58 protein-coding genes (1 of these 58 only partly in view) are annotated in these 55,683 nt (G+C 68.0%); 35 read left to right on the forward strand and 23 right to left on the reverse strand.

All coding sequences use genetic code 11. The features are described from left to right. The first annotated feature begins 217 nt into the window (after positions 1-217). Genes NE2_RS18300 through NE2_RS37160 form a run of 3 tightly spaced genes read left to right on the forward strand, consistent with a single transcriptional unit; the run spans position 218 to position 2,007 of the window. Positions 218-961, forward strand: coding sequence for a rhomboid-like protein (locus NE2_RS18300; protein ID WP_063027795.1), 744 nt, complete (start codon positions 218-220; stop codon positions 959-961). A 45-nt stretch (positions 962-1,006) separates the two neighbouring features. After that, positions 1,007-1,696 (forward strand): endonuclease NucS, encoded by a 690-nt coding sequence (nucS, locus tag NE2_RS18305; protein WP_063012275.1) that lies wholly within the window; start codon positions 1,007-1,009, stop codon positions 1,694-1,696. A gap of 8 nt (positions 1,697-1,704) precedes the next feature. Further along, positions 1,705-2,007: an Rv1322 family protein gene (locus tag NE2_RS37160; protein WP_063027797.1), complete on the forward strand. Its 303-nt coding sequence runs from the start codon at positions 1,705-1,707 to the stop codon at positions 2,005-2,007. 102 nt (positions 2,008-2,109) lie between these two features. Here the strand turns inward: NE2_RS37160 and NE2_RS18315 are convergent, their stop codons facing one another. Both NE2_RS18315 and mce read right to left on the reverse strand, forming a co-directional pair. Beyond that, on the reverse strand, positions 2,110-3,102 hold the full coding sequence (locus tag NE2_RS18315) for a coiled-coil domain-containing protein (protein WP_030516130.1): 993 nt from the start codon (positions 3,100-3,102) through the stop codon (positions 2,110-2,112). Between the two features lie 86 nt (positions 3,103-3,188). Then, the gene (mce, locus tag NE2_RS18320) at positions 3,189-3,659 is read right to left on the reverse strand and encodes a methylmalonyl-CoA epimerase (RefSeq protein WP_030516129.1); all 471 of its coding nucleotides are present in this window, start codon (positions 3,657-3,659) and stop codon (positions 3,189-3,191) included. 133 nt (positions 3,660-3,792) lie between these two features. On the opposite strand from mce, the gene NE2_RS18325 reads away from it, so the two are divergent. From NE2_RS18325 to NE2_RS18340, 4 genes are all read left to right on the forward strand, one after another. Beyond that, positions 3,793-4,974, forward strand: a complete 1,182-nt coding sequence (locus NE2_RS18325) for an acetyl-CoA C-acetyltransferase (protein ID WP_063027799.1) — start codon at positions 3,793-3,795, stop codon at positions 4,972-4,974. 70 nt (positions 4,975-5,044) lie between these two features. Next, positions 5,045-5,398 carry a DUF3817 domain-containing protein gene (locus tag NE2_RS18330; RefSeq protein WP_051756420.1) on the forward strand — a complete coding sequence of 118 codons (354 nt, stop codon included), beginning with the start codon at positions 5,045-5,047 and terminating at the stop codon, positions 5,396-5,398. A gap of 61 nt (positions 5,399-5,459) precedes the next feature. Continuing rightward, complete coding sequence (locus tag NE2_RS18335) at positions 5,460-6,308, forward strand: tetratricopeptide repeat protein (RefSeq protein ID WP_063027801.1); 849 nt, start codon at positions 5,460-5,462, stop codon at positions 6,306-6,308. Between the two features lie 102 nt (positions 6,309-6,410). After that, entirely contained in the window at positions 6,411-6,767 is a 357-nt protein-coding gene (locus NE2_RS18340) for an SSI family serine proteinase inhibitor (RefSeq protein WP_063027803.1), read from the forward strand. 34 nt (positions 6,768-6,801) lie between these two features. Here NE2_RS18340 and glgB read toward each other — a convergent pair whose 3' ends face one another. After that, on the reverse strand, positions 6,802-9,021 hold the full coding sequence (gene glgB / locus NE2_RS18345; RefSeq protein ID WP_084494137.1) for a 1,4-alpha-glucan branching protein GlgB: 2,220 nt from the start codon (positions 9,019-9,021) through the stop codon (positions 6,802-6,804). A 34-nt stretch (positions 9,022-9,055) separates the two neighbouring features. Beyond that, positions 9,056-11,059: an alpha-1,4-glucan--maltose-1-phosphate maltosyltransferase gene (locus NE2_RS18350; protein ID WP_063027805.1), complete on the reverse strand. Its 2,004-nt coding sequence runs from the start codon at positions 11,057-11,059 to the stop codon at positions 9,056-9,058. 183 nt (positions 11,060-11,242) lie between these two features. Between NE2_RS18350 and NE2_RS18355 the strand changes: the two genes are divergently transcribed. The 4 genes from NE2_RS18355 to NE2_RS18370 all read left to right on the forward strand — a co-directional run bounded on the left by NE2_RS18355 (position 11,243) and on the right by NE2_RS18370 (position 16,878). Next, complete coding sequence (locus tag NE2_RS18355) at positions 11,243-12,004, forward strand: dienelactone hydrolase family protein (protein WP_063027807.1); 762 nt, start codon at positions 11,243-11,245, stop codon at positions 12,002-12,004. Between the two features lie 81 nt (positions 12,005-12,085). Next, positions 12,086-14,671, forward strand: a complete 2,586-nt coding sequence (glgP, locus tag NE2_RS18360; RefSeq protein WP_063027809.1) for an alpha-glucan family phosphorylase — start codon at positions 12,086-12,088, stop codon at positions 14,669-14,671. Between the two features lie 137 nt (positions 14,672-14,808). Beyond that, positions 14,809-16,173, forward strand: coding sequence for an NCS2 family permease (locus tag NE2_RS18365; protein WP_063027811.1), 1,365 nt, complete (start codon positions 14,809-14,811; stop codon positions 16,171-16,173). 174 nt (positions 16,174-16,347) lie between these two features. Then, positions 16,348-16,878 (forward strand): DoxX family protein, encoded by a 531-nt coding sequence (locus NE2_RS18370; RefSeq protein WP_030516119.1) that lies wholly within the window; start codon positions 16,348-16,350, stop codon positions 16,876-16,878. A gap of 175 nt (positions 16,879-17,053) precedes the next feature. On the opposite strand, the gene NE2_RS18375 is transcribed toward NE2_RS18370, so the two are convergent. Next, positions 17,054-19,174: an ATP-dependent DNA helicase gene (locus tag NE2_RS18375; protein WP_063027813.1), complete on the reverse strand. Its 2,121-nt coding sequence runs from the start codon at positions 19,172-19,174 to the stop codon at positions 17,054-17,056. Between the two features lie 212 nt (positions 19,175-19,386). Between NE2_RS18375 and NE2_RS18380 the strand changes: the two genes are divergently transcribed. Next, positions 19,387-20,247: an alpha/beta fold hydrolase gene (locus NE2_RS18380; RefSeq protein ID WP_063027815.1), complete on the forward strand. Its 861-nt coding sequence runs from the start codon at positions 19,387-19,389 to the stop codon at positions 20,245-20,247. Positions 20,248-20,299: 52 nt separating this feature from the next. Here the strand turns inward: NE2_RS18380 and NE2_RS18385 are convergent, their stop codons facing one another. After that, a complete protein-coding gene (locus NE2_RS18385; RefSeq protein WP_063027945.1) occupies positions 20,300-20,878 on the reverse strand; it encodes an isochorismatase family protein in 579 nt (192 codons plus the stop codon). 35 nt (positions 20,879-20,913) lie between these two features. Further along, complete coding sequence (locus NE2_RS18390; protein WP_063027817.1) at positions 20,914-22,227, reverse strand: nicotinate phosphoribosyltransferase; 1,314 nt, start codon at positions 22,225-22,227, stop codon at positions 20,914-20,916. Positions 22,228-22,341: 114 nt separating this feature from the next. Between NE2_RS18390 and clpS the strand changes: the two genes are divergently transcribed. From clpS to NE2_RS18440, 10 genes are all read left to right on the forward strand, one after another. Next, positions 22,342-22,776 carry an ATP-dependent Clp protease adapter ClpS gene (gene clpS, locus NE2_RS18395; protein WP_373862258.1) on the forward strand — a complete coding sequence of 145 codons (435 nt, stop codon included), beginning with the start codon at positions 22,342-22,344 and terminating at the stop codon, positions 22,774-22,776. A gap of 22 nt (positions 22,777-22,798) precedes the next feature. Continuing rightward, a complete protein-coding gene (gene aosR / locus NE2_RS18400) occupies positions 22,799-23,368 on the forward strand; it encodes an oxidative stress transcriptional regulator AosR (RefSeq protein ID WP_063027947.1) in 570 nt (189 codons plus the stop codon). 19 nt (positions 23,369-23,387) lie between these two features. Beyond that, complete coding sequence (locus tag NE2_RS18405) at positions 23,388-24,470, forward strand: P1 family peptidase (RefSeq protein WP_063027819.1); 1,083 nt, start codon at positions 23,388-23,390, stop codon at positions 24,468-24,470. A 163-nt stretch (positions 24,471-24,633) separates the two neighbouring features. Beyond that, positions 24,634-25,056: a M67 family metallopeptidase gene (locus tag NE2_RS18410; protein WP_030516111.1), complete on the forward strand. Its 423-nt coding sequence runs from the start codon at positions 24,634-24,636 to the stop codon at positions 25,054-25,056. Positions 25,057-25,103: 47 nt separating this feature from the next. After that, a complete protein-coding gene (locus NE2_RS18415; protein ID WP_063027821.1) occupies positions 25,104-25,415 on the forward strand; it encodes a MoaD/ThiS family protein in 312 nt (103 codons plus the stop codon). Between the two features lie 5 nt (positions 25,416-25,420). After that, positions 25,421-26,383, forward strand: coding sequence for a PLP-dependent cysteine synthase family protein (locus tag NE2_RS18420; protein ID WP_063012217.1), 963 nt, complete (start codon positions 25,421-25,423; stop codon positions 26,381-26,383). A gap of 105 nt (positions 26,384-26,488) precedes the next feature. Further along, positions 26,489-27,259, forward strand: coding sequence for a rhomboid family intramembrane serine protease (locus NE2_RS18425; protein WP_425438064.1), 771 nt, complete (start codon positions 26,489-26,491; stop codon positions 27,257-27,259). 69 nt (positions 27,260-27,328) lie between these two features. After that, on the forward strand, positions 27,329-28,093 hold the full coding sequence (locus NE2_RS18430) for a cyclic nucleotide-degrading phosphodiesterase (protein ID WP_063027823.1): 765 nt from the start codon (positions 27,329-27,331) through the stop codon (positions 28,091-28,093). 76 nt (positions 28,094-28,169) lie between these two features. Next, positions 28,170-28,937, forward strand: coding sequence for a ribonuclease PH (rph, locus tag NE2_RS18435; protein WP_030516106.1), 768 nt, complete (start codon positions 28,170-28,172; stop codon positions 28,935-28,937). After that, a complete protein-coding gene (locus NE2_RS18440) occupies positions 28,937-29,545 on the forward strand; it encodes a non-canonical purine NTP pyrophosphatase (RefSeq protein WP_063027825.1) in 609 nt (202 codons plus the stop codon). The genes rph and NE2_RS18440 overlap by 1 nt, the downstream gene beginning before the upstream one ends. Positions 29,546-29,560: 15 nt before the next feature. On the opposite strand, the gene NE2_RS18445 is transcribed toward NE2_RS18440, so the two are convergent. From NE2_RS18445 to NE2_RS18455, 3 genes are all read right to left on the reverse strand, one after another. Beyond that, entirely contained in the window at positions 29,561-29,968 is a 408-nt protein-coding gene (locus tag NE2_RS18445) for a DUF3817 domain-containing protein (protein WP_063027827.1), read from the reverse strand. After that, positions 29,965-30,438 (reverse strand): hypothetical protein, encoded by a 474-nt coding sequence (locus tag NE2_RS18450; RefSeq protein ID WP_063027829.1) that lies wholly within the window; start codon positions 30,436-30,438, stop codon positions 29,965-29,967. The genes NE2_RS18445 and NE2_RS18450 overlap by 4 nt, the downstream gene beginning before the upstream one ends. Positions 30,439-30,502: 64 nt before the next feature. Then, entirely contained in the window at positions 30,503-31,378 is an 876-nt protein-coding gene (locus NE2_RS18455; RefSeq protein WP_063027831.1) for an oxidoreductase, read from the reverse strand. 231 nt (positions 31,379-31,609) lie between these two features. Between NE2_RS18455 and NE2_RS18460 the strand changes: the two genes are divergently transcribed. After that, positions 31,610-33,643, forward strand: coding sequence for an MDR family MFS transporter (locus NE2_RS18460; RefSeq protein ID WP_063027832.1), 2,034 nt, complete (start codon positions 31,610-31,612; stop codon positions 33,641-33,643). A gap of 55 nt (positions 33,644-33,698) precedes the next feature. Here NE2_RS18460 and NE2_RS18465 read toward each other — a convergent pair whose 3' ends face one another. Together NE2_RS18465 and NE2_RS18470 are read right to left on the reverse strand one after the other, a co-directional pair. Further along, on the reverse strand, positions 33,699-34,907 hold the full coding sequence (locus NE2_RS18465; protein ID WP_063027833.1) for an FAD-dependent monooxygenase: 1,209 nt from the start codon (positions 34,905-34,907) through the stop codon (positions 33,699-33,701). A gap of 189 nt (positions 34,908-35,096) precedes the next feature. Continuing rightward, the gene (locus NE2_RS18470; RefSeq protein ID WP_063027834.1) at positions 35,097-35,756 is read right to left on the reverse strand and encodes a PadR family transcriptional regulator; all 660 of its coding nucleotides are present in this window, start codon (positions 35,754-35,756) and stop codon (positions 35,097-35,099) included. Between the two features lie 142 nt (positions 35,757-35,898). Here NE2_RS18470 and NE2_RS18475 point away from each other — a divergent pair, with 142 nt between their 5' ends. Next, positions 35,899-36,513 carry an NAD-dependent epimerase/dehydratase family protein gene (locus NE2_RS18475; RefSeq protein WP_063027836.1) on the forward strand — a complete coding sequence of 205 codons (615 nt, stop codon included), beginning with the start codon at positions 35,899-35,901 and terminating at the stop codon, positions 36,511-36,513. Between the two features lie 31 nt (positions 36,514-36,544). On the opposite strand, the gene NE2_RS18480 is transcribed toward NE2_RS18475, so the two are convergent. Next, the gene (locus NE2_RS18480) at positions 36,545-37,330 is read right to left on the reverse strand and encodes a helix-turn-helix domain-containing protein (protein ID WP_063027951.1); all 786 of its coding nucleotides are present in this window, start codon (positions 37,328-37,330) and stop codon (positions 36,545-36,547) included. 85 nt (positions 37,331-37,415) lie between these two features. Here NE2_RS18480 and NE2_RS18485 point away from each other — a divergent pair, with 85 nt between their 5' ends. Beyond that, on the forward strand, positions 37,416-37,853 hold the full coding sequence (locus tag NE2_RS18485) for a hypothetical protein (protein WP_063027838.1): 438 nt from the start codon (positions 37,416-37,418) through the stop codon (positions 37,851-37,853). Positions 37,854-37,894: 41 nt separating this feature from the next. Further along, complete coding sequence (locus NE2_RS18490; protein ID WP_063027840.1) at positions 37,895-38,554, forward strand: pentapeptide repeat-containing protein; 660 nt, start codon at positions 37,895-37,897, stop codon at positions 38,552-38,554. On the opposite strand, the gene NE2_RS18495 is transcribed toward NE2_RS18490, so the two are convergent. Next, on the reverse strand, positions 38,551-39,291 hold the full coding sequence (locus tag NE2_RS18495) for a VIT1/CCC1 transporter family protein (RefSeq protein WP_063027841.1): 741 nt from the start codon (positions 39,289-39,291) through the stop codon (positions 38,551-38,553). The genes NE2_RS18490 and NE2_RS18495 overlap by 4 nt on opposite strands. A 100-nt stretch (positions 39,292-39,391) precedes the next feature. On the opposite strand from NE2_RS18495, the gene NE2_RS18500 reads away from it, so the two are divergent. Then, complete coding sequence (locus tag NE2_RS18500) at positions 39,392-40,039, forward strand: class I SAM-dependent methyltransferase (protein WP_063027843.1); 648 nt, start codon at positions 39,392-39,394, stop codon at positions 40,037-40,039. Here NE2_RS18500 and NE2_RS18505 read toward each other — a convergent pair. Together NE2_RS18505 and NE2_RS18510 are read right to left on the reverse strand one after the other, a co-directional pair. Beyond that, on the reverse strand, positions 40,011-40,973 hold the full coding sequence (locus NE2_RS18505; protein WP_084494154.1) for an MBL fold metallo-hydrolase: 963 nt from the start codon (positions 40,971-40,973) through the stop codon (positions 40,011-40,013). The two genes, NE2_RS18500 and NE2_RS18505, sit on opposite strands and share 29 nt — an antisense overlap. A 23-nt stretch (positions 40,974-40,996) precedes the next feature. Further along, on the reverse strand, positions 40,997-41,443 hold the full coding sequence (locus tag NE2_RS18510; RefSeq protein WP_063909422.1) for a MarR family winged helix-turn-helix transcriptional regulator: 447 nt from the start codon (positions 41,441-41,443) through the stop codon (positions 40,997-40,999). Positions 41,444-41,537: 94 nt separating this feature from the next. On the opposite strand from NE2_RS18510, the gene NE2_RS18515 reads away from it, so the two are divergent. Beyond that, entirely contained in the window at positions 41,538-42,482 is a 945-nt protein-coding gene (locus NE2_RS18515; RefSeq protein ID WP_063027847.1) for a phosphotransferase, read from the forward strand. Between the two features lie 3 nt (positions 42,483-42,485). Here NE2_RS18515 and NE2_RS18520 read toward each other — a convergent pair whose 3' ends face one another. From NE2_RS18520 to NE2_RS18535, 4 genes are all read right to left on the reverse strand, one after another. After that, complete coding sequence (locus NE2_RS18520; protein ID WP_063027849.1) at positions 42,486-43,052, reverse strand: YbhB/YbcL family Raf kinase inhibitor-like protein; 567 nt, start codon at positions 43,050-43,052, stop codon at positions 42,486-42,488. Continuing rightward, entirely contained in the window at positions 43,049-43,837 is a 789-nt protein-coding gene (locus NE2_RS18525) for a CE1 family esterase (RefSeq protein ID WP_063027851.1), read from the reverse strand. The genes NE2_RS18520 and NE2_RS18525 overlap by 4 nt, the downstream gene beginning before the upstream one ends. A 284-nt stretch (positions 43,838-44,121) precedes the next feature. Beyond that, a complete protein-coding gene (locus NE2_RS18530) occupies positions 44,122-44,601 on the reverse strand; it encodes a carboxymuconolactone decarboxylase family protein (RefSeq protein WP_030516078.1) in 480 nt (159 codons plus the stop codon). Beyond that, positions 44,598-45,692, reverse strand: coding sequence for an NAD(P)H-dependent amine dehydrogenase family protein (locus NE2_RS18535; RefSeq protein ID WP_063027853.1), 1,095 nt, complete (start codon positions 45,690-45,692; stop codon positions 44,598-44,600). Before NE2_RS18535 ends, NE2_RS18530 begins: the two co-directional genes overlap by 4 nt. Positions 45,693-45,819: 127 nt before the next feature. On the opposite strand from NE2_RS18535, the gene NE2_RS18540 reads away from it, so the two are divergent. Next, entirely contained in the window at positions 45,820-46,116 is a 297-nt protein-coding gene (locus NE2_RS18540; RefSeq protein ID WP_030516076.1) for a DUF6412 domain-containing protein, read from the forward strand. Positions 46,117-46,231: 115 nt separating this feature from the next. After that, positions 46,232-47,068, forward strand: coding sequence for a membrane protein insertase YidC (yidC, locus tag NE2_RS18545; RefSeq protein WP_063027855.1), 837 nt, complete (start codon positions 46,232-46,234; stop codon positions 47,066-47,068). Here yidC and ctaD read toward each other — a convergent pair. Continuing rightward, positions 47,065-48,810, reverse strand: a complete 1,746-nt coding sequence (gene ctaD / locus NE2_RS18550) for an aa3-type cytochrome oxidase subunit I (RefSeq protein ID WP_084494138.1) — start codon at positions 48,808-48,810, stop codon at positions 47,065-47,067. The two genes, yidC and ctaD, sit on opposite strands and share 4 nt — an antisense overlap. 338 nt (positions 48,811-49,148) lie before the next feature. Here ctaD and NE2_RS18555 point away from each other — a divergent pair, with 338 nt between their 5' ends. Both NE2_RS18555 and NE2_RS18560 read left to right on the forward strand, forming a co-directional pair. Beyond that, positions 49,149-51,698 carry an ATP-dependent Clp protease ATP-binding subunit gene (locus NE2_RS18555; protein WP_063027857.1) on the forward strand — a complete coding sequence of 850 codons (2,550 nt, stop codon included), beginning with the start codon at positions 49,149-49,151 and terminating at the stop codon, positions 51,696-51,698. 19 nt (positions 51,699-51,717) lie between these two features. Next, complete coding sequence (locus tag NE2_RS18560) at positions 51,718-52,128, forward strand: DUF1801 domain-containing protein (protein WP_063027859.1); 411 nt, start codon at positions 51,718-51,720, stop codon at positions 52,126-52,128. Between the two features lie 99 nt (positions 52,129-52,227). Here NE2_RS18560 and NE2_RS18565 read toward each other — a convergent pair whose 3' ends face one another. Beyond that, a complete protein-coding gene (locus tag NE2_RS18565; RefSeq protein ID WP_084494139.1) occupies positions 52,228-52,947 on the reverse strand; it encodes a TetR/AcrR family transcriptional regulator in 720 nt (239 codons plus the stop codon). A 115-nt stretch (positions 52,948-53,062) separates the two neighbouring features. Between NE2_RS18565 and NE2_RS18570 the strand changes: the two genes are divergently transcribed. Together NE2_RS18570 and NE2_RS18575 are read left to right on the forward strand one after the other, a co-directional pair. Next, the gene (locus NE2_RS18570) at positions 53,063-53,833 is read left to right on the forward strand and encodes an SDR family NAD(P)-dependent oxidoreductase (RefSeq protein ID WP_063027861.1); all 771 of its coding nucleotides are present in this window, start codon (positions 53,063-53,065) and stop codon (positions 53,831-53,833) included. Positions 53,834-53,936: 103 nt separating this feature from the next. After that, a complete protein-coding gene (locus NE2_RS18575; protein ID WP_063027957.1) occupies positions 53,937-54,419 on the forward strand; it encodes a nuclear transport factor 2 family protein in 483 nt (160 codons plus the stop codon). A gap of 13 nt (positions 54,420-54,432) precedes the next feature. Here the strand turns inward: NE2_RS18575 and NE2_RS18580 are convergent, their stop codons facing one another. Then, entirely contained in the window at positions 54,433-55,440 is a 1,008-nt protein-coding gene (locus NE2_RS18580) for an AraC family transcriptional regulator (RefSeq protein WP_062968414.1), read from the reverse strand. Positions 55,441-55,509: 69 nt separating this feature from the next. On the opposite strand from NE2_RS18580, the gene NE2_RS18585 reads away from it, so the two are divergent. After that, on the forward strand, positions 55,510-55,683 hold the 5' end (the start) of the coding sequence (locus NE2_RS18585; RefSeq protein WP_063027863.1) for a flavin-containing monooxygenase. 1,299 nt of this gene lie beyond the right edge of the window; the window shows 174 of its 1,473 coding nt (coding positions 1-174); it begins with the start codon at positions 55,510-55,512; its stop codon lies beyond the right edge, outside the window.

A 55,683-nucleotide genomic window follows, 5' to 3' on the forward strand; every position in this document is an offset into this window, starting at 1 on the left:
ATCCGGACCCGGTCGGGTCGATGCGTGCGTCGCCGGCCGAGTCGCCTTGCGACTCGCCCGGCGGATTTTCGGGCGAATGGGATCGGTTCGGGTGGGTATCCCCGGGTTCACAGGACTTTCCTAAGTAAGCCTGACACCATTCGGGGGATCGATCGGGATCATGGATGGTGTCGACCCGGTGCAATCGGTACCGGTCTGGTAGCGGAAGGTGATCCGAATGGTTCTACTCCAGGAGCCGGCCACACAGTCAGCACTGGAGTCCGGCCCCGCGCAGGCCGGCCGTTCCCTCACGCTGCGGGATCGATTCAAGCTGCCGATGACCTACAGCTACGGCGCCCTGCTCATCGCGGTGACCGTGCTGGTGTCGGTACTCAGCGATACGCAGCAGACGCGCGTCATCCAGCATGCGAGTACCAATCTGCACAATCTGCTGGCCGGACGGTTCGGCACCCTGTTCTCCAGTGCGTTCGTCATCGGTGACGGCACCGCGGGCGCGGTGCTCATCCCGCTGCTGGTCTGTCTGCTCATTCTGGCGGAATGGCGATTCGGCGCCCTATCGCTGCTGCGCATCTTCATCGCCGGCCATATCGGCGCCACACTCCTCGTCGCCGGCGGCCTGTGGGTGGCGGTGAGCGTGAAATGGCTGCCGACGAGTATTTCTCTCGCCGAGGACGTCGGGGTCAGTTACGGCGCGCTGGCGGTCATCGGTTCGCTGATGGTGGTTCTGCCCGCCAAGTGGCGACCGACATGGGCCATCTCGCTGGGTGCCGTCGCCGTCGCGGGCGTCGTCATGGGCCATACCTTCACCAATGTCGGGCATCTGATCGCCCTGACGATCGGGCTGCTCACCGGGTGGCTGCTGTTGCGCAGCGGTCATGCCCGCGCACACCGGCTCAACCGGTTCGAGACGGGTCTGCTCGTCATCGCGGCCGTACTCGGATACATCTTGCTCGTCGGGTGATCGCCCCGCGCGCAAGCGGTCTCGGCGAGGGCCTAAACTCGACCGGTGCGCCTTGTGATTGCTCGTTGCCAGGTCGATTACGTGGGTCGGCTCACCGCACATCTCCCGATGGCCCGTCGGCTGCTGATGATGAAAGCGGACGGCTCGGTGCTGGTGCATTCCGACGGCGGTTCCTACAAGCCGCTGAACTGGATGAGCCCGCCCTGCTGGATGGAAGAGCGCGAGACCGATGTCGAGACGATGCCCGACGGCTCCCAGCTCTGGGTGGTGACCAATAAAGCCGGTGAGGAGCTCCGGATCACCGTCGAGGACATCGAACACGACTCCGCGCACGAACTCGGCGTGGATCCCGGGCTCGTGAAGGATGGCGTCGAGGCCCATCTCCAGGAGCTGCTCGCCGAACACATCGGCACGCTGGGTGACGGTTATACGCTGATCCGCCGCGAGTACATGACCGCCATCGGCCCCGTGGACATCCTGTGCCGCGACGCCGCCGGCGCCACGGTGGCGGTGGAGATCAAACGCCGGGGCGAGATCGACGGGGTGGAGCAGCTCACCCGGTATCTGGAATTGCTGAACCGGGATCCGTTGCTGGCGCCGGTCACCGGTGTCTTCGCGGCACAGCAGATCAAACCGCAGGCGCGGACCCTGGCGACCGATCGCGGGATCCGCTGCGTCACACTCGATTACGACGCCCTGCGCGGCACCGACAGCACCGAATTCCGGTTGTTCTGAGGGCGCTCGTGCCACGCCGGAAACCCCGTCCGACATCGTCGCGGCTCCCTCGGGAACCGCGGCCCATCGGTGACGTCTTCGGGCGCACCGAGGACGGGCCCGATGGCGCGGAAACCTTCGTGGTGCGCACGATCCCGGGCTCCCGTGCGGTGAAGACCTACCGGTGCCCGGGCTGTGATCACGAGATCCCTCCCGGCACAGCGCATATCGTGGCGTGGCCGGCCGACGGCGGTGAAAACGACCGTCGCCATTGGCATTCCGGCTGCTGGCGCGGGCGCCATACCCGCACGATCACGCGGCGCTGGTCGTAACCCGGCCCCGGGTGCGGGCATAGGGAAGGCCGCCCCCGCGGTGCGGGAGCGGCCTCGAAACGGGTGGTGAATGTTGTCGCCCTGAGGGGGTGGCGCGTGTTGTCAGCTCGAGACTTCGGCGCTTTCGCGCTCTTCGTCGACGGACTCTTCGTCTTCCGCCTTGACCTCGGGGATGGCCTTCTGCCGGCCGGAACCGGACTGCTTACCGGACAGCGATCGCTGCTCCGGTGCACCGTCGAGCAGCTCGCTCTCGCGGTTGACCGCGGCCAACATGGCCGGGACCGAATCGAGCTGGCCGCGGATACCCAGCAGCTGGGCCAGAACTCGGCCGCGCAGGACGCGCATCTCCTCGGCCAGTTCCTTGGCGTGCGCGATCTTGCGATCGGCGGACTGGGTGGCGGAGGTGACCAGGCGGTTGGCCTCGTCGGTGGCCTCTTTGATGCGCTGGGCGGCGTCGGAGCGGCTGGATGCCTCCAGCTCCTCCATGGCCTTGGTGAGCTTGGTCCGCTTCTCGGCCATCGTGGCCTCGAAGTCCTGCTGGGCGGCCTTGCGCTTGGCCTCGGCCTCCTTGGTGATGCGGGTGGCATCGGCCTGGGCGGCCTCGACGATCTTGGCCGACTCGGCGCGCGCGTTCGACAGCGTCTGCTCGAATTCGACCTCGAGCGCCTCGCGCTTCTCCTTGGTCTCGGCCAGCAGGGATTCGTACTTGCCACGCATCTCGGTGGCCTGCTGCTCCGCGATGGAGATCATCTCGGCAGCCTCGGCCTGCGCCTGCGCGCGGACCTCGGACGCCTCGTCGGATGCCAATCGCAGCATCCGGGAGATTCGGTCGCTCATGCCTTCCGCGGTGGTGGGCGGAACCGACAGGCGATCTACTTCCTTGCGAAGCTCATCGATCTCGTCGCGGGCGTCCTCCAGCTGGGCGGCCAGGTTACGGGCCTGAGCGGCGGCGGCATCGCGATCTGTTGCGGTGACCCTCAGCTCGGCATCGAAACGGTCGAAGTAATTGCGTACTTCGTCACGGTCGTAGCCTTTACGTACTACCGTGAAAGGCAACGCGACGAAGCGATTGCGATCGGGCTCAGTGGACGACATGCCCCACAAACTACAGCCTGTCGACCCACCATGGTGAGTCGACTGCGAATGTCGTTATGAACTGTTTCCGTGGCCGGATTGCGGTACTAGTGAGTAGGATTCGCGGCCGGTTCGACCAGTTCGACGAGCACACCGCCAGCATCCTTGGGGTGGATGAAATTGATCCGCGAGTTCGCGGTTCCGGCGCGAGGAGCGTCGTACAGCAAACGGACGCCGCGGCCTCGCAGGAAAGTAGCTACCGCATCGATATCGGTCACGCGGTAGGCCAGTTGCTGCAATCCGGGACCGTTGCGGTCGATGAACTTGGCGATCGTGGACTCCTCGTTCAGCGGCGCCAGCAACTGCAGAGCAGTGGCGTCGTCGCCGGAACCGGGCAGCGACAGCATCGCCTCGTGCACGCCCTGGGCCTCGTTGACCTCACGGTGGGTTTCGACCATGCCGAGATTGTCCGAGTACCACGCCACGGCGGTATCGAGATCGGGCACGGCGACGCCGACGTGATCGACGGCGATGACGTAATCGGCGGGAATGAAAGCGGACGTATCGGTAGTGCTCACTCTACGAAGGTAGCGCGCACCTACCTGGAGCTGCCGGGACGGGAAGGGTTACCGTTGAGTACGAGAGCGGCCCGTCGCCGAGTACGAGGGCGGCACGCCGCTGCGTCCCCGAATGTGAGAAGCGAGGTTCATCGTGGCCACCACCTCTGTCATCGTCTCCGGCGCCCGTACTCCGGTCGGTCGGCTGCTCGGTGGGTTGTCCGGGTTCTCCGGTTCGGATCTGGGTGGTTTCGCCATCAAGGCGGCGCTGGAGCGTGGCGGGGTCGCGCCCGAGCAGGTCGACTACGTGATCATGGGTCAGGTGCTGACCGCGGGTGCGGGCCAGATTCCGGCGCGTCAGGCCGCGGTGGCCGGTGGTATTCCGATGGATGTTCCGGCATTGACGCTGAACAAGGTGTGTTTGTCGGGTATCAACGCGATCGCGTTGGCGGATCAGCTGATTCGCGCCGGTGAGTACGAGATCGTGGTGGCCGGTGGTCAGGAGTCGATGAGCCGGGCCCCGCACATGCTGGAGAAGTCGCGTGAGGGCTTCAAATACGGCGATGTGACCCTGCGTGACCACATGGCCTACGACGGGCTGCACGACATCTTCACCGACCAGGCGATGGGCGCGCTGACCGAGTCTCGCAACGCCGGTGACGGGATCGGCCGTGCCGAGCAGGACGCGTTCGCCGCCGCCTCGCATCAGAAGGCCGCCGCGGCGTGGAAGAACGGTGTGTTCACCGACGAGGTGGTGCCGGTGTCGGTGCCGCAGCGCAAGGGCGATCCGATCGTGGTGAGCGAGGACGAGGGCGTGCGCGCGGATACGACGGTGGAGTCGCTGGGCAAGCTGCGCCCGGCCTTCGCCAAGGACGGCACCATCACCGCGGGCTCGGCCTCGCAGATTTCCGATGGTGCGGCCGCGGTGGTCGTGATGAGCAAGGCCAAGGCCCAGGAGTTGGGGTTGAGCTGGATCGCCGAGATCGGGGCCGCGGGTGTGGTGGCCGGTCCGGATTCCACGCTGCAGGACCAGCCCGCCAACGCCATCGCGAAGGCGTGCGCGAAGGAAGGTATCTCGCCGGCGGATCTGGATCTGGTGGAGATCAACGAGGCCTTCGCGGCGGTCGGGATCGCCTCGACCCGCAAGCTCGGGATCGATCCGGAGAAGGTCAACGTCAACGGTGGTGCGATCGCGATCGGTCACCCGCTGGGCATGTCGGGCGCGCGGATCGTGCTGCACCTGGCGCTGGAGTTGAAGCGCCGCGGCGGCGGTGTGGGTGCGGCGGCGCTGTGTGGCGGCGGCGGCCAGGGCGACGCGCTCATCGTCCGCGTCTGACCTCGATTCGCGCTGTGGCATCACCCACACCTACTACGACGCTGCGTAGTCGTTGGGCACAATGGTGGCCATGGGCGAATTCTTCGACGTGAGCACCGTGGCCAAGCGGGTGCGTCTGTTCGGACTCCTGGAAGCGCCGTCGTGGGCGTTGTTGCTGCTCGGTTCCGTGCTCAAGCGGCTGCCCGAACCCATCACCTGGCCGGTGATGGTGTTCGGCATGCTGCACGGGCTCATCTTCGTGTTGTACGCGGTGAGCCTGCTGCTGGCGTGGCGCGAATACGAATGGCCGGGTAAGACGATCCTGCTGGGCCTCGTCTCGTCGGTGGTGCCGTTCTCCTCGGTGTGGTTCGAGCGCTGGGCGATTCGGACCGGACAATTGGGAGAGCTGAGCCCGGCCGCGGCCCCGGCGCCCGCCGCGTCGTGACAAACTGGATGTCGTGACTCGACCTGCTGCACGTCGTCCCTCGCCCGCCGTTGCCGCTGCCATGTCCGGCGCGGTGGATCTGTCCGCTCTGAAACAGCCGGCCGCCACGGACGTCCCGGGCGATCACGCCGTCACCGAGGCCGATTTCGAGACCAAGGTGCTGCGGCGATCGCTCGAGGTGCCGGTTGTCGTCGTCCTGTATTCGCAGCGCAGCCCAGGAAGTGTCGAACTGGTCAAGCTCTTCGAGCGGCTGGTCGGCAGCGCCGGGGGCAGCTGGGAGCTGGCCACCATCGAGGCCGAGCCGAATATGCGGATCGCGCAGGCCTTCGGGGTACAGGGCATTCCGACCGTGATCGCGGTGGCCGCCGGGCAGCCGCTGGCCGATTTCCAGGGCTCGCAGCCCGAGGAACAGGTCAAGCAGTGGCTGGCCGCGGTCGTCGACGCGGTGCGGGGCAAACTTCCCGGCGCCGGTGACGACCAAGGCCAGGCGCCCGTGCCCGAGGATCCGCGGTTCGTCGCCGCCGAAGAGGCGCTCGATCGCGGTGATATCGCCGGGGCCGAATCAGCCTACGAGGCGATTCTGGCCGCCGAACCCGCCAACGAGGAGGCCAAGGCAGCGCTGCGCCAGGTGCGGTTCTTCGGCCGTGCCCGCGAGCTGCCGGCCGATGCGATCGCGGTGGCCGACGCCGATCCCGGCAATATCGACGCCGCCTTCACCGCCGCCGATGCCGAACTGTTCAACCAGCAGCCCGAGGCCGCTTTCGATCGGCTGATCGGGTTGATCAAGCGGACCGCGGGCGACGACCGCAACCGCGTGCGCACCCGCCTGGTCGAACTGTTCGAGCTGTTCGACACCGCCGATCCGGTGGTGGTCGCGGCCCGGCGCAAGCTGGCGACTGCGTTGTACTGAGCCACGCCCGGTCGTCGCGGTGGTCGACCGATCGTCCGCGACGACCGATAATCGGCGCAGGCGCCGGCGGAATCCGCCGTCGGCGCGGGGACGGGAGCCGATGTGAAGGCGACGATGCGTGGTCTGATCGGCGCCGCATGCGCCGCGGCAGTGCTGATGCCGGCGAGCAGCGTCGCGGCCCACGATGCGGCCACCCAGTTGATCTTCACCCGCACCGAACCCGATCGCTCGCCTCGCACTGTCACGTTGACCTGCGATCCGACCGGCGGCTCACATCCCGAGGCCGCCGCGGCGTGCGCGTATCTGGCCGATGCCGAACTGGCGTTACCCGATTCGGATTCCGGAGTTCGCTGTTTCCGGTACTACCCGGTGGAGTTGCGTGCGCACGGCACCCCGGTGTCGGTCGAGCACACCTACGGGTGTGTGGTCCCGGACCTGCCGGCGCCCTGGAAGTTCTGAGCCTGGATGACCGTGCGCACCGCCCATCCGATCGTCACCGCCGAGAGCGCCACGCGGTGCGCGCTGCGTCATCCGTTGCGGCCGTTGCCGATGCTGCGGTGGTGATCGGGGTCAGCCAGATCGCGCTGTTGGGGGCGACGGTGACCTCCGCCGAATAGGGCCGGCCGTGCCAGGGGCAGGCGGACGCCGATACCGCGCCGAGGTTGCCGGTTCCGCTGCCGCCGTACGAGGTGGCGTCGGTGTTGAGGATTTCGCGCCAGGTGCCGGAGGCCGGCAGGCCGATACGGTAGTCGCGATGTTCGACGCCGGAGAAATTGAAGACGCAGGCCACCACCGAGCCGTCGGTGCCGTAGCGCAGGAAGGCGAGCAGGTTGTGCGCGTGGTCGTCGGCCTCGATCCAGGCGTAGCCACCGGGCGCGGTGTCCTGGGTCCACAGCGCGGGGTGGGCGCGATAGACGGTGTTGAGATCGGCGACGAGAGCGCGGATACCGTCGTGCAGGGGGTTGGCGAGTTCGTCCCAGTCCAGTCCGCGATCGTGTGACCACTCCCGGAACTGGCCGAACTCCTGGCCCATGAACAGCAGCTGTTTGCCCGGGTGCGCCCACATATAGGCCAGCAACGCGCGAACGCCGCAGGCCTTGGCGTAGTCGTCGCCGGGCATGCGGGTCCACAGCGTGCCCTTGCCGTGCACCACCTCGTCGTGGCTGATCGGCAGCAGATAGTTCTCACTCCAGGCATAGACCGCCGAGAACGTGATCTCGTTGTGGTGCCAGCTGCGATGCACCTGATCGCGTCCGAAGTAACCGAGGGTGTCGTGCATCCAGCCCATATTCCATTTCAGGGTGAAGCCCAGCCCGCCGACCTCCGTGGACCGGGTGACGCCCGGCCAGGTGGTGGATTCCTCGGCGATGGTCACCACACCGGGATGATCGGCGTGGACGGCGGCGTTCAACTCGCGCAGGAAGGCGACGGCCTCCAGATTCTCCCGTCCGCCGTGCACATTGGGCTCCCAGCCGCCGGGCGGACGCGAATAGTCCAGGTACAGCATCGAGGCGACGGCGTCGACGCGCAGCCCGTCGATATGGAACTCCTCGAGCCAGAACCGCGCGTTGGCGACCAGGAAGTTGCGCACCTCGTTGCGGCCGTAGTCGAAAATGTAGGTGCCCCATTCCAATTGCTCGCCGCGACGAGGATCGGGATGTTCGTAGAGGGCGGTGCCGTCGAAGCGGGCGAGGGCCCATTCGTCGCGCGGGAAATGGCCGGGCACCCAGTCGAGGATGACACCTATCCCGTGGGCGTGCAGGTGGTCGACGAAGGCGCGGAAATCGTCGGGGGAGCCGAAGCGGGCGGTCGGCGCGTAGTAGGAGGTGACCTGATAACCCCAGGAGCCGCCGAAGGGATGTTCCGCCACGGGCAGCAGTTCGACGTGGGTGAAGCCCTGGGCTCGAACGTATTCCGCGAGCTGTTCGGCGGCGGTGCGATAGTCCAGCCCGGGCCGCCACGAGCCGAGATGAACCTCGTAGACGCTCATCGGCTCGCGGGTGGGGTCGCGCCGGGCATGGGTGGCGCACCAGTCCTGATCGGTCCACCGGTAGTCGGCGTCGGCGACGACCGACGCCGTCGCGGGCGGGGTCTCGGCGGCGAAGGCGAGGGGATCGGCATGGTCGGCGATCCGTCCGTCGGCGCCGTGGATGCGGTATTTGTAGCGCGTGCCCGCCGCGACGCCGGGTACGAATACCTCCCACACCCCGGACGATCCGAGCCGGCGCATCGGTGTACTGGCTCCGCTCCAGCTGTCGAAATCGCCGAAGACGGTCACGCCGCGCGCATTCGGCGCCCATACCGCGAACGACGTGCCGGTGACCTCGCCGTCGAGGGTGGTGTAGCGGCGCGGATGGGCGCCGAGTACCTCCCAGAGCCGCCGATGTCGTCCCTCGCCGAGCAGGTGCAGATCGAGTTCGCCGACGGTCGGCAGGAAGCGGTATCCGTCGGCGGTCAGCACGGTCCGGCTGCCCGGATACGACACGATCAGGCGGTAGTCCCACAGATCCGGAAATTCGACCACGCCCTCGAAGACCCCGTGGCCGATGGGGTGCAGCGGATGGTCGACGCCGCCGATGCGCGCTGACACCGAATCGGCATGGGGGCGAAGGGCTCTGATCACCGTACCGTCCGGATGCGGATGCGCGCCGAGGACCGTGTGCGGGTCGGTGTGGGTACCGGCGGCCAGCAACATCAGATCGCGCCGATTCATCGGCGCGGCCGCCGTGCCGTGGTCCGGCGTGCCGTCACCGGAAGGTCCTGCGGTAGGCCAATTCGGTGCGCGCGGCCGCGGAGACCGCCGGGAGGGCGAGGATGTGAGCGGGCGCGCGCACGGGCTCGAGCCGCACGTAATTGGTTTGCGCCCAGTGGTATTCCTCGCCGCTGATCTCGTCGTGGACCGTCGGACGGTCGTGCCATTCCCGTCCGATGGCCGGCATGTCGAGCGAGATCATCCCGTCCTCGGCGCCGAACGGGTTGAGGTTGACCACGACCAGCACCGCGTCTCCGGAGCTCGGGTCGATCTTCGAGTACGCCAGCAGTGCCTCGTTGTCGACGTGGTGAAAGGCGATGCAGCGCAATTGTTGTAGCGCGGGATGGGCTCGGCGAATCTCGTTCAGCCGGGTGATCAACGGTTCCAGCGACTCGCCGCGGGCCGCGGCCTCGGCGAATCGTCGCGGGCGCAACTGGTACTTCTCGGAATCGAGATATTCCTCGCTGCCGGGGCGCACCGCCTGGTGCTCGAAAAGTTCGAAGCCGGAATACATACCCCAGCTCGGGCCCAGCGTCGCCGCCAGCACGGCGCGCACGGCGAACATGCCCGGACCGCCGTGTTGGAGGCTCTCGTGCAGGATGTCGGGAGTGTTGACGAACAGATTGGGCCGGGCCTCGTCGGCCTTGGCGGCCAATTCGCGACCGAATTCGGCCAGTTCGTAGGCGCCGGTGCGCCAGGTGAAATAGGTATAGGACTGCGAGAATCCGCGCCGAGCCAGACCGTAGAGCCGGGCCGGGCGGGTGAATGCCTCGGACAGGAAGATTACGTCGGGGTCGGTCCGGCGCACCTGCGCGATCAGCCATTCCCAGAAGTCGGCCGGTTTGGTGTGCGGATTGTCGACCCGGAAGATGGTGACTCCCAAGGCGATCCAGTGCCGCACGACGCCCAGGACGGCGGCGTAGAGCCCGTCCGGATCGTTGTCGAAATCCAGCGGGTAGATGTCCTGATACTTCTTCGGCGGATTCTCCGCGAACGCGATGGTGCCGTCGGGCAGGGTGGTGAACCATTCCGGATGGCTGCGCACCCAAGGGTGGTCGGGCGCGCACTGCAGCGCCAGATCCAGCGCCACCTCGAGACCGAGTTCGCCTGCGGCACGGACGAATTCGGCGAAATCCGCCTCGGTTCCCAGGAGCGGGTGGACGGCGTCGTGGCCGCCCTCGGCCGAGCCGATCGCCCAGGGGGAGCCGAAATCATCGGGACCGCAGGTCAGAGAGTTGTTGGGACCCTTGCGATTCACCGTTCCGATCGGGTGGATCGGCGGCAGGTAGACGACATCGAAACCCATGGCCGCGATGCGTGGCAGTTCCTTCGTCGCGGTGGCGAAGGTGCCGTGCACCGGATTTCCGTCGGCGTCCCAGCCGCCGGTGGAGCGGGGGAAGAATTCGTACCACGAGCCGACCAGCGCTCGCCGCCGCTCGACGAGCACGGTGTGGGCCGGACCGCGGGTCACCAGATCGCGCAGCGGCGTCTCGCGCAGGATCTCGGCCACCTCGGCGCTGAAGGCGGGTGCCACCCGCGCCGGCAGTTGCGCATCGCTGCGCAGCGCGGCCGCTGCGGCGCGCAATTTCTCCCACTGGCGTTTCGGCACCGCCTGGGCCGCCCGTTCGAACAGCCGGGCACCGATCTCGAGATCGTTGGCCAGATCCGCCGCGCTCTGGCCGACCGCGAGTTTCGCCTCGACCGCGGCCCGCCACCCGGTGATCGGATCGCCCCAGCCTTCGACGCGAAAGGTCCACGGCCCCGGCGTATTCGGGGTGAAGACCGCGTTGAAGACATCGGGTTCGAACTCGGGCGCCATCCGGATCCGCTGGGTGCGGCCGCCGCCCGGTCCGCGCACGGCCAGGGTGGCCGCCACCGCGTCGTGGCCCTCGCGCCACACCACGGCTCGTACCGGCACCACCTCGCCGACCACGGCCTTGGCCGGATATCCGCCCGCGACGGCCGGGGCGGTGTCATCGATGGCGATGCGACCGGTCACGGCACCAACCGTACCGGTAGTCCGGGGGCGACCACGAACACGCGCGACGTGGGCCTGGGCAATTGCGGGTCGGAGGTGCCCGTGGCAGACTTTCCGGGGCGTTGGTTCCGTTTCTGTGGACGCCGGTGCGGACTACCGGCACGAACGAATTCGCCGAGAGAGCCGAGAGAAAGGGAATTGCGCATGACAGCGGTGCAGGGGCAGGCCGTGGAGATCGCGACGCCCGACGGTGTCGCCGACGCGTACGTCACCTATCCCGCGGCGGGCGGGAAGTACCCCGGTGTGTTGCTGTACATGGACGCGTTCGGACTGCGTCCGAGCCTGCGCGCGCTGGCCGACGATGTCGCCGCGGCCGGATACACCGTGCTGGTGCCCAACGTCTTCTACCGGCACGGCCGGGCGCCGCTGGTCGAACTGCCGGATTTCATCGATCCGCAGCAGCGTCCGGACCTGTTCGCCACGATCGTCCCGATGCTGCGGGAGCTCACCCGCGATCTCGTGGTCCGCGACGCCGGCGCCTATCTGGACTGGCTCACGGCGTTCGAGCACACGGCCGACGGGCCGATGGCCACCGCCGGCTACTGCATGGGCGGCCGGTTGGCGGTGTACACGGCCGGCGCGTTCGGTGACCGGATCGCGGCCGCGGCCGGATTCCACACCGGGGGATTGGTCGTCGGCGGCCCCGACAGCCCGCATCTCGCCGTCGAGAGTGCCACGGCGGAAATGTATTTCGGCCACGCCGACCAGGACCGGTCGCTGACGCCCGACCAGATCGAGACGTTCGACAAGGCGCTGGCCGCGGCCGGAGTGCGCTATCGCACCGAGGTCTACCCCGGCGCACACCACGGTTACACCCAGACCGACACCGCGGCCTACGACCGCGAAGCCGATGCGCGGCACCGGCGTGAACTGCTGGCCCTGCTCGCTCGGACGCTGCGGGGATAACACCTTTCGCAGCAGGTCAGCGCGCTGGCCCGGTCTCGGCGTGCGGGGTGCGGCCCGATGCCCCCGTGTAGGGTCTACCCGGTGAAGGCATTGCGTCGTTTCACCGTCCGTGCCCATCTGCCGCAGCGGTTGGCCGCCCTCGGTGAGCTGGCCGCCAATCTGCGGTGGTCGTGGCACGGGCCTACTCAGGATGTGTTCGCGCAGCTGGATCCCGAGTTGTGGGTGCGGGTCGGCCGCGATCCGGTGCGGATGCTCGGCGAGGTGGACGCGGACCGGCTCGACGAGTGGGCCGCGGACCCCGATTATCAGGCGGCCGTCGACGCCGCCGAGGCCGACCTGCGGGACTATCTGACCAGACCCCGCTGGTTCGCCGAGCATGACTCCGCGGAACCGCAAACCCCGGTGCCGCGCGGTATCGCCTACTTCTCCATGGAATTCGGTGTGACCGAGGTGCTGCCGAATTACTCGGGCGGGCTGGGAATTCTGGCCGGTGACCATCTCAAGGCGGCCTCGGATCTGGGATTGCCGCTGATCGGCGTCGGCCTGCTGTATCGCTCCGGCTATTTCCGGCAGTCGCTCACCGCCGACGGCTGGCAGGCCGAGCGCTATCCCGACCTCGATCCGCAAGGTCTGCCGCTGCGACTGCTGGCCGAGGAGGGCGCCCCGGTGCTCGTCCACGTGCCCATGCCCGAGAGCCGGGTGCTGCGCGCCCGGGTGTGGATCGCGCAGGTGGGGCGAATTCCGTTGCTGCTGCTCGATTCCGATATCAGCGACAACGATCCGGAACTGCGGGCGGTGACCGATCGGCTCTACGGCGGCGATCAGGACCACCGCATCAAACAGGAGATTCTGGCCGGCATCGGCGGCGTGCGCGCGATCCGCGCCTACACCCGGGCTCGCGGTCTGCCGGATCCGGACGTGTGGCATATGAACGAGGGCCACGCGGGATTTCTCGGGATCGAGCGGATCCGCGAATACATGTCGGACGGAATGGATTTCGACTCCGCGCTCGCCGCGGTGCGGGCCGCGACCGTCTTCACCACGCATACTCCGGTGCCCGCCGGCATCGACCGGTTCGCCGCCGGGCTGGTCCGCCGCTACTTCGGCGGCGCCCACGGGGAACGGGAATCGCCACTGCTGCCGGGAATTTCGGTGGACCGGATCCTGGCGCTGGGACGTGAGGCCGATCCTTCGGTGTTCAACATGGCCCACCTCGGTTTGCGACTCGCTCAGCGCGCCAACGGTGTTTCGCGCTTGCACGGCGAGGTCAGCCGCGACATGTTCGCGCCGCTGTGGCCCGGATTCGACGCGGCCGAGGTGCCGATCGGTTCGGTGACCAACGGGGTGCACGCCCCGACCTGGGCGGCTCGCCAATGGATAGACAAGGCTCGCGATCTCGTCGGGCCGGAGCTCGTGGCCGAGGCGCGCGGCTGGGAACAGCTGCGGTCGGTGGAGCTGCGCGAGCTGTGGGAGACCCGGGCGGCGCTGCGTGCGGTGCTGGTCGCCGAGGTGCGTCGCCGGCTGCGGGAATCCTGGCTCGAACGCGGCGCGGCCCCGGCCGAACTGGGCTGGGTGGACGAGGTTTTCGATCCCGGGGTGCTGACCGTCGGATTCGCCCGGCGGGTGCCCACCTACAAGCGGCTCACGCTGATGCTGCGCGATCCGGACCGGTTGCGCGCGCTGTTGCTCGATCCGGAGCGGCCGCTGCAACTGGTGGTCGCGGGTAAGAGCCATCCCGCCGACGACGGGGGTAAGGCACTGATCCAGCAGGTGGTGCGGTTCGCCGACGATCCGGCGGTGCGGCACCGCATCGTGTTCCTGCCCGACTACGACATGTCGATGGCCCGCTACCTCTACTGGGGTTGCGATGTGTGGTTGAACAATCCGCTGCGTCCGCTGGAAGCCTGTGGGACCTCCGGGATGAAGGCCGCCCTCAACGGTGGCCTCAACCTCTCCATCCGCGACGGCTGGTGGGACGAAATGTACGACGGCGACAACGGCTGGGCCATCCCGACCGCCGACGGCGTCCGCGACGAACATCGGCGCGACGATCTGGAGGCGGCCGCGCTGTACGAGATGCTGCAGCGCTCGGTGCTGCCGCGGTTCTACGAGCGCGACGACTCCGGCCTGCCGGTGCGCTGGATGGAAATGGTGCGCCACACGCTGCGCACCCTCGGCCCGAAGGTGCTCGCCTCGCGCATGGTCCGCGACTACACCACCGGCTACTACCTCCCAGCCGCCGCGTCGTACGCCGCGGTCGCGGCCGACGACTTCGCCGGGGCGCGGGAGCTGGCCGACTACCGCCGCCGCCTCGAGGGGGCATGGTCGCAGGTGAAGGTCCTGCAGGTCGACAGCTCCGGCCTGCCCGATATTCCGGTGATCGGTGCGGAACTGTCGCTGCGGGCCCGCATCGATCTCGCCGGGCTGTCCGCCGGCGACGTGGTGGTACAGGCGGTATTGGGCCGGGTCGGTTCCGACGACGAGCTGACCGATACCGAGGTCGTCGACATGGACCACATCGCCACGGACGCCGGCACGGAGCAGTTCGCGGTCACCACGCCGGTGCCGCATTCCGGTGCTGTCGGGTATACCGTCCGCGTGCTGCCCAGACACCGTTTGCTGTCGGGCCCGGCAGAACTCGGATTGGTCGCCGCGGCGCGGCCGTAGAACGTCTGGTCAGTGGGGATATCGGGGAACGTGATTTGCCGCATGTTCGCCGATCTGAATGGAATCGAACGGTCCGGGACCGATACGGTGCCCTCGGCACAGTCCGATAGGTCCGGGGCGAGGGTGGAGAGCAGTACATGAGCAGTGTCGACGTCCTGTCACGGTCCAAGGGACGCCTCGATTCCTACTTCGGAATCGCGAGGCTCGGATCGACCATGAGGCGCGAGCTGATGGCCGGCACCGTCACCTTCCTGGCGATGTCCTATGTGCTCGCGGTCAACCCGGCGGTTCTCGGCGACCACGGTCAGCTCGGATCGCGCGGCATTCCGACCCAGGCGGTGTTCACCGCGACCGCGGTGGCCGCGGTGGTGGGCACGCTGGTGATGGGGGTGTGGGCGCGCTACCCGATCGCGCTCGCGCCCGGGATGGGACTCAACGCCTTCTTCGCGTATTCGGTCGTGCTGGGGATGGGGATCGACTGGCAGGTTGCGCTGTCGGGCACGCTGCTGTCGGGCATCATCTTCTTCATCCTCGCGGTGACCAAGATCCGCGAGAAGATCATCGACGCGATTCCGCTGCAGCTGAAGCTTGCCGTCGGCGCGGGGATCGGCATGTTCGTCGCCTTCCTCGGCTTCAAGAACGCCGGGATCGTGGTCTCGGATCCGGCGACCTTCGTGCACCTGGGTGATTTCACCAAGGGGACCACGCTGCTGGCTCTGTTCGGACTGCTGGTGACGGTGGTCTTCCTGGTGCTGGGCTGGCACGGCGCGGTGCTGTACGGCATCGTCTGCACGACGGTCGTCGGCATCGTCAGCGGGCTGGTGCATCTGCCGCATCAGGTGGTGGCGCTGCCGCACGGGCTGGACCAGACCTTCGGCCAGGCCATCGTGAATCTGCCGCACGCCTTCACCGGCCAGATGGCGATCGTCGTGCTGACCATGCTGTTCGTCGACTTCTTCGACGCCTCGGGCACGCTGATCGGAATCGCCAACCAGGCCGGGCTGCTCGGGCCCGACGGGAAACTGCCGCGCGCCGCGCAGGCGCTGGCCGCCGATTCGATCGGTACCGCCGCGGGGGCGATCATCGGCACCTCGACGACCACCGCCTACGTCGAATCCACGGCCGGCGTCAGTGCGGGCGGCCGAACCGGGCTCACCGCGGTGTCGACCGCCGGGTGGTTCCTGGCCGCCATGTTCTTCTTCCCGATCTTCGCGGTGGTGGCCGACGTTCCCGCCGTGACGGCGCCGGCGCTGATCGTGGTGGGTGTGCTGATGTCGCGGGCGCTCGGCGACATCGATTGGAGCAAGCTCGAATTCGCGATTCCGGCGTTCATCACCGTGATCATGATGCCGCTGACCTACTCGATCGCCAACGGAATCGCGATGGGGCTGACCTTCTATCCCGTCGTCATGGTCGCGCGGCGGCGCGGCCGGGAGGTGCACCCGGTCATGTGGGTGCTGATGGCGGTCTTCCTCGCGTACTTCTTCTTCCTCGCCGAGTAGACCGCTCGGCGGCCGCCGATGAGTTCGGCGGGGATTCCTCGTCCTATGAGCAAGCCGGATGGAACGAACCGCACGGAACAACCCCGTGAACCGGGTTCGGTTGGTGACCGTGTTATCAATCGGACCGCAGTCCGTTTTGCTTTCGCCAACTAACGAGATGAGGACTCCGCGATCATGACCGCCAACACCGAAACCCGGACCGCCCGCCCGCTGGAATTCCGGACGGTCGCCGATCCCGTCGCCGCCGATATCGGCCTCCTACTGCTGCGGCTGGTCTTCGGCGGACTGCTGTTCGTGCACGGCACCCAGAAACTCTTCGGCTGGTTCAACGGTTACGGCCTGTCCGCGACCGCCGACGGATTCCAGCAGATGGGTTACGACCCCGGGAAATTCTTCGCCACCCTGGCCGGACTGTGCGAGGCCGTCGGCGGCGGTCTGCTGTTCCTCGGGCTGGTAACGCCATTGGCGGCCGCAATCGTGCTCGGCACCATGATCAATGCGATGCATGTGACCTGGCCGCACGGGCTCGCCGGATACGAATCCGCTCTGTTGTTCGCGGTGGTCGCGGTGGCACTGGGCTTCACCGGCCCGGGCCGGTTCTCGGTCGACCACGGGCGGCCGTGGCAGCGGCACGGCATCGTCTGGGGAGTCGGCGCGGTCGTGATCGGTGTGGTGGCGGCGGTGATCACCCTGTTGGTGAAGTAGTTTCGCGAGCCGGGCGATATGAGTGTCCCCACGTCGCGTGCAGGGTTCGCGACGCGGGGACCTCGGATACTCCGATGTGGGAATTGGGGGTGCACCGGAAGTATCGCCCGCCAACTTACTTTCGGATAGAAGTAGTTTCCCAGCCAATGTGGGTGGTGTCACATAACGGTTCGGCTCATTTTTCGGCGGCGGTGGTCAGATCGGCGGCCGTGGCGGTCAGGCGCCGCAGCGCCTTGGTGACGACTTCGGGATCGGAGGTCTCCCAGTACGGCGGCAACGAGGCGCGCAGATATCCGCCGTACCGGGCGGTCACCAACCGGGAATCCAGAATCGCCACCACGCCGCGATCGTGCACGCTGCGCAGCAGGCGTCCGGTGCCCTGAGCCAGCAGCAGGGCGGCGTGGTTGGCCGCGATGGTCAGGAAGCCGTTGCCGCCCCGTGCCTGGACGGCCTGCTGCCGGGCGACCAGCAGTGGATCGTCGGGCCGGGGGAAGGGAATCCGGTCGAGAATGACCAGGCTCAGTGACGGTCCCGGAACGTCCACGCCCTGCCACAGCGAGAGTGTGCCGAACAGCGAGGTCGCGGGATCGTCGGCGAAGCGGCGGACCAGCGTGCCGGTGGCGTCCTCGCCCTGGCACAGGATCGGCGTGTCCAGGCGTTCGCGCAGGATCTCGCTGGCGGCCTTGGCGGCCCGCATCGAGGAGAACAGCCCCAGCGTGCGCCCGCCGGCCGCCTCGATCAGCCGCTCGATCTCGTCCAGATAGGACGGGGCCAGGCCGTCGCGGCCGGGGGCCGGGAGATGTTTGGCGACGTAGAGGATGCCGGATTTCGCGTGATCGAAGGGTGAGCCCACATCCAGCGAATTCCAGCGCACGGCCGAGGTGTCGGCGGGCGCTTCGGCCCCGTTGGCCATGGCCGGGTCGATGCGGCGGATGCCCTTGTCCGCGCGGTCGGCGCCCGGGACGTCGGTTCCGGCGCGATCGGGTGTCTGCGGGGGCAGGCCCCACGTGACGGCCAATCCGTCGAAGGATCCGCCGACCTGCAGCGTGGCCGAGGTGAGAATGACCGTCGCGCTGCCGAACAACCGGCTGCGCAGCAACCCGCCCACGGAGAGCGGGGCCATGTGCAGCGTGCGCCGGGCGACGCCGCGCACCTCGTCCACCGCCAGCCACAGCACATCGCGGCGGGCCGCGGGATCGGGTTCCTCGAACGCCGTCAGCGCGCGCACGGCCGTATCGTGCACCTCCTCGACCGCGGCCACCGCCATGTTGCGGGCCGCGGCGGCCTCCGGATCACCTTGTGGCGCACCGGAACCGGGAGGTGCGAGGGCGGTGCGGACGGTCCAGGCGGCGTCGCGCAGCAGGGCCAGAACCTGATCGCCGCCGGCGGGTAACTCGTCCCAGCGACCCGCCGGCAGATCCTCGAGCAATTCGTGCCAAGCCTCCGCCGCACCCTCGAGCCGGTCGAGATCGCCCTCGTCGACGAGTTTGGTGCAGCGCTTGGCCGCCGCGGTGATGGTGGCGGTGGACAGTTCCGCGGTCGCCACGCCGGTGACCCGGTCCACCAGTTCGTGCGCCTCGTCGATGACGACCACATCGTGTTCGGGCAGCACCTGGATGCCGCTGATGGCATCGATGGCCAGCAGCGCGTGGTTGGTGACCACCACATCGGCCTGTCCGGATTCCGCGCGAGCGCGTTCGGCGAAACAGTCGGTCCCGAACGGACAGCGCGATTTGCCGAGGCATTCTCGCGCCGACACGCTGACCTGGCGCCATGCCCGGTCGCTGACGCCGGGGACCAGTTCGTCCCGGTCGCCGGTCTCGGTATCGGAGGCCCATTCGTTGAGTCGCTGCACCTCGCGCCCGAGCCGGGAGATCGCGAAGGCGTCGAACAGTTCGGTCTCCGGTGGTTCGTCCGGGATCGCGCTGTTGATCTTGTGCAGGCACAGATAGTTGTTGCGGCCCTTGAGGATCGCGAACCGGGCGCGCCGGCCCAGTGGTTTCTCCAGGGCCTGCGCCAACCGCGGCAGATCGCGGTCGACCAGCTGCCGCTGCAGCGCGATGGTGGCCGTCGACACCACGACCGTCCGTCCGCTCTGCACCGCGTGCCGCAGGCTCGGCACCAGATACGCCAGCGACTTACCGGTGCCGGTTCCGGCCTGGACGGCCAGGTGCTCCTTGGTGTCGATGGAGTGCGCGACCGCGGCCGACATCGTCTGCTGACCGGTACGCGCCGTACCGCCGAGAGCTTCCACGGCGGTCGCCAGCAGGGTCGGTACGGGCGGGAGTTCGGGCACCCAGGAAGACTAGCGCCCCCGGCCGACAATCGACCCGACCGGCGGCGGTCGCCCGTGCCTGCCCGCTCCCGTCCGAGCGAGGTTGTGCACAGGCCGGCGGTTGTCCACAGGGGCCGTCGCGGTGACGCCGGATCCGGTGGCCGCGTCCGGGACGGCCAGTAGGGTTGGCGGTAATCCGCATCAGGGGGTGCGGTACGGGGAAGGAGACGCGCGTGGAGCCGGATTACCGCACCTGGATCGCCGGGGGTTCGCACCTGGAGCTGAGTGGCCACCGGATCTTCTACCGGCAGGACGGCCCGATCGACGGGCGGCCGGTCACGCTGCTGCACGGATATCCGACGTCATCGCACGACTGGGTCTCGCTCTTGCCCGCCCTCACCGAATCCGGCTGCCGGGTAACGACTCTGGATTTCCTCGGCTTCGGTGCCAGCGACAAACCGCGCGGGCACGAGTACCGGATGACCGAACAGGCCACGCTGGTCGAACAGCTCTGGCAGCGGCTCGAAATCACCGGCACCGCGCTGGTGGCACACGATTACGGGGTCAGCGTGGCACAGGAGTTGCTGGCCCGCGACAGTACGCGGGTACAGCGGATGGCCTGGCTCAACGGCGGCCTGTACCCGGACCTGTACCGGCCCTTGCCGATTCAGCATCTGATGACCACCCCGATCGGCAAGATACTGAATCCGCTCATGTCGGAGACGACCTTCCGGATGACCCTGCGCAGGATCCTGGGGCGCCCGGTCCCCGATGCCGATCTGCATCAGATGTGGCTGGCGATGACCGACGGCGGCGGTAAGCACGTGCAATGGGCGCTCAATCGCTACCACGCCGAGCGCCGGGCCAATGCCGAACGCTGGCAGCAGGCGCTCGAAACGTATTCCGGGCCCACGCTTTTCGTATGGGGTCCGGCCGATCCGATCAGTGGCGGCCATCTCCTTCCGCGCCTGCGGGAACGGCTGCCGGGAGCGCGCTTCGAAGTGCTGGACGAACCGCCCGCGACGGGTCACTATCCCCAAGTCGAGAACCCCGAGGCGGTGGCCGGTGCGCTGGTCGACTTCCTGGCCGGGTGAGGGTCGGGCGGGGTCGAAGTCCGGTCCGCCCGGGACCGCGGGGCGGCTCGGGTCAGTTCAGCAAAGGGACCTGTCCGGACAACTCGACACCGGCCGCACGCAGACGATCCAGCGCGATCTGCGTCGTCTCCGCCGACACCGCCGCGGTGAGATCGAGCAGAACCCGGGTGGACAGACCCGCCGCGCGGGCGTCGGCGGCGGTGGCGCGCACACAGTGATCGGTGGCGATGCCACAGACGTCCACCGCGTCGATGCCCTTGGCGCGCAACCACTCCGCCAATCCGACCGCGTCTTCGGTCGCGCCTTCGAAGCCGGAATAGGCGGCACTGTAGGCGCCCTTGGAGAACACCGCCTCGAAATGTGTGGTCTCCAGGTTCGGGTGGAAATCCGCACCCGGGGTGCCGGCGGCGCAATGACGCGGCCAGGTGTCCACGAAGTCGGGCCGATCGGAGAAGTGGCCGCCCGGATCGATGTGCAGATCGCGGGTGGCGGCGATGGCGGCATAGTCGTCGCCCCGGGCAACCAGATACTCGCTGATCTGCCGGGCCACCGCGGCGCCGCCCGCGACCGCGAGGGAGCCGCCCTCGCAGAAGTCGTTCTGCACATCGACGACGATGAGTGCTCTACCCATCTCCCGCACCTCGTTTCGCGCCGGTTGCCTCTCCTTCATTGTAGGAATGTGGTCGCGACAGCCGGTTCGCCCGCGGACAATTTCAAACCCTCCCAGGGGAGGCTGACCAGCCCGCGTGCCACCAACTCCCGGCTGCCGGCCAGGTCCGGTGAATCGGCTGCCGGCTCGCCCTTGCGAATGAGCGGAATCAGCAGATCCCGCACCTCGTACCCGTTGCCGGTGGGGCGGGGTGCCGCGGCCGGATACACGATCTCCTCGACGATGGTGCCGGTTTCGCGGGACAGTCGCACGGCGCGCTTGGTACCGCCTCGCGACTGCTTGTGACTACTGCGCTTGGCCACCGGTACGCCCTCGACTTCCACCAGTTTGTAGACCATTCCGGCGGTCGGCGCGCCCGACCCGGTGACCAGGGAGGTGCCGACGCCGTAGACGTCGACCGGTTCGGCGCGCAGGGCGGCGATCGCGTATTCGTCCAGATCGCCGGACACCACGATGCGGGTGTGTTTCGCGCCGAGGGCGTCGAGCTGATCGCGCACCTGCCGCGCCAAGACGCCCAGGTCGCCGGAATCGATACGCACACCGCCCAATTCAGGCCCGGCCACCTCGATGGCCCGGGCCACCCCGGCGGTGATGTCGAAGGTGTCCACCAGCAGCGTGGTGCCGATGCCCAGCGCGTCGACCTGACTGCGAAACGCCGCCGCCTCGTGCTGTCCGTCCGGGCCGCTGTGCAGCAGCGTGAAGGCGTGAGCGCTGGTGCCGGCGCCGGGAATCCCGTAGCGCCGCACCGCCTCCAGATTCGAGGTGGCGTCGAATCCGGCCAGATAGGCGGCGCGGGCGCAGGCGGGAGCGGCCAGTTCGTGGGTGCGGCGCGAACCCATCTCGATCATCCGGCGTCCCGCGGCCGCGCTGACCATCCGAGCCGCCGCGGCGGCGATCGCGCTGTCGTGGTTGAGTATCGACAGGATCAGCGTTTCCAGCACCACGCACTCGGCGAAACTGCCGCGTACCGACAGGATCGGCGAGCCGGGGAAGTAGAGATCGCCTTCCAGATAGCCGTCGATATCGCCGGTGAAGCGGAAATCGCGCAGCCATTCCAGGGTGCGCGGGTCAAGGAATCGCGCTGCCACAGCGAGTTCGGCTTCGCCGAAACGGAAGTCCCGCAACGCGGTGAGCAACCGGTCGGTACCCGCGACGACGCCGTATCGGCGGCCGTGTGGCAACCGGCGAGCGAATACCTCGAAGGCGCATTGCCGCTGGGCCGAACCGTCGGCCAGGGCGGCCGCGAGCATGGTCAGCTCGTACTGGTCGGTCAGCAGGGCGGTGCTCGCGGCGGCGGCCGATGTGTCCACGCGGCCACTGTAGACATACCGGACGCGCGGCGGTGCGGATGGCCTTCGGGAGCTGCTCGGCGCGGGTGTTGTTTATCCGGAGGCGCGTCGTACTCTGAGGGTATGGGTCTGTGCATGAGAGACGCCGTCCGGATCGCCGCCGGTCCGGTCGGCGCGAACCAGGCAGCGGCGCGAGCGACGGGCCCGCAGGACACGGCATGGCCGGGGCAGTCGTGGGCGAGGCGGAGCAGCCGCGTATGCGCCGTAGCCGGACGGTTGTCGGCGGCTCAGGCCACACCGGAAACCGTCGAGGTCACCGAGATCCTGGAGGCCGAGGACCGGCCGTGGGTCACGGTGGTCTGGGACGACCCGGTGAACCTGATGCACTACGTCACCTACATCTTCCAAAAGCTGTTCGGTTACAGCAAAGCCAAGGCAACCGAACTGATGCTGCAGGTACACAACGAGGGCAAGGCGGTGGTGTCGTCGGGGTCCCGGGACAGGATGGAGCACGACGTACAGCGTCTGCATGCCGCCGGACTCTGGGCGACCATGCAACGTGACCAGTGACCGCGACGGCTACGGTAGCCCCGTGCGCAAGTGGAGCAGGAAGAACTCGCTGAGCGGGCTCAAGCTGCGGTCGGAAATGGACCCCAGGGAGGCGGACGTTCTGCGTTCGCTGGTGGGGGCGGTAACCGGACTGCTCACCGATCGGGCCCGGTCCACCCCCGAGGACGATCTCGCGGAGCTGACCGGACTTCGCACCGGCAACAGCGCTCCGCCGGAGGACCCGCGGCTGGCGCGGCTGCTGCCCGACTTCCATCGCAAGGAACCCGGTTCCCCGGACGCCGATCGCGCCGATCTCAACAGCGCTCTGCGCAGCCTGCACGAACCCGAGATCATCGACGCGAAGGTCGCCGCCGGCACGGTGGTTCTGGAAACCCTGCCCGAGCGCGGCGGCAAGATCGTGCTCACCCCCGAACAGGCCGACGCCTGGCTGAACGCGCTCAACGACGTGCGGCTCGCGCTCGGCACCGCACTCGGCATCGACGCCGACACGCCGGACCAACTCGATCCGGACGACCCCCGCGCGCCGCACCTGGACGTCTACCACTGGCTCACCTGGATGCAGGATTCGCTGCTGCACGCCCTCGCTCCCTGACCCCGCTCTCGCCGCGCGGATGCCGACCTCTGCAGGAGGACATGTGACTTCGGTGCCGGGACCTCGCGATTCGATCACCGATGTCGCTGGTGTGCTCGTAGGCCATCATCACGAACTCGATCCGGACGCGACGCTGGGTTCCGGCGCCGCGACCGGATGCACCGTGGTGCGGGTGCCGGGCGGCGCCACCGCCTCGGTCGACGTGCGCGGCGGGGGACCGGGTACCCGCGAGACCGATCTGCTCGATCCCGGACAGACGGTGCGGCAGGTGAATGCGGTGCTGCTCACCGGCGGCAGCGCCTACGGGCTGGCTGCCGCCGACGGGGTGATGCGCCGGCTGGAGGAGGACGGCGAGGGCATCCCGATGGATCCGGCCGATCCCTCGCGGGTGGTGCCGATCGTTCCGGGCGCGGTGATCTTCGATCTTCCGGTGGGAGCGTGGGATATCCGGCCGACCGCGGAATTCGGTTATCGCGCAACGGAATCGGCGAGTGTGGCGTTCGAGCGCGGCAGTGTGGGCGCCGGTGCCGGCGCGCGAGCCGGTTCTCTCAAAGGCGGAATCGGCACGGCCAGTGTGCATTTCACCGCGGGCCCGGCCGCCGGTCACACCGTCGGTGCGCTGGTGGTCGCCAATCCGGTCGGCTCGGTATTCGATCCGCGGACCGGTCTGCCGTGGGGAGCGGGTACCGACGGACCGGAGCATTTCGGTCTGGCACCCGCCACGGCCGAAGCGCTGGCCCGCGCCAATGCCCTGCCGGTGAAGGGAACCGTGCTCAACACCACCATCGGTGTGGTGGCCACCGATGCCGCGCTGGATCCGGCGGGATGTCGCCGCCTCGCCGTCACCGCGCACGACGGGCTGGCCCGCGCGATCCGTCCCGCCCATTCCCCGCTGGACGGCGACACTCTGTTCGCGCTGGCCACCGGCACGGCGACCGCGGAATCGAATATCGCCCTGCCGCCCGCGTTTCCGGCGGATCTGCTGCTGCTGGACGAACTGTGCACCGCGGCCGCGGTCTGTGTGGAGCGGGCGATCGTGGACGCGGTCCTGCGGGCGAACCCGGTGGCGGGCATTCCGACCTACCGCGAGTTGTTCGGCTGAGTGGCGTACGCCCCGGACAAGGTCTTCCGCCGCCCTCCGACGTGCTATATCAGGCCCGGCCGCGCGGTGGGTGGGAATAGCCGAATATCCTCGGCCGTTGACGGCAGCGATGCGACCCGCGCGGGCCGGGCGCGTCGCGGGCGTGAGCGGAAGGATTCGAACTGTGCTGGTGATCAGGGCCGATCTCGTGGATGCGATGGTGGCGCACGCCCGCGCCGATCATCCCGACGAGGCCTGCGGTGTGATCGCCGGCGCCGAGGGCTCCGACCGCCCCGAGCGATTCGTGGCGATGATCAACGCCGAGCGCTCGCCTACCTTCTACCGGTTCGACTCCGGCGAACAGCTGCGGGTCTGGCGGGAGATGGACGACCGCGACGAGGAGCCGGTGGTGATCTACCACTCGCACACCGCCACGGAGGCCTATCCGAGCCGGACGGACATCTCGTACGCCTCCGAGCCGAACGCCCACTACGTGCTGGTGTCCACCCGCGACCCGCACGAGCACGAACTGCGCAGTTACCGGATCCTCGACGGTGTGGTCACCGAGGAACCGGTGAAGATCGTGACCGAATACCCCCGGGCCTGAGCCCGACGCGTCCGCGAACCAGGCGACCAGAAGAAACAGGAGCACCCATGTCGGTAACCGTGTCCATCCCGACCATCATGCGCACCCTCACCGGAGGTGAGAAGCGGGTCCAGGCGACCGGTTCCACCCTCGCCGAGGTGATCGGTAACCTCGAGACCAACTACCCCGGACTCGAACAGCGCCTGCTGTCCGACGGCAAGCTCAACCGCTACGTCAACATCTACGTCGACGACGAGGACGTGCGCTTCGCCGGTGGGCTGGAGGCCGAGGTTCCGGCCAACGGATCGGTGACCATTCTTCCTGCCGTCGCCGGAGGCGGCCTGGACAGCACCGTCGCCGGCGGCGCGCTCGGCCGCTGATTTCCGTGGCACGCTACGAATCGCTGATCGAGACCCTCGGCAACACCCCGCTGGTGGGTCTACGGACGCTGTCGCCCAAATGGGACGGTGACGACCACGTCCGGCTGTGGGCCAAACTCGAAGACCGCAACCCGACCGGGTCGATCAAGGACCGACCTGCCCTGCGCATGATCGAACAGGCCGAGGCCGACGGCACGCTGCGGCCCGGCTGCACGATCCTGGAGCCGACCAGTGGCAATACCGGCATCTCGCTGGCCATGGCCGCCAAGCTCAAGGGCTATCGCCTGGTCTGTGTGATGCCGGAGAACACCTCGGTCGAGCGGCGGCAGCTGCTGACCATGTTCGGTGCCGAAATCATCGACTCGCCGGCGGCCGGTGGTTCCAACCAGGCCGTCGCGAAGGCCAAGCGGATCGCCGCCGAACATCCCGACTGGGTGATGCTGTACCAGTACGGCAATCCCGCCAATGCCGACGCGCACTATCAGGGCACCGGCCCGGAGATCCTGGCGGACCTTCCGGAGATCACCCACTTCGTCGCCGGTCTGGGCACCACCGGGACTCTGATGGGAACCGGTCGTTACCTGCGCGAGAAGGTCGCGGAGATCGATATCGTGGCCGCCGAGCCGCGATACGGCGAACTGGTCTACGGCTTGCGCAACATCGACGAGGGCTTCATTCCGGAGCTCTACGACGAATCGGTGCTGACCTCGCGGTTCTCCGTCGGGCCCTACGACGCGGTGCGGCGCACTCGGGAGCTGGTACTGGAGGAGGGCATCTTCGCCGGCATCTCCACCGGTGCGATCCTGCACGCCGCCCTCGGTGTGGGCAACAAGGCGTTGCGCGCGGGCAAGCGGGCCGATATTGCGTTCGTGGTGGCCGACGGTGGCTGGAAATATCTGTCGACCGGCGCCTACGACGGCACGCTCGAGGATGCCGAGGAACGGCTCGAAGGCCAGCTCTGGGCGTAATCCCGGTGGACCGGCCGCAGCGCCGGTCCGAGTCCGGTTCCTCGCCGCAGCGGTACCGTTGAGGGCGAGCGACCGGACGGCCGGTCTCGCGAGGAGGTGATGGCGGTGGCCGAGCAGATGGGTCCGTCCTTCGACCCGGATCGGATTGCCGCGCTGCGGGCCGAACTGCAGAGGTCCGCGGGAACACCCGCCGGTTCCGTACCGCCCGGTCCGCAATCTCCGTCGCCGCGGCCCGTTCCCGCCACGCCGGCATCCGAGTCCGGACGCACCGCCGCGCTGAAGTTGTTGTGGCAGCGGGCGATTGCGATGACCCTCAGCTTCGTGGCGCTGCTGTACGCGGTCGAGGGGGTCGACACCGTCTCGAACCACGACCTCGACGGCGCGGGGGTGCGGCCCCGGACGGCCGCGGGTCTGGAGGGAATCGTGTTCGCCCCCGTCCTGCACGCGAACTGGGCGCATCTGATCGGCAACACCCTGCCGGTGATCGTGCTCGGACTGCTGACGTTGCTCACCGGGATCGGTCGCGGTCTGGCCGCCACCGCCATCGTCTGGGTCGTGGCCGGGATCGGCACCTGGCTCACCGGGGCGAGCGGTTCGGTGCACATCGGCGCCTCGGTCCTGGTGTTCGGCTGGCTCACCTATCTGATCTCGCGCGGCCTGTTCACCCGCAACCTGTGGCAGATCCTCGTGGGCGTCGTCGTGGGTCTGCTCTACGGCTCGATTCTGTGGGGTGTGCTGCCCGGACAATCCGGAATCTCTTGGCAAGGGCATCTTTTCGGTGCGTTGGGTGGACTGCTGGCCGGCTGGGTACTCTCATCGAATGAACGTCGTCATCGTCGCGGGGAGAGTGCCGGCCGCCTCGCATCGTCGGGGTGACTGCGGAACCCGGCCGGCGATTTGGGGGATCCCCAGTTGAGTGAGAATGCAGCGTGGCAGCATGGGGGAATGCGCCTCACCGTCCTCGGGTGTTCGGGCAGTGTGTCCGGCCCGGATTCCCCTGCGTCGGGCTATTTGCTGACCGGTCCGGATATGACCCCCACCGTGATCGATTTCGGTCCCGGCGTGCTGGGTGCGTTGCAGCGCCACCTGGATCCCGGCGAGGTCGACATCTTCCTCACTCACCTGCACGCCGATCACTGCCTGGACTTGCCCGGATTGCTGGTGTGGCGGCGGTATCACCCGAACCCGCCGACCGGGAAGGCCATCGTGCAGGGCCCCTCGGATTCGGCGCTGCGGATCGGCAACGCCTCGGCCGAGATCGGCGGCGAATGCGACGACTGGTCCGACGTGATCGATATGCGCCCCTGGGAGGAGGGCGCCGAGGTGCGCTTCGGTCCCGGCCACACGGTGGTCGCCCGCCGGATGTACCACCCGCCGGAGTCCTACGGCCTGCGCATCACCACCGCCACCGGCCGCACCCTGGTCTACACGGGTGACACCGCATTGTGCCCCGCCGTTTTCGAACTCGCGGAGGGTGCCGACATCCTGCTGTCGGAAGCCTCGTGGACGCACGATCCGGCCAATCGCCCACCGGGGATTCACCTTTCGGGTACCGAGGCCGGAATGATCGCCGCCCGTGCGGGTGTCGGCGAACTGCTGCTCACCCACATTCCGCCGTGGACCTCGCGCGAGGACGTCATCGCCGAGGCCAAGGAGCAGTTCAGCGGGCCCGTGCACGCGGTCTCGCCGGGCGAGGTCATCGACATCTGAGCGTCGACCCCGCCGGGTGGAGATGTTGATGCCCCGCCGGGGGAGGGGCGTCGTACCCATCCCTTAGGCTGGCGTGGTGTCTAGACGAGCCGATGGCAGAGCGGACGACGAACTCCGCGAGGTAAGGATCACCCGGGGATTCACCACGCATCCGGCGGGTTCGGTACTGGTCGAATTCGGTCAGACGCGGGTGATGTGCACCGCGAGCGTCACCGAGGGCGTGCCCCCGTGGCGGCGCGACTCCGGATTGGGCTGGCTCACAGCCGAATACGCGATGTTGCCGGCCGCCACTCACACCCGCAGCGGGCGCGAATCGGTGAAGGGCAAGGTCGGCGGGCGCACCCAGGAGATCAGCCGTCTGGTCGGCCGGTCGCTGCGGGCGTGTATCGACCTGGCCGCGATCGGCGAGAACACCATCGCCCTCGACTGCGATGTCCTGCAGGCCGACGGCGGCACCCGCACCGCGGCGATCACCGGCGCCTACGTGGCGCTGGCGGATGCGATCACCTACCTCGGAGCCGCCGGCCGCCTGGCCGATCCGCAGCCGATCTCGTGCATGATCGCCGCGGTCAGCGTCGGTGTGGTGGACGGGCGGGTGCGCCTGGACCTGCCGTACGAGGAGGATTCGCGCGCCGAGGTCGATATGAACGTGGTCGCGACCGACACCGGCACCCTGGTCGAGATCCAGGGCACCGGCGAGGGCGCCACCTTCCCTCGCTCGACCCTGGACAAGCTGCTGGATTCCGCGCTGGCCGGTTGCGAGCAGCTGTTCGAGGTCCAGAAGCAGGCGCTCGCACTGCCGTATCCGGGGCATCTGCCCGAGCCGGGCGAGAAGAGGAAGTAATGGCGCGCCGGGTACTGGTGGCCAGTCGCAACGCGAAGAAGCTCGGCGAATTGCGCCGCATCCTCGCCGAGGCGGGCGTCGCGGGTCTGGAGATCATCGGCCTGGACGAGGTGCCGCCGTTCCCGGAGGCCCCCGAAACGGGTGCGACCTTCGAGGAGAATGCTCTCGCCAAGGCGCGCGACGGCGCGGCGGCCACCGGATTGCCTTGTGTGGCAGACGATTCCGGCCTCGCGGTCGACGCTCTCAACGGTATGCCGGGCGTGCTGTCCGCGCGCTGGGCGGGCCGCCACGGCGACGACGCGGCCAACAACGAACTGCTGCTCGCCCAGCTGGGAGACGTCCCCGACGAACGCCGCGGCGCCCGCTTCGTCTCGGCCTGCGCCCTGGTCGCCGACGGCCGTGAGGTCGTCACCCTCGGCCAATGGCCGGGCAGGATCGCACGAAAGCCGGTCGGCGACGGCGGTTTCGGCTACGACCCCTTGTTCGTCCCGGCCGGCGGATCGGTCTCGGCGGCCCAGCTCACTCCGGCGGACAAGGACGCCGCCTCCCACCGCGGCCGAGCCCTGCGCGCCCTGCTCCCGGCACTGGCCGAACTCGCCGAGTCCTGAGCGCGACCGGGCGGCTCAGCTCGAGAACTCGGCTCGGACCTGGCGGGTGCGGTAGTGCTCGCAGACGAAGGACAGGAACGGGATGGTTCCGGCGAGCGCCGTGATCACCAGTGTCAGCGGCTTCCAGCGCGTCTTGATGCCCAGGTCGATGGTGAACACCAGATACAGCATGTAGAAGATGCCGTGGATCTGGCCGATGTAGAACAGCCAGTGCGGCGCCTTGCTGCTGTCGTCGAGCAGCAGGTACTTGTACACCATCTCCGCGCACAACAGCAGCAGCCAGACACCGGTGATATAGGCGAGCACGCGGTAGCGGGTCAGCGCCGACCGGATGCGGCCGGTGTCGCGGGCCGCGGGGGCGGGCGTGCCGGCCGGTGCCGGTGTGGTGGTGGCGGCCGGGGTGGTGGGGTGGTCGGCGCTCAACCGGCTCTCCTCTCGGTGTCGGGGCCGTCGAGCCCCACGGCGTGCATCCGCTCGCGCACATCCTGTGCGTGCAGATCGGCAAGGTATTTGTTGTATTCGGCCAGCACCGGGTCGTCGTCGCGGGCGGCGGTCGGCCGTTCGGGCAGGATGCCGGCCGGGATCTCGCGCGGAGCAGCCCGTTTGGTCTTCCGCCGAGCCGGGGTCGCGGAGTCGGCCGGGATCGATGCCTCGGCCGGTTCCGTCGCCTCGGTGTGCTGGGCGGCGGTATCGCGTTCGAGTCGCACGAACCGGAAATAGGCGAAGACCACGAATCCGGCGAACAGCGGCCATTGCAGCGCGTAACCGAGGTTCTGCGCGGTTCCGGACGAGGATTCGAACCGTCCCCACTGCCACCAGCCCAACCCCAGGCACGCCAGCGCGGCCACGACCACCAGGATGATCAGGGCCGGGCGACGATGTGGAGCGGACACGCCTACCACGGTACCCGGTCTACTACACGGGCCGTAGTGTGAGGTGCCCGGCGATCGGCGCTGGTCAGAATTTGTAGGTCACGCCGGTCAGCCGCTCGGATTCCTCCCACAGCCGCCGCTGCAGATCGGTGTTCTTCGACAGCCCGCTCGACGGTGACGGCCGCACCGGACCGCGGGAACCGAACAGCAGCGTCGGTCCCCAGTAGGTGTTCGGATCGGCGTCCGGCACGGTGGCCGCGTAGAGGCTCGACTCCGCCGCCTTGCGCGGGGAGTGCCCGGCCAGTGCGATGAAGGGCTTGGCGACCTTGTCGAGCGGGGTCTCGGTCCGGGTGAACAGATCGGTGGGCGAGACGCCGGGGTGGACGGCATAGGACCGCTTGGCGGATCCGGACTCGGCCAGGCGCCGTTGCAGTTCGCGCGCGAACATCAGATTCGACAACTTCGACTGTGCGTAGGCGAGGTTGCGCTGGTAGCGGCGGTTCTCGTAGTTGAGGTCGTCGATCCACAGCTTCGGCGTCTGCCGATGCGCGATGCTGGCGAGAGTGACCACCCGGTCGCCGATACGGTCCAGCAGCATTCCGGTCAGCGCGAAGTGACCGAGATGGTTGACCCCCCACTGGGTTTCGAAGCCGTCCTTGGTCCGCGAGAAGGGGATGTTCATCAGTCCCGCGTTGTTGATCAGCACATCGAATTCCCCGGTGCGCTCGGCGAATTCGCGAATCGAGGCGAGATCGGCCAGATCCAGTGCGGACACTCGGACATCGCCCTCGATACCGTCGGCGACCTGCTGTGCTGTCGTGGTGTTGCGGCAGGCCATGATCACGGTCGCCCCCTTGGCGGCCAGTGCTCGGGTGGTGTGCTTGCCGATACCGCCGTTGGCTCCGGTGATCACGAACGTGCGTCCGTGCTGCGCCGGGATCTCGCTGGGATTCCACGCCATGGTGAGACCTCACTGTTTACGTTTGGGAGTAGGAGCCTCGTCGCATCCTCACCGCGTGACCTTACTCCAGAGTAAGTTCCGGCGGTAGGGTTCGGTCGCCGTGTCGTCAGGGTATCGACCATGGCTCCGGCATGCGCGAAATGAATGCCGAAGATTTGCGGATGAGGGACGCGAGCCGGCGAATTGCCGTGTTACGCCGATCGAATCGGGCCAAGAGCACATACTGAGCTAATGTCCGGTGTCGCCGCAGTCGCCGAATCGCCCGCACCCGTGAGCCATACCCGCGTCAACGTCGTCTTCGCCACCGTCGTGCTGGGAATGTTGATGGCCGCGCTCGACCAGACCATCGTGTCGACCGCGTTGCCGACCATCGTCGCCGACCTGGGTGGCGCAGGGCATATGGCCTGGGTCGTGACGGCGTATCTGCTGGCCGAGGCGGTCGCCACCGCGCTGGCGGGAAAATTCGGCGACCTGTTCGGCCGCAAACTGATCTTCCAGCTCAGCGGCCTGATCTTCATCATCGGGTCGATGGTGGCGGGGCTCGCCCACGGCATGACGCTGCTGATCGTCGCGCGCGGCATCCAGGGAGTCGGCGCGGGCGGGCTGATGGTGACCTCGATGGCGCTGATCGCCGATGTGATCCCGCTGCGCGACCGGGGCAAATATCAGGGTGCGCTGGGCGCGGTCTTCGGCATCACCACCGTGGTCGGCCCGACGCTGGGCGGGCTGTTCACCGACCATGCCAGCTGGCGCTGGTGCTTCTACGTGAACGTGCCGCTGGCGATTTTGATGATCGCCGTTGCGGCACGGGCGATTCCGTCGATCCGCGCCGCGGTGCGGCCGGTGGTCGACTACGCCGGCATCGCACTGGTCGCGATCGGCGTCAGCTGTCTGATTCTCGGACTGGAATGGGGCGGCCAGGAGTATCCGTGGGGTTCGGCGACCATCATCGGGCTGTTCGCGGCCGCGGTGGTCCTGCTGGCAGCGTTCGTCTTCGTCGAGACCCGCGCGGCCGAGCCGATGCTGCCGATGCACCTGTTCCGCAGCAATGTCTTCACCGTCTGCTCGATCCTCAGCTTTATCGTCGGCTTCGCGATGCTCGGCGCGATGACCTATCTGCCGGCCTATCTGCAATACGTCAACGGTGTCTCGGCCACCGCGTCCGGACTGCGCACCCTGCCGTTGGTGGTAGGCCTGTTCACCACCTCGATCATCTCCGGGCAGGTGGTCGGCCGGACCGGCTACTACAAATACTTCCCGGTCGCGGGCACCGCGGTCATGGCGGTGGGGCTGTATCTGATGTCGACCATGGGCCGGACCACCGGCTTCTGGCTGCAATCGCTGTACATGCTGATCCTCGGTCTGGGTATCGGCCTTGCGATGCAGGTGCTGACGATCGTCGTGCAGAACACCGTCCCGTATCAGGACCTGGGCACCGCCACCTCGGGTGTCACCTTCTTCCGGACCGTCGGGTCGACCTTCGGCACCGCGATCTTCGGCACGCTCTACAGCAATCAGCTGGAACCGAATCTGCGCCAGGCACTCACCGAGGTGCCCGGGGTGCCGCCCGCTGTGGCGCAGAGTCCGCAACTGCTGCACCAGCTTCCGTACGCCCAGGCGATCCCGATCATCGACGCCTATGCCGACACCATCGACTACGTCTTCCGCTGGGTGGTGCCGGTGGCCGTGGTCGGTTTCGTCGTGGCGTGGTTCCTGAAGCAGGTGCCGTTGCGCGACAGCGTCCGCGCGGAGGCGGCCGATGTGGGCGGCGGTTTCTCGGTGCCCGATTCTCCGGATCGTGTTGTCCGCCTGGAACATTCGCTGGCGAACGTGCTGCGCAGACTGCGCGACGACGAGCTGCCCGACCCGCAGATCTTGGCGGCCGCGGACAGTCCGCTCGGCCGGGATCAGGCCTGGGCCATCGGGCAGGTGAAGATGTTGCAGCGCGCCCGCGGTTCGGCCGAGCTGGCGGCGGTGGCGCGAGCGCACTGGATGCCGCCGGAAGTGCTGGAACCGGTGTACGACAAGGCGGTGCGATCCGGCTACATCGAATTCGACGGCGACCGAATGGATCTGACCGCGAGTGGCCAGGCCGAGTACGACCGCATTCTCGCCGCCTGGCGCAAGTGGCTGTGCCGCTATCTCGACGATTGGGATTGCGCCGACCCGGACGATCGCGCACTCTTCGACCGCGCGCTGGACAATATCGCGGCGAAACTGCTGGAGGAAGTGGAACGGCCGGAGGCGCTGCGGCTGACGGTGTGATCACCGCCGGCCGCAGCGCCCGGGCTCGATTACCTTGCCCTCCAGGTGAATACGCTCATGCGACAGCGAGTTCGGCGCGCTCGTCGACCGGTGCGTCCCAGTCGATGGTGTAGCTCTGTTCGCGGGCCATGACCTCCTCCATTTTGAAGAGTTTGGTCGCCAGCGGCATGACCAGCGGCATCATCCGGCGCATCATCGGGCCGACGGTCTTCGACTGGTTGATCTTGGCTCCCCGGGCCGCGACCTTCTCCACCCGGGGACGGCGGATCCGTTCGTAGGCGGCGAAAGCCGTTGCCGGTGAATCGAAATCGCGCAGACAGCGAGCGAGCTGCACCGCGCTCTCGATGGCCATCGACGCTCCCTGGCCGGTGCTGTTGGACGGCGCGTGCACCGCGTCGCCGACCAGCACCATGCGGTCGCGATACCAGTGCGGCACCGGCGGCATGATGTGCAGGCCGCCGGTGACGACCAAATCTTCCGGCCGGGTGTTGCGAACCAGTTCGGCGCCGGGGGTGTCCTCGCCGTAGACCTCGCGCAGGGTCCGCAACCACCGTTCGGCGGGGACCTCCCGCGCCTCGGTCAGCGAAAGATACTGCTTGTGGGGCAGATTGGCGCCCCAGGCGACCCGGCCGTCGGGCATCGACCAATACAGGTAGTAGGCGTTGCGACCGTAGGCGAACACCATGGTCTCCGGGGTGACCGGGTGCGAGCATGCGGTGTAGGCGCCGAAACCGAGCATGCCGGTGTAGTCGGCGCTCGGGGCGTTCGGATCGATGAGCGCGCGCACGCGCGACTTGATGCCGTCGGCGCCGACGAGGATATCGGCGGTGGCGGTGGAGCCGTCGGCGAACCGCGCGGTCACGCCGTCGCGATGTTCCTCGACGCCGACGAGACGCTTGGAGTACTCGACCGTCACGCCGGTGTCGACGGCATGATCGTGCAGGACCTGATGCAGGGCGCTGCGATCGATCGCGTGCAGCGGTTCCAGGCCGGCGGCCGTCGGCAGCTCGATATCTTTGTGGCCCAACGACATCACGGTGCGAGTGATCGGCAGAGCGACGGCCCGCACGGCATCGCCGGCGCCGATGGTGTCCAGGGCGGCCAGGCCGTTGGGTGCGAAACCCAGGGCGCTGCCGATGTTGTAAGCCGGTCCCGGGTAGGCCTCGTAGACGGTGGCCTCGATTCCGGCCTTGCGCAGGGCGGTGGCGGCGACGGGGCCTGCGACACCGCCGCCGATGACGAGGGCGGATGTGACTGCGGACATGGGAATTCTCCTCGAGTGGATGAACCCGATTCGATCCGCGCACGCGCTGCCCAGTTATCCTGAAGTTGCCATACTCGGGCTGGGTTCGCCTGCGTGAATGCGGTTCGAGAGGTAAGTGGATCGGGCTCGGCGCGGTGTTGCCGCACTGCGCCGGGCCTGGTTCGTCGGTGGATTGTCGTAGCGTGGACTTCAGTCGTCGGTCGGCTGTCGGAACGTCCCTCCTTCCACCATCGCGGCGACCTCGGCGGGCGGAATCTGCTCCGAATGGGCGCGCCGCCAGAAATCGATGTCGGGAAAGGTGCCGGAGGCGAGTTCCGTACGCAGTTCGGCGACCCAGGCCGCCTCGGCCTCGAGCATCGCGACGCCGAATTCGGCCTCGACCAGGAAGAGCCGCGGCAGAAATCGTGTCTGCTCCTCGATTTCGCGGCGGCGCTCGGCGATCTGCGCCGCGAGCAGACGGGTGCGCTCGTCGAGCAGTGTGATCACCTCGTCCGGCGGCAGCAGGGCCACGACGGACAGGCCCGCCACGAACCGATGGGGTTCGGGTTCGGGGGTCGAGATCAGTTCCCGGATCCAGTCCTCGGCCTCGGCGCGGCCGGCGTCGGTGAGCCGGTAGATCGTCCGTTCGGGCCGGGCGCCGTCGCGCTCGCTGCCGATGACCTCGACGAATCCGTGCTTCTCGAGATTCTGCACAACCGTGTAGAGCGAACCCCATTTGATGTCCATATCGCGGTCCTTGCCGCGTTCGCGCATCTGGGCCGCGATCTCGTAGCGGTGCATGGGACGTTCGATCAGCGTCGCCAGGACCGCCAGGGCCAGCAGATTGGCGACTTTCCGCTTCTCGCGCATTCCCCACACCTCCTTACTCGTCTACGAATATACGTCTACGAGTATGACTGGGCAAGAGGGAGACGAACGAAGCAGCGCACGCACCGGGTAGTCGAGAGTGTCGGACCGGCCGACCGGAGTCGGGCGGTTATCGTGATTCGTCGTGCGGATCTTTGTGGCGGGCGCGACCGGAGTGCTGGGCGCCAGATTGACACCTCTGCTGGTTTCGGCCGGATTCGAGGTAGCCGGGCTCACGCGCTCGGAGTCGAAGACATCGATGCTCACCGGCTTCGGCGCCCGGCCGGTCGTCTGCGATGTCTACGACGCGGCGGCGCTGGAACAGGCGGTGCGCGATTTCGCGCCCGATTTGGTGATGCACCAGCTCACCGACCTGCCCGACGATCCCGCCGATCTGCCCGCCGGACGGGCGGCGAATTCGCGGATGCGCCGGGAGGGCACCGCGAACCTGATCGCCGCGGCACAGGCGGCGGGCGCGAAACGCTTTCTCGCCCAGAGCGTCGCGTGGGAGATGACCGGAGAGGGGCAGGCCGCCAAGCAGTTCCTCGAGGATGCGGTGCTCGGGATCGGTGGCGTCGTCCTGCGCTACGGCCAGTTCTACGGTCCCGGAACCTACTATCCGGAGGACGCGGACCGGCCCGATCCGCCGCGCATTCATATCGCCGAGGCCGCGGCACGGACCGTGGTCGCGCTGGATCTGGCCTCGGGCATCTACGCGGTGACCGAAGACGGCCGCATGGATTTCGAATCGGTGCAGTAGGTTTCGACGCCGGCCGGTCGAGCGCGATCGGTCACCGAGCGCGCTGCCGGAGCAGTTTCGCGGTGGATTCGTCGGCGGGCAGGAAGGCCTCGAGATGCAGTTCCGCGAGCGAGACGTCGGTGGCGGTGGCGAACGAGGTCAGCGTGGTGATCAAGCGCAACTCGCCGGTCTCGCCGCGCAGTCGCAGCGGCACCGCGAAGCCCAGATAGCCGGGCCCGGGATCGGTTTCCGGGAGGTAGCTCTCGAATTCGGCGACCAGTTCCTCGGCGCGCGGATCCGGTGAGTGGCGGTTGCGTGCCCGCATGGATTCGGTGACGTGGCGGCCCCATTCGGCGAAGTTGACCACCCGAGGTGCCAGGCCGTCCGGATGTAATGCCAGGCGGCGCACATTGATCGGCGCGGTGAGCAGTTCGGGCGCACAGCCCTCGGTGAAGACGTCGAACGCGGCGTTCGCTTCGATCAAACACCCGTAGCGGTCGGCGATCAGCGCTGGATAGGGCATATGCCCGGACAGGATCGTGCGCAGCGCCGCGCGCACCGGAGCCAATTGCGGTGCGTCCACACCGGATTCGTCGTAGGCGGGGGCGTAGCCGGCCGTCGCCAGCAACGCATTGCGTTCGCGTAGCGACAGTTCCAGTGATTCCGCCAGCCGCAGCACGATGGCCCGGCCCGGCCGGGAGCGGCCCTGTTCGAGATAGCTGAGGTGGCGCTGCGTGGTATCGGCGCGGATGGCCAGGTCGAGCTGGCTCCACCGCCGCAGCCCCCGCCAGCGTCGTAGTTCCTGCGCGAAGGGTCCCGGTTGCGCGACTGTCGTCATGAGATCATCGTCGGCCCCGGCGTGGCGCTCCGCCATACCCTGGAGGGAATCGCGCGAGCGCGGGCCGGCGGACAGACTCGGCGGCATGAGCTACGAACCCACCGATATCGAATTGAAGAATCTGCTCGACCGCTGGGTCGGGCAGTGGAACGAACCCGATGTCGACCGGCGTCGGGAGCTGATCCGCGAGGTCTGGGCCGAGGACGGCTATCAGGTCATGGTCAATCCGCCCGAGGGCATTCGCGATACCGCCCGCCACTACGGGGTCTCCGCTCCGGCGATCGAGGTCCGCGGCTACGACGCGATGTTCAACCGTGTCACCCGGGCATACGACATGTTCGTCGCCGACGGTGAGCATGTCTTCGAGCCCGAGGGCGAGCCGGTTCGGCACGCCGGGGCCGCCGTGGCCCTGACCTGGGTGATGCGTTCGCGCGCGGACGGCACGGTCGCAGGATCCGGACTCGAGGTGCTGACCTTCGACACCGACGGGAGGGTGCGCACCGACCACCAATTCGTGAAGTGAGCCGCCGCGGGCCTGTCGGTGCGCATGTCTAGGGTGCAGGAATGCCTCGCGACCTCGCCGATCTGCCGTATGCCCGGAGTCTGACGCCACTGCTGGAACCGCTCGCACCCGACACCGAGTACGAGCGGGTCCACCTCGACGCCACGTCCCTCGAGGAGGTGTCGGCGGGCGGCTCCTGGTTCAGCGAGTCGGCGCTGACCGGTGTGGTCCTCGGCGGCGGCAGCCTGAATCACTGTCGATTCGACGACGTCTGGCTGCGCGGGGTGCGGTGGATCGGGATCGACGCCTGCGAAACTCGGTGGCTGAATGCGGAATTCGTCGACTCCGCGTGGTCGGGAGTCATCGCCGTCGACGCGCAGCTGCGCCGCATCCGGTTCGAGGGGTGCAAATTCGAATCGGTGAACTTCCGCGCGGCCACACTGCAGGACGTGACCTTCGCCGACTGCGTCTTCCGCGATACCGACTTCTCCGCCGCCACACTTCGGAAGGTCGACTTCCCCGGATCGCGGCTCGAAGGCGTCGCCCTGCACGGGGCCACCTTGAAGGATGTGGACCTGCGGGGCGCGGCCGCCCTGGACCTCATCGCCGATATCGGAACGCTGAAGGGGGCGATCATCACCACACCCCAGCTGATGGAGATGGCGCCCGCCTTCGCGCGGGCGGCGGGAATCATCGTGCGCGACAATCGGATCCGCGACTAGCCGCTGGATACGCCCGGGATCTGGCCGATACCGTAGGTCACGACCATGGCCAGCGCACCACCGATCACCACCCGGAGCACAGCCCGGCGTCGATTGCTGCCGCCCAGGCGCGCACTCAGCGATCCGGTCGCGGCCAGCGCGACCAGCACGGCGGCGAAGGTCACCGGAATGCGCCAGCTCGCCGGCGGAAGCAGAATCGCCAGCAGCGGCAACAGGGCGCCGCAGGTGAACGCCAGCGCGGAGGAGAACGCGGCCTGCCACGGGTTGGTCAGCTCGTTCGGGTCCAGACCCAATTCCGCCTCGGCGTGCGCGGCGAAGGCGTCGTGGGCGGTCAATTCCTGCGCGACCTGCCGCGCGGTCGCCTCCGACAGTCCTTTGTGCCGATAGATCTCGGTCAACTCGGTCAGTTCGTAATCGGGATCTTCGGCGAGCTCCCGCTTCTCCAGCGAGAGCAGGGCACGTTCGCTGTCGCGCTGGGTGCTGACCGAGACGTATTCGCCGGCCGCCATCGACAGCGCACCTGCGACCAGCCCGGCCACACCGGCGGTGAGGATGGGCGTGGTAGCCGCGGTGGCCGAGGCGACGCCCACCACCAGGCCCGCGGTCGACACGATGCCGTCGTTGGCGCCCAGCACCCCGGCCCGCAACCAATTCAGCCGGGAGGCGAAACCGCCGCCGTGGGGTTCGTGCGGATGCTTCCAGCTCCCGGAGTCGCGCACATTGTCGGAGTCGTTCACGGATGCAGAGTAGGCCGCCGAGCGGGCCGGGTGGTGGACCTGCCCCGCAGGCGAGCCGCGTCCGCCGCCGAGGCGAGCCGGGATCGGTAGCATGCGTGCCATGAATTCCCTTGTCACACGCGCTATGTCCACGGTCGCCGAACAGCTGGGCAATCCGCACGGGGTGCTGGGCAAGGTGGTCGCGCGGATGCTGAACCGGGCCAATCGCTTCGCCATCGACGCCGCGGTCGAGGCGGCCGAGGTGGGCGCGGGACAGGCCGCGGCCGATATCGGCTTCGGCGGCGGTGTGGGGCTGTCGATCCTGCTGCGCACCGTCGGTGAGGCGGGGACCGTGCACGGCGTGGAGATCTCTCCGGATATGTCGGCGCGTGCCCGTTCTCGCTTCGCCCGCGACATCGGCACCGGCCGGTTGCGGATCGTGGAAGGCGCGCTCACCGAGCTGCCGCTCGCATCGGCGAGCCTGGATGCGGTGATCACGGTGAATACCGTCTATTTCATCGACGATCTGGACCGGGCCTGCGCGGAGCTGGCGCGGGTGCTGCGCCCGGGTGGCCGGGTGGTGGTCGGCATCGGGGATCCGGCGGCGATGGCGAAGATGCCGTTCACCGCGCACGGCTTCCGGCTGCGGCCGGTCGACGAGGTATCGGGCGCGCTGGAACGAGCCGGGCTGGCGGTCGAACACCGGCAGATCGACCGGCAGCCCATTCCGGCTCATCTGCTCATCGGGCGTCCGGTTCGCGAGGACTGAGCGCCGGCAGGGCGACCACGTCGATCGCGCGACTCACGGCGCCGATCTCGTCGGGCACCGCGGCCAGCGCGATGTCGACGGTGAAGCCCATGGGTGCGTCGAGCGGCCGGAGGAAATCGTCGTAGTGCATCGGCACGACGGTGGCGGGGCGCAGCCGCGTCAGGATCCGGTGCCAGTAGTCCGGCGTCACCGACCGTCCGGCCACTCCGGCGAGGAAGATGTCGACGTCGCGGTGCCGGATCGCGTCATCGATGAGATCGGCGCTGCCCTGGTGGTAGATCTCGATACCGGCCACCGCGATGTGGATGCCCCAGGTCTGTCCGCAGCCGTACGCCATCGGCGCCAGCGCGGCCAGGGATTCGCAGCTGGTGTCGCCGGGGGAGGGGATCCGGGTGCCGAACGGGATCTTCGAATGCACGCTCGGCACGAAGGTCACCGTGAACGGTCCTAGTTCGTAGCGGCGGTACGGCTCCACCTCCACACCCCGATCACCGAGTCCGTGCAGGGCCATCAGATTGCGCACCGACCGTGAGCCGTAGACCGGGCAGCCGAAACGGCGCGCGAGCTCGGGAGCGTCCAGCGCGTGATCCCAATGGCCGTGTCCGACAACGATTCCCGATACGTCGCCGAGGCCGGGCAGGAAGCGGTCGATCGATGCCGGATCGGGAAGCGCGGTGCGGCGGCGCACCACCGTCGACAACGGCACCCGGGTGAGGAACGGATCGACGAGCAGTGTCGCGCCCTCGTAGGTCATTCGATACCCGGCGGTGCCCAGCCATTCGAGTTCGAGACCGGCGGGCAGCGTCAGCGGCCGGGCTTCGAGCTCGCGCAATGCCTGCGCATCCTCGCGGTCGCGCGCGCTCTTGTTCAGGAAGTAGCGGGCATAGCCGGCGGTGTGCCGAAGCGGATCGAGCACCGTCGAGAGAGCGGACATCGGTCCATTGTGCGCCAACCGGGTCACGGACGGTCCTCGGCGAGCACCTTGTGCAGGGCGGTGGCGAGAGCGCCGAGTTCGTCGGCGCCCAGACCGGCGAAATGCTGGTCGACGACCGCGTGATGATGGGGGGTGGCCTCGTCCAGCCGCTGCCGCCCCGCCATGGTGATGGCGACGTACGCCGATCGGCCGTCCGCGGGATTGGTTTCGCGGGTGACCAGGCCGCGCGCCTCCAATTCGGTGACCAGGCGGCTCACCCGGGTGCGACTGAGCACCATGGTCGCGCCGAGGTCGCTCATCCGCAGACGCGGCGTGCCCGCGAGTTCCACGAGCATGTCGTACCAGCTGGCGGGCATGCCGTAGCCGCGACGCAGTTGGGCATCCAGCTCCGGGCGCAGGTCGACGTACACCCGCTGCAACGCCCGCCACACCTGGACCGAGGCGGGTACTGAGCTCCCGGATTCCGGCACGCCGCCGATCTTAGACGGCCGTCACCCCGGCCGCCCGGCGTGCGCCGATCGCCGCTCGGCGATAACCGGTGGCCACCGGTTCTACGATTCGGACATGGATATGCGCGCGAGCGTGGAACTTCCCCCCGACTGGCAGGACCGGGTACGCGGCGCCCTCGCCGGCTCGCCCCGGCCGGAGTTGGCGAGTGGTTCACTGCGCCCGCTGGGCGCCGGGCTGGACAGCGTTGCGCTGCAGCTGGATTCGGCGGGACAGCCCTACGTGTTGCGCCTGCCTCAGGACCCGCACGGCGCGGAAGGAATCGCGCGCGAGGCCGGTCTGCTTCCGGAATTGGCCCCGTTGCTGCCGGTGCCGATTCCGCAATTCCTGTTCACCGCGCCGAATCCGCTGGGGCCGGGCGAGTTCTGCGTGTATCCGCTGGTCCCGGGCGAATCGCTCGACGAAGAAGAATGGGCCGAGCTTGGATTGCTGCGCTCCGTCGCGGCGCGGACGATCGCGGAGTTGATCGATCGGATCCATTCGTTTCCGGTGGACCGTGCACGGAGCTTCGGTGTCGAGGTCACCGATCTGCGGTGTGATTTCGCCGCGGATCTGAAGTCCGTTCGCGCCGAGGTGCTTCCGTTGCTGGACGCGGCCGAGGCCGAGGAGTTGTCCGCGGCCTGGCAGCGATATCTCGACGACGACGCGAACTTCGCCTACGAACCGACCCTCATCCATGCCGATATGAGCCTGGATCATCTGTTGATCACCGGCGGCGCGATCAGCGGCCTGATCGACTTCGGCGATGTGGAGATCGGCGACCCCGACTACGACCTCTGCTATCTGTACCCGGAGGCGGGACGCGACTTCGTGTGCGAGATCCAGCGCTGTCGCGCGCGGGATCTCGAGCCCGTCACCGAGACCAAGCTGCGCTTCTGGGCATGTGCCGACCCCGCCCTCGACGTACTGGACGCGATCGAACAGGGCCGCACGGACTTTCGCGACCAGCGACTGGCGGTACTGCGGCAGGCCCTGCGCAGCTATCGGCCGAACGGCGAGTGAGCCTCAACGACGTTCGTAGAAACCGTCGATCCGGGCCCGGCCCACGGCCTGCGCGGCCGCCAGCACATCCCGGGGTTTCGCGTTCTCTACAGGTTTGCCCGCGGCTGTGGTGAGGGGCGCGCCGAGGGCGAACAACTGGAAGACGTACCGGTGCGGACCGTGCCCCTTGATCGGTGCGGGACCCATGTACCCGCTGCCGAAACCGGAGCGCAGCACCCGTACCCCCGGCTCGGTGGTATCGGCACGTACTGCGTTCCGTGTCAAGCTCCGCAGCGACGGCTCGAGGAGCGCGACGCAATGGACGAACGGCTTCCGCATCGGAGCGTCGGGATCCTCGACGACCAGCAGAAAGCCTGTCGCGTCGTCGGGCGCGCCGCTCCAGTCCAGCGCCGGGGACTCGTCGGCGCCACCGATTCGGTGGGAGGCATGCCGGATGTCGAGCGTGGTCTCCGGCTCGAAATCCGGACTCGTGAGCCGAAAGACGGTGTCGCTGCGCAGGTTCGGCTGATTCCACGCCAGCTCCGATGTACCGGCGCGGCGATTGGCGAGCAGTTTGCCCAGAATGCTCATCGGTTCTCCTTCTCCGACCGAGGTGGACGCAGCCGCCGCGCCGCCGGTCGCAGCAGCGGGCGGGCGAAGTGATGGATTTCGACGGTGGCATCGAATTCCAGGGTGGCTACCGCACCGGGAGCACCGGCCCACTCCTCCGGGACGGCGACACCCGGCCAGGTGTGACCGCCGCCGACTACCGTCCATACCGTCACGGCGGTATCGCCGATGCCGTGTGCGGCGGTGACGCGTCGTGAGCCGGCGGTCGTGACGGTAGTTCGTTCGTCCGCGCATCGGTCGAGGCTCGCCCAGTGCTGGGCGGTCGCGGCGGCGCCGAGAATCCGCCCGCGCGGTTCGCCGTCCGGCCCGCGGTGGCGGGAGTAGCCGCCGGCGAGCGGAACAAGGGGATCGGCATCGCCGTTGATCAGCATCGCCGACACCGCGTGGGTCGGCCGCACCGCGGTCAGATCGGCGGGCAGCGCACCGGCCACCGCGGCGAAGACGGCGACCCGTTCGCTGCATTCGAGCGCGAGACGATGAGACATGAAGGCGCCGTTGGATATTCCGGCCACCAGCGTTCGATCGGATGAGGTCCGGAACTTCTCCGCGCACCAGTCGATCATGGTGCGCAGGAACCCCACGTCGTCCACCCCGTTCTCCTCCGCGGCCGTGACGCCGCGGCCGTCCGCCCAACTGCCGTGGCAGCCGTCCGGATAGACGACACCGACACCCCATTCCTCGGCGTGATCGGCGAATCGGGTCCAGTCGTGCATGAGCAGACCGCCGCCCGAGGCATCCGGTCCCATATTCCCGTGCAACGCGACGATCAGCGGACTGTCCGGATCCCGGGGCGGTCGCAGATGAAAGCTCCGGCGCCGGCCGTCGTGGGTCTCTGGTAGCCGCCTTGTGGCCGATCACACGTGACACGGGTCATAGCGATAGCGGATCGTTGCTGATAACAGGTTCCAGAACTCGCGTTCACTTAAGGCAGCGGCTGGAAGGTGACCGACGTCGGCGGCATGGCCGGGGCCCTACCCGAACAGTGACAGCCCTGCCCGAGCAGTAGTGGCCCCGGACAGCGCCCGGACCCTCAGTGGCCTGGCAGCACGCACACGGTGTCGAGTCCGAGGACGCGGTTGAGCCGGCCGAACGCCAGCCACGAACCGATGCACATGCTCAGCTCGACGATCTCGGCTTGGCTGTAGTGCGCACGCATCCGGGCCCAGAACTCGTCGTCCAGGTTGTGGTGGTCGAGGACGTAGCGTTCGGCGTACTCGGCGGCCAGCCGGGTTCGATCGTCGAAGGAATCGGTGGTGCGCCAATCGGTGACGGCCTGCTCGAAGCCGATCTCCACCTTCTGCCCGTCGCGCTCGGTGCGCCAGTCCTGACAGAACAGGCAGCCGTTGATCTGCGCGATCCGCAGCCGCGCCGCCTCGAACTCTCGCAGTCCGAGGGTGCTGTGGGAGTAGACCGCCAGCGACAGTTTCGAGGCGGCGGGCCCGATCCCCGGCACCATCTCACCCCAGACGTAGCCGATCGGATCCTTCCCCTCGGGGATGTCGATGTTCATTGCGGTGTCCTTTCGGATGGGTCGCTCGCGAATCTGCCGACCGCGGGGCGCAAGGGGACGTCGAGGGCGTCGTAGAGGCCGGGCTCGGCCGCGGCCAGCCAGTCGATGGCATTGACCAATCTGCCGACGGCAGTGGCATTTCCGCCGGCGGCGCGGTTCCCGCCCTCGGTCTCGGCCTCGACGGTCACCTCGATGCGCGGATCGCCCTCCACGATGATGCGATGCGCGCCCGCGCCGTCGGGCGGGCGCGGCCAGTCGGGTGCGCAGTCGGGGTGGATGCGGGTGACGTGTTCGATCACGATGCGCGGCCGGCCGCCGACCATGCCCTGCACCTCGAATCGCACCGCACCCTGGGTGCCCGCGTCGAAGTCACCCATCGCCGCGGTGCTCACCGTGGTGTCGAGGGCACGCCGGTCCAGCGTCTCGCGGATGCCGTCGAGTTCGGCGCCCAGGGCGCGTGCCATCAGGCGAATCTGACCGCCCCACACCATCGTCGGGACACCGGGCGCGGTCATCGGCGGCTCGTAGTCCATCGGCTGTCCCATTCCGACCAGGTAGCGCACCGAATCCGGCTGATCGTAGGTGGAATAGTCGAAGATCTCCTGGCAGCGGATCGTGTCGACCCGGTGACCGAGCCCGCTCACCAGCAGCGGCAGCACGTCGTTGCCCCACCCGGGATCGATACCCGAGACGAACAGCGAACCGCCGCCCGCCGCGATCGCCGCCAGCACCGGCTCGCGCACCTCGGCGGGAGCGTTGCGGGGATCGTAGAGCGCGTAGAGGGCGGGGGTGACGACCACGGCGCCCGCGCGGATCGCGGCCACGATATCGCGCAGGGCGTCGTCGGGCCGGATATCGCCGGACGCGGCATACACGACCGCGCGGGGATGGCGTGCCAGCAGGGCGTCGACATCGGCCGAGGCCGGGACACCGAGGTCGTGATCGAGTCCGGCCAGCCGGCCCGCATCGCGCCCGACCTTGGCCGGATCGTGCACCAGCACCCCGGTCAACTCCAGTTCGGGGTGCGCGTGCACGGCGCGGATCGCGGCACGGCCGACATTGCCCGTACCCCAGACGATCGTCGAGATCATCGCTCCGACACTAGCAAGTGCTTGGTTCGCTGTGGGCGTTTTGCCGGGTCTGCCGTCGGTCCCTTTGCCCGGACACCAGGCCGTCGGCTCAGCTCGGCGCGCCGTGCCGTTCGGTACCCTGATCGGCATGGTGATGCGGATCCGTTCGACGGCGCTGATGCTGTGCGCCCTCGTACTGTCCGTGGTCGCCGCCACGATCATGCCTGCGGGCGAACCGAATTCACTGCTGGCGGTTGCCGCCGCGGCGGTGCTCGCGTTGGCGGTCGTCGCCGCCTACTCCAGCCGGGTGCGACTGCAGCCGATCGGTGGCAGCAGTGGACCACCCGTGTCGGCGCAGCAGCGGCGGCGGGGATCTTTTCTGCGACAGAGCAATCCGGATACGGCGGGCCGGGTGCGGCCCAGGGCACCGGGGCGCTGGAGCTGATCGCGCGTAACCCACGCCGGTGCTCCCAGCCGGCCGCAGTGAACGCGCAGCTGTCCAGCCGCCCCTGTTCACTCGCCCGTACCTTCACGGGTGCCTCGAAGTGAGGTGATATCCCATGCTCGATTTCGTGTACTACCCGGTCGCCGCCGTTCTCTGGCTCTGGCACACCGGATTCGCCGTCCTGTTCGGCGCCGCGAGCGGCCTGTCCTGGGCCCTGGCGATCGTCATGCTGGTGGTGACCCTGCGCGCTGCCCTGTATCGGCCGTTCCTTGCTCAGGTCCGGTTCTCCCGCACGATGGCCGTTCTGCAACCGAAGATGCGGCAGCTGCGCGCCGAATGCGGCGACGACCGCGAGCGATTGGCCGTGGAAACCCGGAAATTGCAGCAGCAGCACAACTTCAACGTGCTCAGCGGCTGCCTGCCGGTGCTCGTGCAACTGCTGATGTTCCTGGGACTGCTGCATGTGCTGCATTCCTTCGACCGCACCGGCGGCGGCTCGTATGTGCCGTTCCTCGGCAACACCACCGCGATGTCCGCGGCGCAGAACGCCGATACCGCGAATTACGTGTTCGCACCGGAGCAAGTGCGGTCGTTCCTGCACGCCGATCTGTTCGGCGCACCGCTGTCGGCGACGCTGACCTCCACCGACAGCGTGGCGTCGGTGGCCGTCGTGGCGGTCCCGCTGGTGCTGATCGCGGCCGTCGCGACCCACTACACCGCGCGGGCGTCGATCGCTCGCCAGCTCGAGATCACCCCGCAGATGCGGCTGATCAACGCGGTGACGTTGTGGCTGTTTCCGCTGGGCACGCTGGTCGCGGGCCTGGTGATGCCGGTCGGCATCCTGGTCTACTTCGCGACCAGCAATACCTGGACCTTCGTGCAGCAGCACGTCGTCCATCGCAGGCTCGGCCCGCTGGAACCGCTACCGCCCCCGGCGGTCCCGACGATCTAGGCCCGTTGCTGTTCGGCCGGGGCGGTCTCGTGCACATCCGCATGCGGGGCGCCCCAGCCGATATGCGATTCGGCGCGCAGGCGATCGATCATGTGCGGATAGTGCAACTCGAATGCCGGTCGCTCCGAACGGATTCGGGGCAGTTCGTAGAAGTTGTGCCGGGGCGGCGGGCAGGTGGTCGCCCACTCCAGCGAATTGCCGTACCCCCACGGGTCGTCCACCGTGACCACCTCGCCGTAGCGGTAGCTGCGGAACACATTCCAGACGAAGGTGATCATCGAGAAGGCGAGGATGAACGACCCGATGGTGGACACGGTATTGAGCGTGGTGAATCCGTCGGAGGGCAGATAGTCGGCGTAGCGACGCGGCATCCCTTCCGCACCCAGCCAGTGCTGCACCAGGAAGGTCGTGTGGAAGCCCACGAAGGTGGTCCAGAAGTGGATCTTGCCGAGTCGCTCGTCGAGCAGCCGGCCGGTCATCTTCGGGAACCAGAAGTAGATGCCGCCGAACGTCGCGAACACGATGGTGCCGAACAGCACGTAATGGAAGTGCGCCACAACGAAATACGTGTCGGTGACATGGAAGTCCAGCGGCGGGCTGGCGAGGATGACGCCCGACAGGCCGCCGAACAGGAAGGTAACCAGGAATCCGAGCGCCCACAGCATCGGCGTTTCGAACGTGAGCTGGCCCTTCCACATCGTGCCGATCCAGTTGAAGAATTTCACCCCGGTCGGGACGGCGATCATGAAAGTCATGAAGGAGAAGAACGGCAGCAGTACGGCTCCGGTGGCGAACATGTGATGTGCCCAGACCGCCACCGACAGCGCCCCGATACTCATCGTCGCGTAGACCAGGGCGGTGTAGCCGAACACCGGCTTGCGGCTGAACACCGGGAAGATCTCGGTGACGATACCGAAGAACGGCAAGGCGATGATGTAGACCTCGGGATGGCCGAAGTACCAGAACAGGTGCTGGTAGAGCAGGTTGCCGCCGGTCGCGGGATCATAGATGTGGCCACCGAGATGGCGGTCGTAGGCCAGGGCCATGAGGGCCGCGGTGAGGATCGGGAAGACCATCAGGACGAGCACGCTGGTCACCACGATGTTCCAGGTGAAGATCGGCATCCGGAACAGGGTCATACCCGGCGCGCGCAGGACGATCACGGTGGTGAGCATGTTGACACCGCCGAGGATGGTGCCCAGGCCGGAGACGGCCAGACCCAGAATCCACATATCGCAGCCCACCCCCGGGGAGTGCACGATATCCGACAGCGGGGTGTAGGCGGTCCAGCCGAAGTCGGCGGCGCCGCCGGGTGTGACGAATCCGGCGGTGGCGAGTGTGGCGCCGAAGAGATAGAGCCAGTAACTGAGGGCGTTGAGTCGTGGGAACGCCACATCGGGCGCGCCGATCTGCAACGGCAGGATGCAGTTGGCGAAGCCGAACACGATCGGCGTGGCATAGAACAGCAGCATCAGGGTGCCGTGCATGGTGAACAGCTGATTGAACTGCTCCGGCGACAGGAACTGCAGCCCGGGGCGAGCGAGCTCGGCCCGCATCAGCAGCGCCATCAGGCCGCCGACGAGGAAGAACGCCATCGAGCTGACGATGTACATCATGCCGAGCAGCTTCGGATCGGTCGTCGTGACGATCGTCCAGATCTGCGAACCCTTCGGGGCGATCCGCCGGGGATAAGGCCTTGCGGCTTCGATCTCGGCGGCGCCGCGAGATGGTGCTGTAGTCACAGTTCCTCCTCGAGCCCAACCATCTTCGAGTGTGGCACCGCGGCAAGATCAACGTGTCGAATCCCGCCGGGTATCGGTGCGCGATCGGTCGTGATCTTCGCCGGACGCGCCCATGCTCCCATCGATACCCACTTCCCGGCAGATGGATCGCCGGAAACTTCCACGAGGATCGCTGGGAAGTAACGGATGCTTCGGTGACCTCCACGGAAGCGACGGCCGGGAGTACGGTGGGACCCGACCGTTCCGGAGTGGTTCTGAGGTGAGTGTGGCGGTGCGGACCGTAGCTGTCCGTTCGCTCGCCGCTGCGACGACGAGATTCCGAGATACGAGGTGTGGACATGACCGCTGCCTGGCCCAGTTCGTTCAACTCCTTCGACGATCTGTTCAATCGCTTCTTCGGCCCCGGGATGGCCGCGCAGCCACCGGTACAGCGCATCGATCTGGGCCGGCTGCTCAGCGACAGCGCCAAGGAGCTGATCGCGATCGCCCGCTCGGCCGCGCAGGACTGGGGTAATCCGGAGGTCACCGCCGAACATCTGCTCTACGCCGCCACCCAGGTCGAACCGTCGCGCGGGATCATCGCCCAGCTGGGCCGGGATCCGGACCAGGTCGCCGCGCAGATGCGCGGTGCCGCCGGCAGCGGAGAGGCCACCGCGACCGCGGGCGGCCAAGTCGTCCTGGGACCCGGCGCCAAACTGGCCCTGCGCACCGCGCAGCGCAACGCCGCCGAAGCGGGATCGAGCTACATCGGCCCGGAGCATATCTTGCTGGGCATTGCCGACAATCCGGAAAGTCCTGCCGCGCAGGCTCTTTCGGGGGCGAAACTGCCCGTCGCCGAGGGGCAGAAGAAGCCCACCGACACTCCGACGCTCGATGAATACGGCCGGGATCTGACCGCCGAGGCCCGAGCGGGCAAGGTCGACCCGGTCGTCGGCCGCGCCGAGGAGATCGAGCAGACCGTGGAAATCCTTTCCCGGCGGCGCAAGAACAATCCGGTACTCATCGGCGACCCCGGTGTCGGCAAGACCGCGATAGTCGAGGGCCTGGCGCAGCGCATCGTCAACGGCGATGTGCCCAGCACCCTGGCCGACCGGCGGGTGGTGGCCCTCGATGTGGGCTCGCTGGTGGCGGGCAGCAAATACCGCGGCGAATTCGAGGAGCGGCTGACCAAGATTCTCGACGAGGTCCGCGAGCACTCCGACGAACTGGTGCTGTTCATCGACGAGTTGCACACCATCGTGGGCGCCGGCACCGGCGGCGAGGGCTCGATGGACGCGGGCAACCTGCTCAAACCGGCGCTGGCCCGCGGCGAACTCCATGCCATCGGCGCCACCACCGTCGACGAATACCGGCGCTACATCGAAAAGGACGCCGCTCTGGAGCGCCGCTTCCAGCCGGTGCTGGTCTCGGAACCGTCGGTCGCCGACACCATCGAAATCCTGCGCGGACTCGCCGACGTCTACGAGGAGCACCATCAGGTGCACTACGACGACGAGGCGCTGGTCGCCGCGGCGGAGCTTTCCGACCGCTACATCACCGACCGGTTCATGCCCGACAAGGCGATCGACCTGGTCGACCAGGCCGGCGCCCGGGTCCGGTTGCGCACCCGCATGCCGGGCCCGGATCTGCGCGCGGCACAGGAGGAATCGTCTCGCCTCGAGCGTGAGAAGGATGCCGCCGTCGCGGCGGAGGACTACGCCCGCGCGGACGAACTCAAGAGCGAGATCGCCGCCGCCGAGGAACGGGTCGGCCACATCACCGCCGACGAGGCGCCGACGGTCACTCTCGACGACATCGCCGAGGTGGTGTCCAAGCAGACCGGAATTCCGGTGTCGGAGTTGACGGTCGAGGAACGACAGCGCCTGCTGCAGTTGGAGGACGTGCTGCACAAGCGGGTGATCGGGCAGGACGAGGCGATCGTGGCCGTCGCCGAGGCGGTGCGCCGCGCCCGCGCCGGGATGAAGGATCCGAACCGTCCGATCGGCTCGTTCCTGTTCCTCGGCCCGACCGGTGTGGGCAAGACGGAATTGGCGAAAGCGCTGGCGGAGGCGGTGTTCGGCGACGAGGACCGGCTGATCCGATTCGATATGAGCGAATTCCAGGAGAAGCACACGGTGTCCCGCCTGGTCGGCGCACCGCCCGGATATGTGGGCTACGAGGATGCCGCACAGCTCACCGACAAGGTTCGCCGCCAGCCGTATTCGGTGATCCTGTTCGACGAGGTGGAGAAGGCGCATCCGGACGTCTTCAATGTGCTGCTGCAGTTGCTCGACGACGGGCGCGTCACCGACGCCAAGGGCCGCACGGTCGATTTCAAGAACACCATCGTGATCATGACCAGCAATATCGGTTCGGATCTGATTCTGAAGGCCACTTCGGCGGAGCTCGACGCCATCACCCCGCGGTTGATGGAGCGGCTGCAACAGCATTTCCGGCCGGAATTCCTCAACCGCATCGACGAGACCATCGTGTTCCACCGGCTCGACCAGGAACAGCTGCGCCGCATCGTCGATCTGGTTCTCGACGGCCCCCGGCGCCGCCTGCGGGCCCAGGATATCGAACTCGACGTCACCGACGCGGCGCGGGATTGGTTGTCCGAGAACGGTTATCAGCCCGAATTCGGCGCTCGCCCGCTACGCCGGACGGTGCAGAAGCAGCTGGAGAATCAGGTGTCCCGGCTGGTGCTCGGTGGCGAGCTGAACCCGGGCGACACCGTGCGCGTCGATGCCGACGGGTCCGGGCTGCTCGTCGCCGCGGTGGCCGGATCCGGGGCCGAACGCTCGCTCGACGCCTCCGCGAACGGCCAGAAGCCGAAGGGTAAGAAGACGAACGGTAAGTCCGATGCCAAGTCCGAGAAGAAGTCCGGAGCGAAGTCCGGAAAGAGCTGACATCCGCCAGGAGTCCGGCATGGTGAGTTACGTGGCCGATCCGCGCGTCGACGCCTACATCGACGCGCTACCGGCGTGGCAGCGTGATATCTGCCGCCAGGTGCGCGCACTCGTCCACGCCGCCGACGCGGATGTCGCCGAGACCGTAAAGCGCAGAGTACGACCGTATTTCGTCCTCGACGGCAACATCTGCGCGCTTCTGGCGACGAAGACGCACGTCGACATATTCCTCTACGACGGGGCGATGGTGCCCGATCCGGAGGGGATCATCACGGGCGGTCACGACAACACGACGGCGCGCACCGTGGCGATTCGCGAGGGGGAGACGATCAACGCCCCCGCGCTGTCGGCGATGCTGCGGCAGATCATCGCGAACAATCGCGCAGGCGGTTGGCGCAAGCTGAAACATGGTGCCGCACAGGTGGATTGACGGATCTCTCCGGCTGAGTTCATGAACCCCGTGCGGCGGATCGGCGCAGGCCGGCATGTCGCCGTGGGCGGATCGCGCGGTCCGGAGCCGTGGCCGTTTTCAGCCCGCCGTTGTCGTGTCCGCAGGGGCTTGTGCGTAGACGCCGGCGGTGAGTTCGCGCATACATCTGACCACCAGGGGAGCCGGTCCGCTCGCTCGCGTATCGGTTCGCGCTGCGGCCGAGGATGTTTCGGCAACACTACCCGGCTGTGCCACCGGGCCGTCGTCGTCGGCCCATTGCTCGAGCCCGATGCGGATCGCGCCGGCTGCCGCGGCGGCCAGGGTGCGCAGGCGCAGCGGATCGGTGTCCGGGGACAGTTTCGTCAGCAGCTCCAGCAGGGCGTGCTCACCGGTGAGGTTGACCCGGAACCAGACCGCGCGCAGGGCCGAATCGTCGGCCATCGCGCGCAACAGGCCGCGGGTGATGTCGAGTTCGTCGCGGTCCACCACGTTCAGCGCGCGGATCGCGGCGGTCTCCAGTTCCGCGATCGTAGGCAATCGGTCCGGTCCGTCGCCGAGGATGTCCAGCCAGCGAGACGCACCCGCCGACAGCATCGGTTCCACGGCATCCTCTTTGGTACGGCAATAGCGATAGAAGGTGCGCAGGCCGACGCCGGAGGCGGCGGCGATCTGCTCGGCGGTGACCGCCGCGGTGCCGCGCTCGGCGAACAAGCGGGCGGCGGTGTGGGCGATCTCCATCCGGGTCGCCGACTTGCGCCGCGCGGCCAGGTTCGGGCGCGGCGATGCGGGGGCGGACGGGCCGGTTCTCGACTCGGGCATGAGTCACCTCCTGTCCGCACAGTCTAAGCGTGAATTGCCACTCTGGCACAACGTGCCACTCAGGCGTACTGTGTCAAACAAAACGAGAAAATCGCAGTTGAGGAGAGTTTTCGCAATGGAGCGTTTCGCAGACCGCCGGGTTCTGATCACCGGCGGCGGATCCGGGATCGGCCGCGCCACCGTGCATCGCATCCTGTCCGAGGGCGGCACCGTGGTGGCCGCCGACGTCAACGAGGCGGGGCTGGCCGAAACCGCGAAGCAGGCCGCCGAGAAGGGCAGCGCCGATCGGCTGACCACCGTCACGATCGACATCTCCGACGAGTCCTCGGTGCAGGCCGGGGTCGCCAAGGCCGTGGAGACCCTGGGCGGGCTGGACGCGCTGGTCAACGCGGCCGGCATTCTCCGCTCGGCGCACACCCACGAGATGCCGCTGGCGGACTGGAACCGCATCATCACCACCAACCTCACCGGCACCTTCCTGATGATCCGGGAATCGCTGCCTGCGCTGCTGGACAGCGGCCGCGGCGTCATCGTGAACTTCGCTTCCACGTCCACCTACTTCGCGCACCCGTATATGGCCGCCTATGCCGCGTCGAAGGGCGGCATCATGTCGATGACCCATGCGCTGGCCTCGGAGTACTCCAAGCAGAACCTGCGCGCGGTGGCCGTGGCGCCCGGCTCGATCTCGAGCGATATGACCGACGGCCGCGGCCCGGGCCTGCCCGAGGACGCCGACTTCTCGCTGTTCACCAAGCTCATGCCAATGCTCGGCCAGGGTTTCGCCTCGCCCGACACGGTCGCCGGCGTGGTGGCCATGCTCGCCTCCGACGACGGCGCTTTCATCACCGGCACCGAGGTGCGCATCGACGGCGGCACCCACGCCTGATGCGGCGAATCGGTCCGGGCCGTCCCGGTCATCGGGAAAGCCCGGACCGAAACAGAAACGTGTTCTATTGTGCTGGCGGGGCCGAAACCAGGAGGTGACCGCGATGGATCTGGTTGCGTTGGAAGAGATTCGTGCGTTGAAATACCGCTATCTGCGGACGCTGGATCTGCGGGAGTGGGACGAGTTCGCCGATACCCTCGCCGCGGACGCGGTGGCCGATTACGGCTCGCCGTCGGGCGGTAAGCCGCTGCAGTTCGAGGGCCGCGACGCCATCGTCGGCTATCTCAGCGGCGCGATGACCGGCACCATGATCACCTCGCATGTGTGCAGTCATCCCGAGATCGCGGTGGACGGCGATTCCGCCTCCGGCAGTTGGTGTCTGGAGGATACGGTCATCGTTCCCGAGCACGGGATCATGATTCGCGGCGCCGCGTACTACCGCGACACCTATCGCCGTGAATCCGACGGCCGCTGGCGCATCACGAAGACCGGCTATCAGCGCAACTACGAGGCGATGATGCCGCTGGCCTCGATCCAGGGATTCACCATCACCGCCAGCCGCTGGGACCCCAGCGTCACGCACTGATCCGGTCGGCCGCTCAGGCCCGGGCGGTGCGCCGGATCGCGGTGGGAGTGCTGTCCCACCAGCGGCGCGCGCAGCGGGTCAGGGTGGCCTGTTCCGCGAGGCCGAGCAGTGAGGCGATCTGGCTCATCGGCAGATCCGTCGTGGTCAGATAGCGTCGGGCCTCACTGCGGCGCACGTCGTCGACGATGGCGGCGAAGGTCGTGTGCTCGGCCGCCAGGCGCCGCTGCAGGGTGCGCGGATGGATCGTCAAAAGCCTTGCCACCGAATCGATCTGCGGTGCGGTCGTGCCCAGCAGCTGTTGCACGGCGGCCCGCACCCCCGGCACCGTGGAGGCGCCGGTGTCACCGGCCTGTTCGGCCAGGAATGCCACCGCCAGCCGGCGCAGATTCGCATCGCCGCCCGCGATCGCCCGGCTTGTGAGGTTGCTCGGCAGCCGCAGCATGGCCGCCGGTCGCTCGAAGCGCACCGGAACGCCGAAGAAATTCTCGTAGGCCGCGCGCGGACCCGGCGGGCGGTACGGCAGCTCCACCGAGCGCAGGCCGTACGGGCCGTCGACCAGCCGGATCAGCGTGCGATGCAGAAATCCCAGGCCGAGATCGGTGCCCTGGACGGGTTGGGGGAACCCCGGTTCGACGCCGTAGCGCAGGGCCGTGACACCACGGTCGCCGTAGGGATCCGGTTCGATGGTCAGGCTCAGCGAGCGCGCGTGCACGAACAGGTAGCGCGAGGTGCACTCCAGCGCATCGGCCAGGGTCGGCGAACTGCGGATGGCCAGCGCGAGCGGTCCCAGCATGCCGAGGTCCTGCCGGGCGGCGATCCGGAGGCCCAGATCGGGACACCGCAGCCGGTCGGCGGCGATCTCCAGCACCAGCGCCATCGCCTCGTCCGACACCAGCAGATCGTCCGCGTCCAGGGCGGCGATCGGGTAACCGGCCGCGGCCGCGTATTCCTCCGCATTTCCCCCGAGTTCGGCCACGGTCGCGCGAAAACCGCGCAAACCGGCCGAGCGGATCACCGACATGTCGTTCAGAATCAAATACTTGTCGCGCAAAATCAAGAATGCCGCGGGCGGAACCAGGAGACTGGAACCATGACCGCAGCTGGTGAATATGTCGACGTCGTCATCGTGGGCGCTGGTCTGTCCGGAATCGGCGCCGGTTACCGCGTGCAGACCGAATTGCCTGGAAAGTCCTATGCGATTCTCGAGGCGCGCGAGTCGCTGGGCGGCACCTGGGACCTGTTCCGGTACCCCGGCATCCGCTCG

It is taken from the genome of Nocardia elegans NBRC 108235 (genome assembly GCF_001612845.1).
GTDB classification, from domain to species: Bacteria; Actinomycetota; Actinomycetes; order Mycobacteriales; family Mycobacteriaceae; genus Nocardia; species Nocardia nova.

Excerpts from the sequence above, each read along its gene's own strand:
- NE2_RS18580 (WP_062968414.1), bottom strand. The coding sequence starts at position 55,440 with ATGTCGGTGATCCGCTCGGCCGGTTTGCGCGGTTTTCGCGCGACCGTG.
- NE2_RS18505 (WP_084494154.1), bottom strand. The coding sequence starts at position 40,973 with ATGTCCGCTCTCTCGACGGTGCTCGATCCGCTTCGGCACACCGCCGGC.
- NE2_RS18560 (WP_063027859.1), top strand. The coding sequence starts at position 51,718 with ATGGTGAGTTACGTGGCCGATCCGCGCGTCGACGCCTACATCGACGCG.
- glgB (WP_084494137.1), bottom strand. The coding sequence starts at position 9,021 with ATGAATCGGCGCGATCTGATGTTGCTGGCCGCCGGTACCCACACCGAC.
- NE2_RS18470 (WP_063027834.1), bottom strand. The coding sequence starts at position 35,756 with ATGCGCGAGAAGCGGAAAGTCGCCAATCTGCTGGCCCTGGCGGTCCTG.
- NE2_RS18565 (WP_084494139.1), bottom strand. The coding sequence starts at position 52,947 with ATGCCCGAGTCGAGAACCGGCCCGTCCGCCCCCGCATCGCCGCGCCCG.
- NE2_RS18405 (WP_063027819.1), top strand. The coding sequence starts at position 23,388 with ATGCCGACCTCTGCAGGAGGACATGTGACTTCGGTGCCGGGACCTCGC.
- NE2_RS18370 (WP_030516119.1), top strand. The coding sequence starts at position 16,348 with ATGACCGCCAACACCGAAACCCGGACCGCCCGCCCGCTGGAATTCCGG.
- NE2_RS18415 (WP_063027821.1), top strand. The coding sequence starts at position 25,104 with ATGTCGGTAACCGTGTCCATCCCGACCATCATGCGCACCCTCACCGGA.
- NE2_RS18500 (WP_063027843.1), top strand. The coding sequence starts at position 39,392 with ATGAATTCCCTTGTCACACGCGCTATGTCCACGGTCGCCGAACAGCTG.
- NE2_RS18555 (WP_063027857.1), top strand. The coding sequence starts at position 49,149 with ATGACCGCTGCCTGGCCCAGTTCGTTCAACTCCTTCGACGATCTGTTC.
- NE2_RS18385 (WP_063027945.1), bottom strand. The coding sequence starts at position 20,878 with ATGGGTAGAGCACTCATCGTCGTCGATGTGCAGAACGACTTCTGCGAG.
- NE2_RS18540 (WP_030516076.1), top strand. The coding sequence starts at position 45,820 with ATGGTGATGCGGATCCGTTCGACGGCGCTGATGCTGTGCGCCCTCGTA.
- NE2_RS18455 (WP_063027831.1), bottom strand. The coding sequence starts at position 31,378 with ATGGCGTGGAATCCCAGCGAGATCCCGGCGCAGCACGGACGCACGTTC.
- NE2_RS18335 (WP_063027801.1), top strand. The coding sequence starts at position 5,460 with ATGTCCGGCGCGGTGGATCTGTCCGCTCTGAAACAGCCGGCCGCCACG.
- NE2_RS18440 (WP_063027825.1), top strand. The coding sequence starts at position 28,937 with ATGGCGCGCCGGGTACTGGTGGCCAGTCGCAACGCGAAGAAGCTCGGC.
- NE2_RS18515 (WP_063027847.1), top strand. The coding sequence starts at position 41,538 with ATGGATATGCGCGCGAGCGTGGAACTTCCCCCCGACTGGCAGGACCGG.
- NE2_RS18330 (WP_051756420.1), top strand. The coding sequence starts at position 5,045 with ATGGGCGAATTCTTCGACGTGAGCACCGTGGCCAAGCGGGTGCGTCTG.
- NE2_RS18485 (WP_063027838.1), top strand. The coding sequence starts at position 37,416 with ATGAGCTACGAACCCACCGATATCGAATTGAAGAATCTGCTCGACCGC.
- NE2_RS18460 (WP_063027832.1), top strand. The coding sequence starts at position 31,610 with ATGTCCGGTGTCGCCGCAGTCGCCGAATCGCCCGCACCCGTGAGCCAT.
- NE2_RS18315 (WP_030516130.1), bottom strand. The coding sequence starts at position 3,102 with ATGTCGTCCACTGAGCCCGATCGCAATCGCTTCGTCGCGTTGCCTTTC.
- NE2_RS18465 (WP_063027833.1), bottom strand. The coding sequence starts at position 34,907 with ATGTCCGCAGTCACATCCGCCCTCGTCATCGGCGGCGGTGTCGCAGGC.
- NE2_RS18355 (WP_063027807.1), top strand. The coding sequence starts at position 11,243 with ATGACAGCGGTGCAGGGGCAGGCCGTGGAGATCGCGACGCCCGACGGT.
- NE2_RS18480 (WP_063027951.1), bottom strand. The coding sequence starts at position 37,330 with ATGACGACAGTCGCGCAACCGGGACCCTTCGCGCAGGAACTACGACGC.
- NE2_RS18430 (WP_063027823.1), top strand. The coding sequence starts at position 27,329 with ATGCGCCTCACCGTCCTCGGGTGTTCGGGCAGTGTGTCCGGCCCGGAT.
- NE2_RS18490 (WP_063027840.1), top strand. The coding sequence starts at position 37,895 with ATGCCTCGCGACCTCGCCGATCTGCCGTATGCCCGGAGTCTGACGCCA.
- NE2_RS18570 (WP_063027861.1), top strand. The coding sequence starts at position 53,063 with ATGGAGCGTTTCGCAGACCGCCGGGTTCTGATCACCGGCGGCGGATCC.
- NE2_RS18525 (WP_063027851.1), bottom strand. The coding sequence starts at position 43,837 with ATGGGACCGGATGCCTCGGGCGGCGGTCTGCTCATGCACGACTGGACC.
- clpS (WP_373862258.1), top strand. The coding sequence starts at position 22,342 with ATGAGAGACGCCGTCCGGATCGCCGCCGGTCCGGTCGGCGCGAACCAG.
- NE2_RS18575 (WP_063027957.1), top strand. The coding sequence starts at position 53,937 with ATGGATCTGGTTGCGTTGGAAGAGATTCGTGCGTTGAAATACCGCTAT.
- NE2_RS18530 (WP_030516078.1), bottom strand. The coding sequence starts at position 44,601 with ATGAACATCGACATCCCCGAGGGGAAGGATCCGATCGGCTACGTCTGG.
- NE2_RS18535 (WP_063027853.1), bottom strand. The coding sequence starts at position 45,692 with ATGATCTCGACGATCGTCTGGGGTACGGGCAATGTCGGCCGTGCCGCG.
- NE2_RS18520 (WP_063027849.1), bottom strand. The coding sequence starts at position 43,052 with ATGAGCATTCTGGGCAAACTGCTCGCCAATCGCCGCGCCGGTACATCG.
- NE2_RS18365 (WP_063027811.1), top strand. The coding sequence starts at position 14,809 with ATGAGCAGTGTCGACGTCCTGTCACGGTCCAAGGGACGCCTCGATTCC.
- yidC (WP_063027855.1), top strand. The coding sequence starts at position 46,232 with ATGCTCGATTTCGTGTACTACCCGGTCGCCGCCGTTCTCTGGCTCTGG.
- NE2_RS18300 (WP_063027795.1), top strand. The coding sequence starts at position 218 with ATGGTTCTACTCCAGGAGCCGGCCACACAGTCAGCACTGGAGTCCGGC.